Source organism: Polaribacter ponticola (genome assembly GCF_026191475.2).
GTDB classification, from domain to species: domain Bacteria; phylum Bacteroidota; class Bacteroidia; order Flavobacteriales; family Flavobacteriaceae; genus Polaribacter; species Polaribacter ponticola.
Genome location: NZ_JAOSLC020000001.1, coordinates 1 through 40,929 on the forward strand (window position 1 = coordinate 1; position 40,929 = coordinate 40,929).

The window sequence follows — 40,929 nt, forward strand, 5'->3', positions numbered from 1 at the left end:
CCAGTTCCCGCTACTAAAAATAGCACAAGCCCTTTTTTTATAAGGGCTTTGTTGATTTTAGACAAATTACCGTCTCAAATTTGTCTCACATTGATGTTTAACTTTTTGCAACTGGTTTAAAAACCTGATGTAAAAAAAATGTCCACTACTCAAAAAATCAGAAACGTATTAGTTCTTGTAGATTTTGTTCCAGCAGAATTAAGAGAAAACAAAACTTGGAAGATAGTTTACTACGTTAAATGCCCTATTGATAATAAGCTTAAGAGAAAGCAAAATAGAGTCAAGCCTTTAAAAAGTATTACAGAAAGAAGAAAGCTGGCCAGAAAAATGGTTTTAGAGCTTAATAAAAAATTAGAACGAGGTTGGAATCCATTATTAAACGATAATGAGATTAGAGGTTTTGTTAAATTTTCTGATGCTGCACGTTTATTTTTAGATAGAACTGTTAAGGAAGTAAAAAATCAAGATAAAAGAGCTGATACATTAAGAAGTTACAAGTCCTTTATAAAAAACATTTCAGATTATCTTGAGGAAATTAAAGAACAAGATATGTTCGTTATCAAATTTAAAGATGAATTGGTGCGAGATTTTTTAGATGTTGTTTATTACGATCGAGATAATTCTGCAAGAACTCGTAACAATTATTTAAACTTTATCAAAACGTTTAGTGATTGGTTAATTCGTCATAAATACATATCTCAAAACCCTACTACAAGAATTGAGCTAATCCCAGAAAAAACAAAAGAACGTGAGGTTATTCCAGACGGAACTTTAAAAGAAATTTTCAAATTTTTAAAAGAGAAAAAAGAAAATTATTATATGGTTTGTTTGATTTGCTACTATTGTTTGGTCAGAAGAACTGAAATAACTAAACTTAAGGTAAGCGATGTAATTTTAAAAAATGGAGTAATTTATGTGAACAAGAATGTGGCTAAAAATAAAAAAAGTATGCCGGTTACTATACCAGATGTTTTAATTCCTTTTTTGGTAAACCATTTAAAGAATGCAGAAATGGGCGATTATTTATTTTCTGACAATTATTTACCCGGACGAAATAAACTACCTCCTAAAAAAATATCTGACGAATGGGTAAAAGTAAGAACGGCCTTGAATTTACCTAAAAAATATCAGTGGTATAGCCTAAAAGATACAGGTATTACAAATTTATTAAAGGCAGGAGTTCCTCCAATAGCTGTAAGAGATCAAGCACGTCATCATAGTATTACGCAAACAGAAGCTTATACTCCAAAAGAAATTTTAAAAGCAAACGTTGATATCAAAACAGTAAAAATTTAACTTGCTGTAACTGTAATATCAATAGTATTTGTTAAACCAACAGAATTAACTACTGTTAATCTAATAACATAATCCCCTGCTAAATTTATATAACCACTATTTGTAAAACGAGTTATAGAATGAACTGTATTTTGAGATTGAAAAATACCAGAGGCATTTCCATCAGGACTACTTAATACTTCCCATCCAAAGGTTAAATCTAAACTTTGAGGATCGGTTGAATTGTTTGCATAAATATCTATATAAAATGAACTTGGAAAACCAAATTGACCTATAGAAATTGATGCATTGAATTGTGTAACAAGTGTTGTTACAGAAGAAAAAGAAGAAGTAAAAGCTACAGGAGGTAAATAAGTAGTGTTACCAGATCCATCATCTACTACTAAATTAAAGTCTGGATAACTTTTTAATTTAAAGAGGCGAAATTTAACGCTTTCAAATAATGAATTGAGATTTGTTCTTTGCAGATTATGTACTAAAAATGAATTGTTGTAAAACCAAATAATACTTTCTGAATTCAATTTAGAAGACACATAGATAGGTAATTTTAAAGTTTGATTATACTCTTCTGAATTTAAAAGCTGAAACATCCAACGTCTTAAAAACAAGTGAATAAAACCTAATCTAGAGTATAAATTTTCTCCATCATTTATTAAAGGTTTAGCATTTGCATTGCTCTCAAAAAACAAAATAGAATTACTTTCTTGATTACAAACTGCTGGTTGACCTTCAATAAATAGTGACTTTAATGGTTGTAAAGGCATTGTAAATTCAGTATAACCAATTGCTGAAGGTATGAACTCTCCTTTCTTATTCATATAAAGTGTTTCTCCATCATCAAAAGAAATCTTATACCCTAACGATTTATTTAACTTTCTTGGAATAGATTTTGTCATATATTTTGATAAATCTATTTGTTCAATTGAAGTTTGTGTTGAGTTAAAGAAGTTAAACTTAACTGTTTTTGTAGGTTCATCAAAAACAGATGTTAAAGACATACTTTCTTTTAAATCTGAAATGTATTCTCCAACACTTTTATCTGGTAGTAAATCTTTTAAATCAATAAAATCTTTATACAAAGGCCTTTCAGTTCCTGTTATTTCATAATCTCCTTCAAGAGAGTTTTTTGTATTTGATGAACAAATAACTCTTATCTCTAAATCTTTACCAACATCCGCTGCTGCAACATGTATTTCAGCATTTATACTTTTATCAAAAGTGCTATTATCATTATTTCTTGCTATAGCGGCATCTGCTAATTGATTGTCAAAATAAACCTGAATATAGAACTCTTCGTTTGCAACAGTAAAAGAACCTTTTACATTTAATTCTATAGAATAGGATCCTTTTGAGTATAAAGCAAAAATTCTTACATACTTATTATAGGTTACAGTAGATGGAGAATATCCAGAAATATTAGATTGACTTAACGTTACTGTTAAATTGTTGTTTAAGAAGTAATCTTTATTAGTGTAAAAAATAGAATTATTATGATATTGTAATGCTTTGCTAATAGATGCGTGCGTGTTAAAATCTCCTAAAACAGTATAATCTATTTGAGAAAATATAAATTTCACTATTTCCTTCACATAAATAAAAGGTCGTATTTCACTCATCTGTTTTACTTCAATTCCAAAAGATGTTTTTAATGATTTTTCAAAATCTCCATTGGTGTTTTTATTTAAAAACTTCAAATTTGAGCCCCAATCATTGTCTTTATAGATTTCTGGATGATATACTTCAGAAAAATTAATTAAAGTATCTGGATAATCTTTTGCAATAGTATCTTTTGCATATTGGTAAATATCATTGCCTATATTTAAAACAGGCCAAGGCAACATTTTTAGAGGGATATCAAATATTGTTAATTTATCTGGACTGTAGTAAAAAATTGATTTTATACTATTATCAATATTCAAAATCATTAGTTCAGCATCGTAATACCTATCATTTCTAAATAAAAAGCCTGTAACAACATTATTACCATCTACACTATTATGAGAGCTTACAAATTCAAAAAAAGGAATAAAGCCTCGTTCGTTTGGTATGTTAAAAGGAAATGATTGTTGTTTAATCAAATCTTTTTCAAAGAAAGAATTTTCATCAGAAAAAGTAATGTCTAAATTAGAAAGGTCTAATCTAAAATCCTCTGTAATAAATATTGTCATTTTCTGAATATTTAAATGTTAGTGTTTCTTTTTGAGTGTAATTATCAGTTTCAAAAGGCATAATTTTTTGAGATAGTTTTTTAGTTAACTTCTTAAGAGTTGGAAGCTCATATATATTAAATGACCTTAACAAATCTACTATCATATTGTACTTAAACTCGTCTCTAATATATCCAGTATCTATAATAACTTCTTCTTTTTCTTCTGTAACATTAGTGCTAGAAATAGATTTATTGTTAACTACAAAAATATTTTCTGAAGATTTAAACGAAATAGGATACTTTTTTTCTCCTGTAAATTCTATAGAAGTTAAAGTTCCGTAAGAATTTTGATAAAAAAATAAAGAATGATCTACTTCTGGAGGCAAAACGTAAAACTCACCAAAATTAAAAACTGAATTATCAGAAAAAACTAATGATAAAGTAAAAGAATCAATGTTGGTTCCTATTACTTTATCTACAGGAATAAACAATGTATGTAGCTTTTTTGATGATGTATAACTAGGTAGATTAATTTCAGATATTACACCGTTGATTTCTAATCGAACTTTAACAGGAAATAATGTAGCATAAAAAGAAAAAGATAGTAGATTTTTTAAAGTAGTAGATGTGGATTGTTTTATTGGTAAAAAGTATTTACCTGCATCAACTACATTGCTGAAATTCACAAAATTTACATCTCCTAAAACCATAGAAAAGTTTATAGTTTTAGTATCTAGTTCAGTGTTGTTTTCCATTTCTTTTAAAACACAAGTAATAGCAGCGATATCAAAAGAAGTAAAATTAAAATCGGTAACATCAATTTCAGATACTTCTAATTTTTGAGTTATAATCGAATGTATATAGTTTTCAAAATATAATTCTGCTTCATTGTTAAAAAAAGGAATTTCAAAATTATGATTCCAATTAAATGCATCAAAAACAACAGATAGTTCTACTTTTAAAAAGTTAGCATTATTTACAGTAGCAACTAAAATTTTATTGTTTTCTAAAGTACCGTATAATTTATTCTCTTCGTAATTTCCTAAATAGTTCATTTTTTAACTTCTGGTATTATTAAAAATATCTTCGTGTTCCTGGTCAATTTCTTTTTGCCTTAAAAAATCCTCGTAATCCTTTACTACATAACCTTTAAATCCTGCATCAAGCTTTGAGTCTAACTTCAATAAAAGGCTCATTAACATTTGGTTCGTTTCATTGTTAGCTGAAGTTTCATTACTATCTTCATCATCAAAAATTGGAGCAGGTGTAGAAGAAGTTGTAGATAAGCCTCCATCAAAAAAGCCAGGGCCTTTTAAACGTTCACGTTCTAAATATTGAATTGTTGGTGCATAACGTGGGCTTTCGGTCATCCATTTTGGAGAAACCCATTCGTTTATATGATAAGGACCATTAGGAGTATCCATTGCAACTCCATCTTGATAATCATAACGAATTGCTTTATCTCCTGTAAACCCTCCTTGATATTCGTTATTATATGAGTTTTTTAAGTGAACATTATTTTCGTTAGAAGAGTGGGTTTCTGTCTTTTGGTTTTTAAGTTCTTTCTTATTATAAGAATTCGATGTGCGTGAATTTGAACTATAATAGTTTTTCTGATAATTAGTACTGCTATTTCTGTTATATCCTCCTTGATAATAACCAGTATCTACTTTAGCTGTTTTAGTATTTTTAATCTGATTTACTCTTGCTAAACCAGCAGATGTTGCTGCAATAGCTGCTGCAATACCTAAAGGAACACCAATAATAGGTATTTTTGAAAGTGATGTAAACGCAGATTGAGCACCTTCGTAAGTACTCATTACTGCTTCAGATATCTTCATCGCTTTCCAACCAGCTGAACCTTTATTAAAAGCTTCTGCTGCTTGACCTAAACCCTGCTTTATATTTCCAACTTTTTGTTGTTCTGTAAGTTCAGACCATTCTACTTCTTCTTTTTTAGCTTTCTTTTTACCTTTATCAAAAGCAGTATCTACTCTTTTTTGTTTAAGATTGTATTTTTTGCGAATTACTTCTTTTAATTTTTCTGCACCTTCTACAGCTTCTACTTTTGCAAGCTCTTTATCTCTTTCAATTTTTAATTCTTCTGTAGCAATCCATTTTGCTTTATCTAATAAAATTAAAACACGTTCTTGTTCAGTTGAAGCTGCTGCTGCATCTCGTTCAAACTTTTGAGATTCTTCTTCTATTCTGTTTTCTTCTTCAATAGTTTTTACACGCTCTTTAAATTCTGCATCACGTAATAATTTTAATTCTTTACGTTCTAAATCTTGTGCAGCTTCTAACTCTTTTATTTTGTTGTGATGCTGAACTAATTCCTCTTCAGATAATAAAGATTCTTCGGCTTTAGACAACACAAATTTTTCTTTTAGTTTAGCATACTTATTATCTATACCTTGTAATTCACGCTCAACACCTTGTTTTTGTTTTAGCTCACGTTCTTCTTGTATTTTTTTAAGAAGTACATCTAATTCTTCTTCTGATTTTTGAATTAACTCTTTCTTTTTTGCTGATAGTTTTTTTGGTTTTCAAGTTCTTTATTATCTACAATTGGTTTTACTGTTTTTTTATCTTCTGCTTCTTGGATTTCTCCTGCACCAGAAACAGAATCGAAATGCTCTTTTAGAATTGCACCTCTTGCTTTTTGTTGAATTTCATCAATTTTATCGCCAATTTTTCCATATTCATCTAAAGCACCAGTAGCAGAATTTTTAATAGAACTACCAAATTTTGTAAACGATTCTCCAACACCTTTAAAGTTTAAATCTTTTAAATTTGTCCAAGCATCGCCTAAATATTTAAATGCACCAATAATTTCTAAAGCCGTTTTAACCAATATTTTTTTAGTTTCAGTAAAACGCATTGGTAAATTTTGGAAAGCCAATTTTAAATCAGAGAAACCAAGCTTTACTTGTAAAAACCAATTTTGAAAATAATGTACAATTGCTCCAACTGATTTATAAAAAAAGGTTTTTGTTTTTGTCCAAACAATAGAAACATCATTAGAGAATTTTGCGTAATTGTCAGATTTTAAAGCATCATCTTGTGCCTGTTTTAATTCTAAATGAGCATCAGATAAACGCTTCATTTCTGTTTGCACTGGTGTTAACGCAGCAGCTTGTTCATTTAAAGCTTGATTGTAAACTTCTAATACTTTTTGAGATCCTGCAATGTCTTCTCCAGCCGATTTAAAAACATCTGCTGTTAATTGGGCATATTGTTGTACGTTTAATTTTGCTGTTTGAGTTTCTTTGGCAATTAATTTAATAGCATCTTTTGTAGTGATAGAGCCATCAGAAATATTTTTAAATAGTTTTTTAGTAAATTTTTCTCCAAAAGCATTTTCTAAAGCTTCTTTTGTAGAATTAGTTTGCTCAGTTAAAGCTGTATCTACTTCGTGAATGGAATCTATAAATTTATCTTTATACAATCCGTTTTCATAAGCTTTATTAATTAAGTCTATATTTTCTTTAGCAGTAAAACCAGCCTTTGCTAAAATTGGCGAAAACTCAATAACAGAATCTGTAAACTCTTTGTTGGCACTTGCACCTCTTACATAACTATCTTCTATTAAATCGAACGCATCTTTGTAAGAAATACCATAAGCTTTTACTAATGCTTTTGCTGTAGTAATGTTTTCTTCAAACGTGGTTTTTTCAAAAACATCTGCTAATGCTTGCGCTCTTATCCGTGCTTGGTCTAATTCAGCACCAACTAAATTTGTAATTTCGGAAGTAGTAATATTTGCTTTTTTTACTTCTTCGTTATAATTTACCCATTCTTTAGTGGCTAAAGCTACACCAGATAAAACAGCAATTGCAGCACCAATTGGTGTTGCTATAAACGCCCAAGCTGCTTTGGTTATATTTTTAATATTACCTGTAATTCCTTTAAGTCCAGATTTTACAGCTTCTAGATCTCCTGATAAAAAACCATTTGTAATATTACCCCAATGAGCACGAGCTTCTTCTAAAGCATTATTTTGAGTTCTTATTTCATCAGTAAGGTGTTCGTATTGTTTTTCGGCAGCTACTAATTCAGCCTTTTTTTCTTTGAATTTTGGATCTGTAAATTCAAGTTCCTTTAATTCGTTTTGAAGTCTATTTACTTTATTAGAAACGCCTGTAAATGTTTTTTGATTTTCATCTAAAACCTTATTTGTTTTTTCTATTTCTAACGAAATTAAATTATAAGCCTCTTTGGCTTCTTGAAGTTCTTTTTGTTTCTTTTTAAATTTTGGATCTGTAACCTCTAAAGTAGCAAGTTCTTTTTGTAAACGATTTACTTGATTAGAAACACCTTGTAAAGTTTTTTCGTTTTCGTCTAAAACTTTATTAGTACCATTAATTGCAACTTTAATTTCGGCATAACGTTCTCTGGCTTTTTTTAACTCTTCTTGCTTATTCTTAAAGTTTGGGTCTGTTTCGTGTAAATGTTTTAACTGACCTCTTAATTTTCCAATTTCTGCACCTACACCAGCAAGCGTGTTTTTAACTTCTTTACCATTTATAAAAATTGATAATTGTCTTGTAATTTTTTTGTTTGCCATTTTTAAAAATTGATTTTAGAAACTACTTCATCTCCTCTAATTTCTCCTATCTCTGTAGCCAAAGTTTCTAAAGCATTGTTAGCTTGTAAAGCATCATTTAAAAAATTGGTATTGCTTAATAATCGAAGTTTTACGCCATTGTTTTTGACTCCGTCAAATCCAAAATGCTGTTTAAAGCCGTAATGAGGCATTTTAATTACTAATCGTTGTAATTCGCCTCCTTTCATCTTACTTGCTACTGTAGAGCGTAGCATTTCGCTATTTCCTTGTGTAGTTTCAAATAGATTACGGATTTCGCTTTTTAGCGATTTTCTTAAAAATAAAGCCGCTTTTTGACCTGCTTGTTTTTCTAATTGAGTAAAGTTTTCTAAAGCCATTTTACACCTAATTTATATGGCAATTTAGGTGCGTTGGTGTTTTTAAAATAGGACAGAAAAAAACTGCAATTATAAATATCTATAATTGCAGTTTTTAAGTTAAATGAGAATATAAATTAATCTAAATCACTCCATTTAGAAACATCTGGAGTAGTACATACTTGATTTTTTAACGCAACTTCACATCTATAACCATACAATCCATCAGAAAATAATGGTCCTACTTTAAAATGATGGAATGAATTTTTATCGACCATACCATACAACCAATTCTTAACTCCATTAATTTTGGGTAAACTAGCATCGTGTAAAATTCTGGTTTCAATATCAAAAGAGATTTGTTGACAAAAATCAAGTACTTCATTTTGTGCATCGTATTCATCTAAATTACCAGTTTTAGTATTTGGCTTTCCTAAAATGGTAAATGCAGTTGTATTGGTGTGCTTGGTTTTGGTTTTATCTCCAGAGGTTTGAGTTTCTACTGCATCAATTAATTTTACAGGTAATTCTACACCTTTACGCAATGCTCCTGTAACTTCAGAAACATTCCAACGATATTTGTCTTTAATATCTTTATGAGCATCTGCTAATGCTTCTAGATAATTGACAACTGTTAATAATGATACTCTAGGCATTTGGTTCTTTTTTTAGTTGCTCTTCAAATTCACTTAAAAAAGTATATACATTAGTAGTTTTAGTTTCGTTATGAGAACCAAATTTTGCGCCAGATAAATGCAATATCAATTTACCAAAACCACTACTATTTGGTGTTTTTTGCTTTTTAGTGGTTTTAGGAAATACAACTGGGAATTGCGTGTACAAATATTCTCTACAACCTTGGTATGTTATCGCAGTTGCTAACAAAATTGGCTTATTAATTTTAGAGAGTGCTTTTGCACGCTCTTCTAGTTCGGTTTTATCAAATAATAAACGTTTTCCTTTTTCGTCTTTTTCTCTGTACAAAACAGCAACTAAATATTGTAAGTATTCAATATCTTTTGTTTTGTGCCATCCTAAATACAAATCTTCTGCGTGTGCAAATTCATCTACATTTAAATTCGTAATTCTTTCATTTGGAGCAAACAATTGTTTGTTTTTGATTTTAATGACACTGATGAATTTGGTGCGTTCTTGGTATTCGTATAAAAAAGAGTAATGTTTTTTTAATTCTGAAATTGGCACGTTTTTTAAAACTTTACCAGCTTTATATGCTTTGAAAAATTGCCACCAACGTACATTTAATAATGTAAAAAAGACTAATACATCTTGAATTGCATTTTTTTTAGAGTGAAAAATACTAGCCAACTTCTTTAGTTGACGTTCAGTTAGATCATTCCAATTAGTAGGTATGTTAATGTTTATTGTCATTTTAAGTAATTACAGATTTTTTAAGTTTAGTAATTACTATACCAAATACAATAAAGCCAATTATTATAATGAAGCCTAGAGCTGCTATAGCATAAATAAAATATTGAGGATTAAAAGATGTTTCACTTTTAGTTTTTGTTTCAATATCGTTTTGAATTGCTTCTTCTATTCGTGTAATTTTCTCGTTTATTTCGGCTTCTAAACAGTCTATTTTTTGATTCCCTTTTTTATCGAAAGTAGTCCTTAAAATAGTTTTAGTTTCGTAATTAACAGACGTTATAGTGGTGTCTTTATAAATTATATTTGGAAGCTCTAAAGTTGTTTTCCCTCCTTTTTTAGTAGTTTCTACAACTTCTGTTTTTGTGTCTTTTGTGCCTTTGTCTTTAGAAAAAAAACTTTTCATTGAAGAGCAGGAAGAAAGGAAAATAAAAATTAGAGTTATGTAGATTAATTTTTTCATAATTAAGGTTTTATTAATTCGAAGTGAGGAAAGTCATCGAAAGATTGATCATAATCTATAATTCCATCAGAATCCCAATTAGCACCCCATCTAATTAAATGAGTAATTTCTCCTTTTTGGTATAATTCTTTTGCACAGGCATCTATTAGTCCTGCTATATAACTTAATGTTACTCTGTCATAGGCTAATTTTCTCCTAGTTGTTAAATCTGGATGATATCCATAAATATCTACAGCTAAACTGGGTTTATAGTTATGTTTTCCCATTTTAGAATAGCCATCAATCTTTGATTTTCCTTCTACAAATAATTGATGTTGTCTTGATTTAGACCTATGTCCTTCAGATATGCCAAAATCTACTTTACTTATAGAGATTGCTAGACTCATTATTTTCTGTAAATCAGAATGGCAAGTTGATAGTTTCTTTGCGCTATTTTTACCGAATGTATATCCCATTATCTTTCTAAATTATCAATTTCATCTTGAGAGACTTCTTCTACAGGTTTATCAATCTTTGCTTTTTTCTTTACAAATAATGATGCATAAGAAATCAGTTCTTGTATTTCGTCTAGAATATCTTTAGAAAACACTCCAGAAACAGAACACGCAACAAATATTACTTCATCGCTTGCGTTTAAATAATTTTTTAAAAGAACTCCAACGCAAAATCCTACAAAAGCAGAAATTGCTAGAACACTTAAAAAACGTTTAAAACTCATTGTATTTCTTAATCGATGTACAATTGCTCCTATTAAACCGCCAATAACATACCCACCATATTTAGAAGCTACATTTATTAAGTAATCTTTCATTGTAAATAAATTATTAAAGTGATTACTAATCCGGGTATAATGGTAAATGCGAAATCTAAAAACTCAACATTTCCATGACCTTTAGAATCAAAAAATTCTTTTGAAGCTGCTAATACAACACTTGGTAATGCAATTAACCAAAGTGCATCAAAAATAAAAAATCCAATTACTCCTGCAATAGAGTATAAGAAGCCCCAATAAAAGTGACCTAACTTATCTGCTTTAGGTGTAAATTTTTGAATCAGTTTATATAAGTTTTTCATACTAATTAGGTATTGATATTTGTTTTGAATAGAAAAAACCGCCAATTAACCTTATAACAGCGTGAGTTAACCAATTTTTAAATTTCTTTTTAGGGGCTAATTTTTTACGCCAAAGCGTACGCTCTTTATCAGCGAATAAACGAGCTTCATAAAAACTATTATTGAAGTGCTGAATTTGTCCAACTTTATCAACCCATAACTTATCGTGAATTAAATCTCCCAGAAAACCTTTATCTATTGGAGAAAAAATAGACCACGCCCATTTTGGTACTGAAGCTAAATCTGTTATAAAGCCTTTTTCGATCGTTAATACATAACCATCTGATAAAGTAACTTCGATATCTTCAGTAACTTCAAAGGTGCGTTCTCCATCGAAATGAGGAACATACCTTATAGGTATATAGATTGGTGTCTGGAGGAATTGCAACTTCATTACTCTTCAAAGTTGAATTGCACACCTAAAGGTTCTCCATTTAATTTCCAACTTTTTAAAACAAATGCTTTTGCTAACTGTAGTCCCATTGCATCAAGGTTTGGATGAAAAATTAGTGCATCTCCAATATTATCTTTTAAAAGATAGCTTTGAATAGATGTGTAATTTGGGAAACCAACTTCAATAGGTTCTGAACCATCTAATTGACCACCTTCTTGTAAGTAAACAAATAAATCTTTTGTTTCTCCGTCTTTTGTTACATAAGTAGGAGCATAGCTATTTGGAGTAAATTCTAAAGTATCAGCATCTAATACTTTAATTTTATCTACTTCAAATGGTTTTAATTCTCCATTTTCATCTTTGAACTGAATATCTTTATAGTTCTGGCATAACCAAAAAGAGATTTTTAATTTATCTAACAAAGGAATGTCTGAAAATTCGCCATCAGAGACAAATATATCTTTGAGTATCTCTTTTGTAATTGGATGAATGTAATTTGAATTTTTTAATACTAGTTTCATATTATTTAATTTTATTGTGCTACGGGTAAGTTATTTGAATGAGTTTTAGCTAAATTTTGGAAAGAACCAGATTCTGAAGATATATTCCATCCTGTAAGCCAATTAATTGAAGCAAATTGACCTCTTGATACAAATAAGTTTCTCACAGCAATAGAAGGAATTGTCCAGTTAGTGTTTAATTCTCCTATATATATGACAGGTAAATTATTTTCAAAACCTAACCGAACTACATGGCTAACAACTGTGTTATTACCTAAAATAGTACAAGAAGAATTTTCCCATAAACCTAAATGGGCAGATATTATCAGTGTAAAAGATGTGTTTACAGAATAATTAATTACATCAATTACTATAGTACCTAAGCAGTTACTAGGCTTATAAGGTAAAGTTATTTTTAAAGCGCCTGTAAAAGCTGAATTTAAATGTTTATTGCCATCTATAGGAACTAAAAGTGTACAATCGTTATAAGCTACAACCCCAGGAGTATTTCCATTCAAGTCATCTAACCGTTGTTTATTGTCTTTAGTGTTGTCATGAAGTTTACGAATATTCGTTCTTAAACCATCTCCTTGACCATCATTAGGTGTTGTTCCTGTATTAATTGTATCGTAAAATGCCATATTAATCTATATCACAAGTTATGTTTTCGTTATCGCAAGTAATTGTTTCCGAATCGCTCTTAAAAAAGGAGGCGACACGATTAACTCCTTGTTTTAAAACACTAAAAATTCGTATCATAATTCAAATATCTAGCTAATCCCATTTTTAAAATAGGACAACTTTTTACAAGCCAACTAAAGACTTGGTATTGGTTAATGTTATATGCTTTTGTGCTTCTTTAATCTGATATTCTGGAAATTTTACAGTATTCGAAACCATTAGCTTAATTGCCAGTTTTAAATATTCTTCGCCTTCTACTTTCTTGCTTTTTTTGTGTGGACCAGAAAGTCATTCACTTTTAAGTTAATATTGGTAACTGTTTTTTCATAAGGCAATACATCAAATCGCATGTGCATTCCTTTAGCATCTAAAACAAACATTCCGTTATCTACTGTTTTCATTATTGTAAAAGCAACAATAGATTGTTGTAATAATTCTTTTACTTGTTTTCTTACTGTATCTGTTTGGTTAATTTTTAAAGCCACTAATAAGTTTGATCCTATAACTGGACTGATAAATTGATCTTCGACAACTTTAAGCGTAGGTTTCATAGCTACAAAAGTTTGCCTACTGTTAAAGATGTGATAGTATTTATTAAGAATTGACGTTTTGTTTACTAATAATTCTTTGTAAACTGTATAGCAATCTGAACTAAACCACGCAGAAAATTTATCTGCAGATTTTTCCATTACTTCTAATAATTCATCCAATGCTTCGTGACCAGACTTTTTAAAAGAGCGTTGCAATTCTTTAAATTGTTTATCGGATGCAGTTTTTGTGTTTTCATTAGCGGTTACATGAATACCATTATCTGTAACTTGAACAGCTCCTATAGGTAAATACAAGTAATAGCCAAAATTAGCAACTGCTTCTTGAGCTAATGCTTGAGCTTCTTTTATAATTGCATCCGTTTGTGCAGATTCAAATACTAATAATTGAGCTGAACCAATTAAAGGTTTCAAAAAATTACGTTCGGCTTTTCTTAAATAAGGTTTTACATTATCTATATCTACTGAACCATTTACAGAAATATATTCTCGAAGTGTTGCTGTATCTTTTATAATCATAATTGAGCTTCTTTTTGTGTTCCTGTAGGGTTTTGATCTAAAGTTGTAAAAGTTGTTTCTTCAAAACCACCAACTAGTTTTTCGTCCCAACCATTGTAATCTTGAATAAATTCAAAAATTTCTAAAGTGGTTTCTCTGTCTGGTTTTTTTAAAGCGGATAGAATAAACCAATCTAATCTTTTATCACTTCCAGAACCACCACCGTCTTTTGTACCAGGTACTCCTGCACCAATTAAAGAAGGAGAAACTCCTGCTGCTGTTAAAGCTGCTTGTATTCCTGCTGCTGTATCATCTAGATACGCACCGTCTTTTTTACCTTTTTCGATTTCAGTAATTTTTAGTCCAGGTTGTGGAGTGCCATTATCATCTTTATAAATAATTGACATAATACTTTTACCTCCATTTTCTACACCACGTAATGATTGATCTAATTGTTCAATAAATTCTTTTCTAATTTCATCTTGTTTTTCTGGAGTAAAACCTTCCCACTTATTATTATACTTTCTTTCAAAGTATTCTTCAAAGACTTCAACGTGTAGATTCACGTTCATTTTTTCTTCTAAAAAGGCTTTCTTAAATTTTGGTATGGAATTAATAATATCTAACCAACCACTACTTTCTATAGACTGCCATTCTGGATCTGGATAATAACCGCTAGTAAGCATTGGAAAACAAACAGGACGAACAAAGTTGTGGATTTTATGTTTTTTGCAGTATTCCTTTACTTCTTCAGCTGATAAAAAAGAGTTGATTAAAGGTATTTTATCTACATATTTTGATGCAACATCAACGCCTTCTTCCCATTTAGAAGAAACGTACAAATTATTTATTGTACGTGTGTTTTCGTCCATAATTTCAAAACGACTATCTGCTGCGAATTGTCGTTTTACTCGATTTATTTTTTTGAAATCTTTAGACAAAACATATTCTGGACACGCAAAATGCCAGTATTCTTCATCAGAAATAATTTCTTTAAAAAAACGCTTCATCCTGTTACGTTTAAAAAAAGCATTAATCTCTGGATGCTTGTGTAAAGGAATTTGTTTTATAATTCGTTTTGCATTTTCGTAAGTTTCTTCTGCTAAAATAAAACCAGAACCATAGTGTGCATTTATATTAACTCTTAAACCCCTTCTTAATGTTCCAGTGGGTTTTATTTTCTTTGTTATTTTTTGAGGATAGTCATTATTAGCACCCCAAGCTGCAATTTTACCAGAAGCGTTTTCGGTATGCAGAATTACACTAGTTACATTTGCATCTGTTTTTTTAGTTGAAGCGAACGAAACTATAGCTTTGGTATTTCCTCCTGTAATGGCTACATCGCCTATAAATGTTGTACTCATTAATAAATAACTTTTTTACCGTTAATTGAAATAATTAATCGGATATGAATTTTTTCTTTTGCCCATTTTGTAGTTCTAAATTTCTAGTTCGGTTTTCAAAATGGTTCGGATTCTTTTTTGCTATTACTGGAGTCTGAACTTCTTTAATTAAAAAATGAGTTTTGGTTGATGAAAATCTTAAAGAAGATTTTGTTTTTAAATTATCAACTTTAGCTCTTAATTTTTTCACTTGCTTATACTCATAAAGTTTACCGCCAGTTTTAGAATTTCTTTGAAGCGAACGAAATGTGATGTCAAAAGGATAAGCGTTACCTTCTTTATCTTTTTTATCGATTATCGCAAGTGCATCCTTTAAAGAAATAGTTTCTTCCATAATGCTAATTTCGTGCGACTAGTCATTTTAAAATAGGACAGAATATTTTTAATCATTTTTGTAGTAGAAAAGAAGATTATTTCTAATAAAAGCACGTTTTTTTATTAGGATAAGATTAAAAAACAAACTATTCGCATTGTTTTCTTATTGATAATCTCATTTTTTTAATAGTAAGTGTTTTATTTTCAAATACTTAAATGTTAAAATATTCTTGTAGAATCTCTTTTAAGAGTTTGTGTAATCGCCTCGTCCTTTGACGAATGACAATTGCCATAGTCAGAAAATGAGGATATATGAATTTTAAGTATGGTTTAAGCTATTTACACTCCTAGCAACAATACATTATACAGTTGTTGGGTTGCTATCCTTAGAACATTTTATTTGATTTTGATGTTTACATCGTAGTTGGTAAGTCCCAGTATTCTTTTGCTGGTTTGAGTAGGTGCTTATAGATAGAATAGATAGGGATATCAAATGCATCTGGTAGGTGGGTGGTGTGTGCTTGATTCATAGAACTATTACGTTCATCTTTCTTTACTTTCTCTATTCCATTCTTACCTTCTTTAGCTTCAGCACGTTCCAAGCCAATGATAAGATTAGGGCAATTGTATTCGTTTATTTCTATAGCAGGATATCGTGAACTACTTTGTTTCAACATCATATTGATAAGAATATATTTATCATTATGTGGTGCAACAGGCTTGCGTTTACTCTTGTCATAAACTGTCCATCCTTTCTTTTTTAGTAATGAAACCAATACATCTCCATAGGTTTCATTTGTGCCTTTCTTTACCTTGGCATTACCATCGTGTCCATAATACAAATGCACTGTTTTGTTAGGTAGTGGCGCATAATATTCAACAAAATCATTAATTAAATCTTCTTCATCTTTAGAATCACTTTGTTGTGATGCCCAAAACTCTTTTAGAGTCCTATGTTTATTAGGTAGTTTCTGCTGTACAATTGCACCAGAAAAAGTACCCCAATCTATAGATAAGATTAAAGGTCTGCTCTTATCTATATCACAATCTTGTTTACAATTGAATGATGCCTTTGTATAATTACCTGTGATGCTTACCAAATAATCATTCTCTTCATCTACATAATAATGATGTGGTTTTAATTGAGGATAAAAACCGTCTAATATTTCTGTTGGGCGTTCGTTTAAAATTTCTGCTCTATAATGCAGTTCACTTGGTGCTTCTGCTTTAATTTGCTCTAAATATCCATCTTGTAAATTGTGCATATTTACTTCTGCAGATGCTTTTATAAAGTAATGTGTTTTTCTGTTTTCTGGTAATTTGCAGAATTCTTCTTTATCTGTAAACCATTTACCTCTTTTAGTCATTGCAGTGGAAGATGCGTATATTTTAGCACCAAATAAAGAACAATTTTCAAAACGTGCCTCTTTTGCTCTATTTGTAATGGTAACGTTATTGTATAATTTTACAGGATCAAATAAAACAGCTTCATCGCCAACTTCTCCAAAAGAATTTAAACCACGTCCAGAGCTGGTATTATCCATAGAAACAAACTGAAACGTACAGCCATTAGACCAATGCATAATGTTGTTCCATTTGTCTGGAGTGTAAATTGGTGCATCATAGCCTAATTTAGTACCATCTTTACCAATTACATAATCTATATTTTCAAAAATATTTAGTTTTTTAAGTGCATTTTTTGTTGAAGGTAGCATTGTTGCTAAAATCTGTTGGTATGTAGGACCCACAAAAGCAAATGAGGCTCCAGGCATTTGTTGCACCATTCTCAACATAATATAAGCGAGAATAAAAGACTTTCCAGTTCCACGTCCCCATTCTAAATAGATGACTTTTTTACCTCCAAATTCTATTTGAATTACAACATCTAATTGCGCATCATTCAACTCAAATTTTAATTTATTCTTCATCTTCTATAACAATTGCTTCTGCATCTACTATTTTGTTATAATCGCCAACACCACTTTTACCACTGGCTATAATTCTATCTATAACCAATTGTGGAGCAGAAATAACCACTTTTTTATACTCTAATTTCTCTGGATTAAAATTGGCAGCATCTTCTTTTGGTAAGCATTCTCTCATAGCATCGTGAAAACCTTTTGCAGATTTCATATCTCCTTTTGCCATAGAAGTTTTAAAACCTTCTAAAGCAAATTGATATAACAATGCTCTTTGCCCATCAATATCAGCTCGTAAAACATTTCCATACAATTTTTCTGCATTTCTAATATCTCTAAATGCTTGCGCTCTGGATATTGGATATGCTTTTTGCAGTATAACAGCAACTTTGGTTTTGTTTTTGTATTTGGTTAAGGCTGTCCACGCTGCAAGCCAACGCTCGTTAACCAATTTTTGATTTGGAGTAAGTTTGTGTTTTTTAGGATCTTTGTAATGCGCCCAAACTTTATCTAAAGAAGTATCTCCATTATTTATTAAAGCTATATTATCTTTTGCCATATTACAAAAATGGCAATTGTCAATACTTTAGAATAGGACAAAAAAACCACCCAAATTAATGAGTGGTTTTTAATTCTCTCTATTTTTTTGACAGACCATTGTAAAGGTCTTAATGATTTATGTTTGTTTATTTTATTTTGAAAATTAAGCCTATTCAAGGAAGCATTTACAGAATGCTCTCTTACTTCTGAATTCTTTATATGTGATATTATTTTTGTAAGTTCTTTTGTGGTTAAAGGTTTGCCTAAACTTTTGAGTAATTTATAAATAAATAAATCTCCAGGTATTAAAGTTTTACCATCATAAGATATTCTATCAATATTTATATCAATAAATTGTTTAATACTTTTTTTTGCCCCCTTAAAAGACTGTTATTAATTATTAATGTTTCTTTAAGTAATTTGATTAAATCATTTTTATCCATTTTACTTATATTGGATTCCCACTCTTTTGTGAAAAAAGTATAATAATCTTTCATAAGTAAATTTAACTATTAAAATGTGTATGATACTTTACAAATTTCTTTATTTCTTCTGGATAATTTTTTACCAAAAAAGAAAGTGATAATGCATTGTTCAAAAATGTGGCACAGGCTTTTTTTGTGGCTCATTAAAACATTGATCGTTAATTTCTGTAATACAATCGTGTAATAGTTGTTGGCTATCTTTAATGTAGTTTACGTGTCCTTCAAAACTATCTAACCACCAAGCTAATTTTCTTTCAATTGGTTCTTCGTCTTGGGTTTGTTCTGTACTTTGTCGCATAATAAAATGTTTTATAAATACCCAAGTAAGTCTGCGACAAAGTACAGCAATTAAAAATTGAAGTCTGCAATATTTCTATTGCCTTACTTGGGATTTGATTAATAAATTTTGTGTTTAAAAGCATTTTTTAATTACTTAATTATACAATGTCGCACAGCAAATATATAAAAAATAATCTAATCTATATCACAACTAACATCATCCCTATCAGATGTTATGGTTTCATAATCTGTTTTAAAATATTCTACAACACCGCTTAAATCTCCTAAATAATAAGGAGCATCATATTTTTGAGAATCCCCAAAAACCAGAGTTGTTACATTTTCTCCATCTTTGGTTGGTTCTATTTTACTGCTGGCTTCTATTAACTTACAAGGTTGCTTTTTAGAACCAAATTGTCTTTTAAAATTGCTGCCAAACTCTGGGGCTAATACAATTAAATCTTTTCCTTTAAGCCAACGTTTAAAACCTAATAAATCTGCTTTAGAACCTAAAAGTTGTACAGTTAATTTATTTTCTTGTAATGGAGATTTAGTAGCAGTACCAATTTGAGTAGTTTCTAAAGAAACACTTTCTTGTATTGCTTTTACTTTGGTAAAATTTACGCCATCTATAAAAGTATGATTGTTTTTAATCACAATTAAATCATCAATTACACTATCTGGTTTTAGCTTTTTAATTTCTATTGGTTCTGTAATGTTTAGCATTTCATCTACCAAACCAACATATATTTCTTCGTGATGGAAACCGGCTGTAACTTCGTCAAATTCAGTTCCTAAATTTTCTATCTTAATCATTCTTTGGTGTATTTATCAATTCATTTAATTGTTGTAAATCTATCTCGTGTTCTAGTAATTTACTTTTTGCTTTTTCTAAAGCAATTGCTTGTTTAGTGGTTTCAGATTTGGACAAATTTTGTCCTAAATCTTTTTCAAAATTTTCAACCTTTTTTTGTATTTAGATACAGAAATTCGCTTATTATTTCTTGATTGAATTAATTGTGCAGCAGTTAAAGAACTGTAGTTTCTTGGAGCAATATTTAACACTACTTTATGTTCTACATAGTGCTTTAAAACTTTTTGAGCAGTTTCTATAGCATCAAACAAGTCTTCTATTTCAATACATAAAGAAAGTGCTGCACCTTCTTCTGATGGATGTAATTGATTTAATTGTAGCTTTAGAGAGATTGCTTTTTGAAAATTAGCACGTTGTTGTTGTGATAAAGGGTGTAAATCAACATGCAATTCATTTAATCTGTAAAAATAGAAAGAGGTTGGTTTTTGGTTATTGGTTTTTTGTTGATGGTTTACTTTAGAAAAATCAACCTGTAGGTTTACTTGTTGTGGTTTTTTTTCATTTTTCACAATAAGAGGTTTTGCTATAGTGACTTTTTCTCTAAACTTACCAAGCTCATAGGTTAGCTTTTCAAAATTAGAAGGACTTTCTTTTCTTAAGAATAAGCGTACTAAATTAGGGCTACGCCCTTTTAATGAAGCGTATAGTAAAACACCTGCATTATAATCAGAACCATTAGAGAACCACTCGTTTACTTTCATAGTGTAAAAGTGGCAATTGTCAGCATTTTAGAATAGGACAAAAAAAAGACACTCAATTGAGTGTCTTTTAATATATATTGAAATTGACTTTTAATAATAAGATTCCGTGACGGATATATTAAAATTGGTAGATGTATCAGTAATTTTTGGAATATTTCTAACAAATGTAATCAGCCTAATTTTTGAGGAACCTTTATTTAAAAAATAGGTTTCAGAATTGCTTTGCAAAACCCTTTCTATTCGTTTCGGATTTCGTTTGGATTCTGTATCTATATTAAAACCTGGAATATGCTCTTTAATTTTATCAATAATTAATGCTTGTTTCTGCTTTACAATATTTTTTGTAACCGAATCTATAAAATCAGATTGATAACTTTTAAAAGAAGCGTCTAAATCAAATTCTCTATTTAGCTTTACAGGAAAGATGTTATTTTCTTGAGTATTCATACTCAAAGATAATAAATTATCAGTGAAAGCTTTTACTACAGATACATCAGTATCTAAACTTTTAACAATACTGATTGGAGTTTCTTTTTTAACATCCAATTCTTTGGGCGTTGCGCTCACTCCAATAAAGGAGAACATCAACAATAATAAAATTACTTTTTTCATTTTTAAAATGGTTTTAGATTAATATTTATAGAATTATTTCTATTGAGTTTCAAAGATGGCAATTGTCAAACCTTTAAAATAGGACAAAAAAACCACTCTGTTTAAAAGAGTGGTTTTCCTAATTATAACAAACTAATCAACTAATGAAAAATTATGCTGGCTGTAGTGTTATACCACCTCCAGTTACACTATAAATTGGTGCATCATATTTTTGTTTATCCATAAAAACTAATGTAGTTGTATTTTCGCCATCTACAGTAGCTTCTATTTTACTGCTAGATTCAGAAATTTTACCAGCAAATTTAGCAGATCCAATCTGTCTTAAATTACCACTTCCAAATTCTGGAGCTAACACCACAATATCTTGACCTTTAAACTGTCTTTTAAATCCTAATAATTCTGGTTTAGAACCTAAAAGTTGTACAGTTAATTTATTCTCTTGCATTGGCGATTTATTAGGATCACCAATTTGAGTTGTTTCTAATCCAACACTTTCTTGTATAGCTCTCATTTTAGTAAAGCCATAACCAGTATTAAATGTGTGTGCAGTTGTAATAGTAACCAACTCTTCTAAAGTTGTTGCAGCACCTGTGCCACATAAATCTTTAGGCTCTGTAAGAGCTGCAAAAGTTGATAAAAGTGCTACATACACTTCTGTGTGAGAAAAACCACCTGATACTTCACAACCTGGTTCTCCAATATTTTCTACTTTAATACTCATGGTTTAGTGTTTTTTTAAGTGAATAAAATTAGCTTGAATTAAAGATTCCATTAAATCTTCATTTACAATTGCTTCTTCAGCAGTATGCTTTTCTCCTTTAAATCTGAAACTGGAAACAGTAAATTCAAATTCTCCTTCTTCGTTTTTATAGATTTCTCCTTTTTTTACTTCTGGAGTTGCTGTTGCTTCTGCTAGCTTTTCTTCTAATTTTGCAATTAGTTCATTAGCTTTTTGCAACTCTGTAGTACCTTCAGATAAAGCTAAAGTAGCTTTATCTGTAAGTTCTTTTTGCCCTTTAACTTCTTCTTTAGCTGTTGCTAAATCTTTGGTTAAAATAGGATGTTCAGCAATTTTAATTAAATCGCTTATTTGTGCATTTGTAGCACCGTCAGGAACTTCTATTTGAAGTTCCTGCGCACGTGCTATTAATTGTTCTTTGTTCATTGTTTACGTTTTAAAGATTATACCCAAGTTGCTACATAAACCAACTCATTGTGTCCAAAGCCTAAACCTTCCCACCAATCAGACATTAAGAAAACTTGTCTTAAATGCTCTTCTACTTTTGGCTTTTTCATTCCGTTAACTCTTCTAATGTATAAGAAGTTGTCAACTGGAGACATCCAAAAGTATTTTTCTCCTGCCATAGATGGCAAACCAACCAACTCTACATTTGTAAAATCTACAGTAGGTTTTCCTTCTTTGTAGTTTACATCTGTTCCGTGTGTATTTCTTTTGTCTCTATGATACCAACGTAAAATTCTTTCATCCATATACACACGTTTTTTAACGCTGTCTAGTAATGGATCAATATTATCTACAAATTCTTCTACCATATCAAAAGCATTTGCAGCCGTAACTGAAGCAGATAAAGCAACAGATTGCATAGAGCTATCAGCAACACCTGCATCCAACAACTTTTTAACACCATCTATAGATGCAGCTGTAGTACCTGCTGTTCCAGAAGTTGGTGCTACATAAGCACCTTTAAAGTAACCTTTAAGTTCTAAATCTTGCTTTAATTGAGGAATCACTTCGTTCTCAATCATAAAACGAACTATAGGCCATTTAGCTCTATCTTGTTCATTAACATTTTCTAGAAAGCCTAACCAAGAAGCTTTTACATCATCTGGATATAAAGCTAAATCTATTTTAAGATTTCTTAAAGTAATGCTGTTTGGCTTAAACTCAACATCTCCTTTTGGAGTAAATTGTTTTTGAAATTGCTGTACAATTTCTCCTAAAACCACATTAGAAAAACGATATACATCGCCATCATAAATTAAAGGTTTAGCATAACCTACAGTTACCGATTTTTGGCGTAATGCAGAAAGTAAACGTTTTTCGTTTTGTCCTTCTGGTATATAGTGAGCGCCAAAATCTGCAACTATATCTGTTTTTACTATTGACATCTTTTAAGGTTTTAAGATTAATTATTCATTGCTTGAGAAATGTCAACACCACTAACTACTGTAGTCTCTGTATTGTCATTATCTGTTTTGTTTAATGGTTGTGTTGCTACAGCACCATCTTTACCACCATATTCTGCTACTAAATTGCTTAAGGCTGTAATACCTTCTTCATTACTCATTGTAGCAGATCCTTCTACTTCAGCAGTTGCTAATGCATTTTGAATAGCAGTAGTTACAGTTGTATTTGTAGCTTCTAATTCAGTTATTCTTTCAGAAGAAGTAGTAGCTTCTGTTTCCGCAGTTGCAATAGCAGTATCATTTTCTGATAATCTATTTTCAAGTGCAGTTGCTTGTTCTTCCGTTAAGAAGATACCGTTTTCGGTTTCGCCTTCTGAAAAAGAAGCACCTATAACAGCTTCAATCAAAGGCACATTTAATTTGCTCATTGGATTTTTTTTAGAATTATTTAATTGAGTATTATTTTTGTTTGATTTCGCTAAAGAAAAAACCTTATCAATTGCAGTTTGTAAAGTTCCTATTTCATCAATTAAACCGTTGTTTAAGGAAACTTCAGCGTTGTAAGTTCCTCCAGATAAAACTTCACCATTTAAATTAGGTCTAGCAGAATTCATATCAGCATGAAATGTTTCTGTTATAGGGTCTAATTGGTTTTTTATATAACCTTCTGGATTACCATCTAATAAATCTTGAAAGTCTTTATTTTTATTAGTAGATTTTGTTGCATATTCTGTAATTACTTTAGCTCCTTTTTTCTCATAGTAACCAGTCATATCTACAAAATGTATCATTGTACCAATACTACCAATAGCATCAGCACGTTTGTTGGCAACAATATGTTTTGCAGCACTACCAATATAATAAGCTGCACTACACATCATTCCATCTGTATATGCTACAACTGGTTTAGAATAGTTTTTAATAAAATCGTGAAATTCTGGTGTACCAGAAACTTGTCCGCCACCACTATCTATATCTAAAACAATTCCTTTACAATTAGGATCAGATTCATAGCGATACATTATCTGTTGTTTAGATTTTGTTCCTCTTGGACCACATTCTTGATTATACTTATAAATTGGATTTTTTAAAGAAACTACTAGAACATAATTATCTTTATTGGTTTCATTATCAAAACTTGATGCAGAAACTAAAGATTTATTGGCGCTAAAAATAAATGCTTCTAGAGTTGGTTTGTCTGGTGCTGAAAAAGTAAGTTTTCCATTTAAAATGGAATATAAAGAAGGCAGTAAAGACTGACTGTAAGCTTTATCAATAAACCAACGCCCGGTAATTAAAGAATGTAAATTATTTAAATTCATCTGTAATATGCTTTTTGCACATTACAAACATATTTTAATCTAAAACTTTAAAATAGGACAGAAAAAACCACCCAAATTAATGAGTGGTTTTTAGCGTTAAAAAGTTTAAAATTAATCTGTTAAACAACTTTCTGTAAATGTTGTTATTTCTTTTTCTTGGTTCTGAACCATAAACCCCAAATGTATAAATGTGTTTAAAACATCTGTAATTAACTCTTTATTATCTATACAAGCGTGGGTTTCATTTTCTTTTAACCACAAATTAGTATCGTGCAAACGTTGTAATGCGTGTTGGTGTTTTTTTAAATTATCGCCAACTACAGTAAACGCATCTATAATAGTATCTTTTATATTTGTGCTTTTCATAATTACAAGGTTTTAGCGTTAGTAACAAAATTAATAAGCTCTGTAAAAACTACTTTAGCATCTTCTTTAAAAGTTTGGTAATCTTTAGCAAATGCTGTGTCTTTAAAAGCTACCAAACTTTCTTTAGCGTTTAAATCTAATATAGAATGTAGGGTATGTAAAGTGGCTAATTTTTCTGGTGTTTTACTTTTTACCAACCAATGTTTTATGCTAAAACTATAAAAACGGTTTTTTTGGCATTTAACCTATCTGTTAAACCTAATAAAAAAATGTTTTTGGAGTACATTTTTTAGACAATGCCATATAAGCATCATAGTCTTTTGTTAAAAATAATTGCTCTGTAAATTGTTCTTCATAAAGCTGTATGGCAAATTGTAAAATACTTTTGGTAGCTTCTACCTTGCTTTCTGTTAAACAAATTAAACTGTTTGTTGGCGCAACTGCTGTTGCATCTGTACTTTGTGACATAATACATTGTTTTTAAAAGACCCAAGTAAGTTTGTCACAAAGTACAGCAATATAAATATTGAAGAATCCAATTTTTCAATTGGCTTACTTGGGCTATGATTAATAAAAATTTTGTTAAAAAGCATTTATGATTACTTAATTATACAATGTGACACTGCAAACCTACAAAACTTTTTTTAATTTGTTACGTTTTTATTACGGAAATTTAATTTAATCGTTTATAAATACTGGTTTTTGTGGTATTTTACCAGATAATTTTACTATTATTTTACTACCATCTTCTAGTTTTTTACCATTAATAAACTGGTAAGAAAAATTTAAAGGAAATTTTTTAGAGCCGTATATTTTTTGTTGGCCATAATGTTTAATACCTATTAAAACTACTTTTTTATACAAGTAATTATTAAAGTAAGCATCTAATTCAGATGATTGTACAGGTATTTCAAATTCGCCATTAATAGTGTAAAGAGTTCCAGATTTTGTTTTCGTAGATTTTTCAGTAATTTTTATGTTTTCTGCTACAGGTAAAATATCTAAATAAGTAGTGGAAGGAGTGATAACAATATCTTTTGCATTGTTATTGGTTAAAATAGATGGACAAGAAGTTAGTTCATCAATAGCTACAATTTGAGCATTAAAAAAACCTCCTGTTTGCTCTAAATTCTCTGTTTTTATGGTATTCATTTTATATCATTTTAGGACAAAAAAAGATTTCTGAAAACTGTCCTACTAAATAAATGCAGTATTTATAAGTGTTTTAGGCAGGTTCTTAAATTTCAAAATACACTATTTGTCCGATTTTAAACGTCTATCAATGGTTCTATACACGCTATCTAATTTCAATTCTTCTTCAGTAATATCATAAAAATCTAAAAATTGAGAGATTGCTTTTAAACGGTTTTGTTTATTGATTGAGTCGTGTTTTTCATTATGAAACTTTAAATCATTTTCAATCGATAGTTTTATATAGGTCTCAAGATCATTGTAAAAAATGGTGTAAATTTTTTCGGCTAACTTTTTTAATTTCAAAAAAGAAATATCAAAACCAACTTCTTTAACTATAGTTGCAGGAACAGAAACTTTATAACAAGATTTTCTATCTACATCAATACTTTGTTTTCTGTATTGTTTGTCTAGAATATCAATAATAATTCCGCCAAGTAAAGAGGTTTTTTTAACGTGATGGACTTCGCCATATTTTTTGGTTAGGTATTTCTTTAAATAAGGTTTAATTGGTATTTCTAGAGTAATCATTTTTTACAGTAATTTAAAGGATTAATATACTATATTTCTTTAAATTTTCTCCTGTTTTATTTCATAATTTTTGCCAGATAATAGCTTACTGTATTTGATTTTAATCCCTTTTATTGAATCTACTAATTCAAAGTAAATTACACCTTCGTTTGCCAATTTTTCAATAGCTTCTTTAGATGCTTTTTCTGTTCCATCAGTTTTTACTGCTACTAATTGGTTTTCTGATTTTCCTTTTACAGTTTTAGTTACTCTTTTAAAAACAGTAATATTTTTTTTAGATGCCATATTTTAAATTTTTACGTTGATACAAACATAATTGCATTCCAAATATTAAAATAGGACTGATTTCCAATTCTATTTTATTTTGTTGGATTCTCGTTCAACATTTCCAACAAACACCTCAAAATACTAATTATCAAGCATTTAAATTGTTTTTGATTTATTTTAAAATGCAGTGACTTGTTGAACAAACTAAAAAAGCGCAGTGATAAGAAAAACACGTTCAACAAATCACTGCGTAATTATCCACGAAATAAGGTTTTAAAATATAGTGTAAGTACTTAATTAATAAATAGTTAGTATAGATAATGTTTATAGTGTTGGAAATGTTGAACGGTTGACCTTTAATTCTTACGTTTTTTGTGATTAAATGATTTTTACTACTAGGGTTGTGGGTTTTGTTGATTTTATAAGTATATTTTTTTTGTTTTTGAAATAAGACTAATTGGTAGGTTTTTGAGTTTAAAATTCAACCGTTCAACAACGCCAGAATACCACTGTCTGTCAAAAGAATGTGAGTTGAATTAGTTGAACATAAAAGAAATGTAAAAAACCGCAGAAAAAGCGGTTTTTAAAGGTGTAAGAAATGTGAGTGGAAAGTTATCCTGCATTCAAAAATTGACTAGTTGCAGGTTTTTTGAATTTTAGTTGAATATTTTTATCTGCAGAAAACATCGCGTTCTCGAGAGAAAGTGTTGTGAGGTGTAAATAGCGATCAGTTGTTTCTGGCTTTTTATGACGGAGTATTTTTTGAATAAATTTAATATCCATTCCATTCTCTAACCAGTGAGTTGCTCTCGAATGTCGTAAATCGTGCACTCTAATGTTTTTTGTAATATTAGCTTTTTTGATTGCTCGCTTTAAAATTTGCCGAATACTAGAAGTAGTGTATTTTGGTGAGTTTTGTCCTTCAAATAAATAAACTTCGGGTCTGTATTTTTTATAATAAACTCTTAACAAGTTTTTAGTAGCTTCTGGAATAGGAATGTAAGCGTCTTTACCTCCTTTACCGTTTTTAATTTTAATTCGGTTTTTAATTTTGTCAATATCTGTAACTTTTAAATTGATACATTCTCCAATTCTTAAGGCACAACTATAAATTAGTTGAATAATTGCTTCATGTTTTAAATTTGTAATGGTAGAAATTACTTGATGTACTTCAATTTCAGATAATATATCTGGTACAAATTCACTAGCAGTTGGTTGCGGAACTTTTGAAATAGCATGAGAATCTAACACACCTAAAAAGAAATGGTTTAAAGCTCCATGACTTTGTTGCACCGTTCTTGCTTGACCTCTTTTAATTAGAAATGATATTATTTCAGCATTTGTTGCTGTTAAAGGTTCTGGATGCTTTAGTAAGAATTTACCAATTATTGGTTTGTATTGTTTTATTGTATTTTGAGACAAACCCTTTACTATTAGATAATTTTCGAATTCTAAAATGTAATTTTTCATAGTTTTATTTTGTTTAATTATTAAAAGTTGCGGATATGAGGGTGTTGTAGTGCATTTGCCTTTATGGAAACTCACTCAAATGCTTTAGTTGGCAAACGACACTACAACACCATATATAAAACATAGCTTTTAGGCTTGTGCTTAATTCGATTGTTCGTGTCTGTTTGCTCATAATTAAACATTTTCTGCCACCGCTTTTTGGTTATAGAAATTCATAAAATCATTGTACTCAAAGTCAATTAAGGCATGAACATTAATTCCTAAATCAACTATTTGCTGGAAAGTTAATTCAGTATGACTATTTCCCATTACAATTCTTAAAGCACCTTTTCTATCTTGATAGATATTAAATATTCCGTGCATTCTTCCGTCTTTTACTTTATAAGAGTAACTATTTGTTTTTGCCATCGCTTAAAAATGTTTAATTATTAATGTTGTTTTTAATTCAAAGTTTCGGTTTATTAAGGCTACGTTTCATATATGTGTAACGTTGTGTCGCCATTAAAACGGACGCACAACACGTAATAAAAACAATAATCAATACTCTGTTATCGTCATAATACAAAATCCTTCTTCTAATCCGTAAACACCACCGTGTAGTATATTTGTGATTAGCCTGAGATATTTAATTCCGTTCCTTTTCCCTGCTTCGTCCACTATTTCAAATTCAATTGTATCTCCAACTTTATAGTTTCTATCGTTTTTTCGCAATTCCCAAGGCTTTATACCTTTAAGGTGTTCACTTGCGTATTTTTCTAATATTTTAATTTTGTGTTCCATATTCCGTATTAATTAAAGTTCTTATTACTATTCGTTGTAGTGCATTTGCCTTTTTAAAAACCAAGCTGTACGTGTATGGCAAACGACACCACAACACGCTATATAGCCCATAATTCAAAAAGCCTTTGCGCTCTTTTCCAACGCTAAGTCAAAGAGCTACGAAAAGTAGCACATTGCCTTTTGTCCGCCTACCGCTTTACTAACTTAGTTTTAAGCCTCTTTAAACATTGCTATTAAATTAGCTTTTAGTTTATCCTCTAATCCAGAAACATAATACTCGACAGTCGTTTTTAAGCTATCTAATGTTTTTTCCTCAAACTTTTTCTCAAAAACCTCTGTTTCAAAAACATAAACAGATAATGTTCCGCTATATAAACCATATTCAGCAGAAGATTTATGTGGTGGGTAAAATCTTGAACTTATAGAACAAATATCCCCATCATAATCTAACTTCAAACCACAATCCCAAGACCATTTGCAGTTATTTAATGAAGCATTGTTTGATTCTTCTGCCCATTTATGAGCAACATCAAAAACCTCTTTAGAATTTACACCCCAAAAATCTCTATTGTCTAACTTATCTTTAAAATCTTGTATTTCCATTATGTTGTTTTTTGTAAAGTTAATAATTAAAGTTGCCGCAACAGTTGCGAAAAGCAACCCTTGCTACGATGCATAATCAACCGCTATTTTTTAAATTACGTGCCATATAGCTAACCGTTAGAGTTAATATTTGGCTCAAAAGTCATAGAGCGTGTGCTAATTAGCAGTAATACCGTAACTTTTGTAAAGTTCACCTAAGTAAATCAAGCCAAACACTAACAATAACAAAGGCTATAAGTAATGCCTTAGTTAAGTCTTACCAACTAAGGTCATTCCATAGTTCTTGGTCTTTTTTAGAATTAATTAAGCTATCCCAATTAGTTCCATTTCTCCAAATAACATCTTTCATAAGTGCTTATTTATTAAATTAAAGTAGTTTATCGGCACTACTCATAGCCGTAATCCGTTAAGTACAAGTTGCCATTTCAAAAACCAAGCATTACGTGTTAGGCAACCAGTACTTAACACGTAATATAAAAAATTGCTTGGGGTCAGTTCATTTTAATTAAGTTTATTACTTATTCCGAAGCAACTAAAAAACTACTCTTCGTCTAAAATCAAAACATCGTCTTTTGCATTTAATTCGGTTACATAATCTGGGTCTTCGCTAAAAGTAACCTCTCGTTTAGTAACACTATTTAATAATCCAAAAGTATAATCTGTTTTTCTTTCAGCTATAAATACATCCATATTTTCAGGGTATTTATTTAATTCCGCTTTTAATTCTTTTACTGTCATAATTTAATCGTTTTTTATTTTTGTTTGTTTATTAATTTTTGTGCTAAATCAGCAACTTTTCATATTACTATCCGTTAGGGCAAATACTAAGTAAGTGCGTTTTCAAAAATATTCCCTACGACCTCAAAATTTTCTGTTTCAAACAGAGGAGAAATACCAATATCTGAATTACATACAAAAGAATTATCTTTGTAAATAACCTCATATGTATATCCAAAATTAACCTCCTTTAAAATATCACCCTCAAATATTTTTTTTCCATTCTTATCAAAAGAACCTGTAAATTGCATAAGTTGAAAATCAAGAATTAATCCATTTTCAGTGCCAACACTAACTCCTGTTTTATCAATTTGTAACCAATTCTTGTTTTCCCCGTTAATTACGGGTAAATAATACATCTTATTTTTAGAGAAAGCTCTAAATTCTATTTTTCTATTTTTCATTTTAAATATATTTTAGTTTAATTACCGTACTTGCCCTAACACCTTATAAAATTAATGGCTAGCTTTCTGTTTTTTATTAATATTCTGTTTTTAATTGTTTATTAGTAGCTTATTTACTGTGTTACCGCTTCATTTACGCCACTAATCTTATAAATGAAACGTTGTAGTGCATTTGCCTTTATGGAAACTCACTCAAATGCTTTAGTTGGCAAACGACACTACAACACCATATATAAAACATAGCTTTTAGGCTTGTGCTTAATTCGATTGTTCGTGTCTGTTTGCTCATAATTAAACATTTTCTGCCACCGCTTTTTGGTTATAGAAATTCATAAAATCATTGTACTCAAAGTCAATTAAGGCATGAACATTAATTCCTAAATCAACTATTTGCTGGAAAGTTAATTCAGTATGACTATTTCCCATTACAATTCTTAAAGCACCTTTTCTATCTTGATAGATATTAAATATTCCGTGCATTCTTCCGTCTTTTACTTTATAAGAGTAACTATTTGTTTTTGCCATCGCTTAAAAATGTTTAATTATTAATGTTGTTTTTAATTCAAAGTTTCGGTTTATTAAGGCTACGTTTCATATATGTGTAACGTTACCCACAATGTAAAAAGCCGAATCACTCTTACTGCTTAATAATCGTTAGCCATTTTACAATAATTACATTGGTCTATACAAGGAGGAACTCGCATCGAACCTTGTTTTTCGCATTCAAATTTTTTAATTACTAAAACATTTTCTTCTTTTATTTTAAATTCATAAAAAGCATTTAATAATTCAATTACTCTATCTTCTGTTAATTCTCCGATATCATTTACTTTTTCATCTGAAAATTCGTAATTAACATAAAATTGTTCTGTTGTTATCATAATCTGTATGTATTTGCCCTCGTACCTCACGCACGGCTTTTTAAAAAGTGGGTAACACTGTATAAAAAACATTGCTATTTTGGCTTATTTCAAAGGTCTGTTAATATTAATTTACTTTATTTATAATCGTTAATTTTTGTTTTTCTAAACGCAACGTTATTTATACAACACGTTATAAGCAATTTCAGAACCGTATAACATTTCGATAATATTCTTTATATCCTTTCAATATTTCAGAAATGAACTTATCTATGTTCCATTGTCTTTTAATCTTGTTCCATTGCTTTTCTTTGTTTCCATACTCACCAATGCTTAAATGATTATTATGGTCTTGCCAATTCATAATATTAAGCCAATGAGGGTTTATTATTACGTTAATTTCTTTTGCCTTTTCGTGCATAAATTCAATATACTTTTCTTCAACGTTATCACATTTTACAGACCATACATTATGTACTGTTCTACTGTCGTCAAAATTTGAATTTCTGTAAGTTATGTATATCATAAAAAAACTGCTTATAACACTATCTATAAATAATAGCGAGTTTATCGCTTATTTAGTGTTGGTTTATATTGTTTTGTTTTTATCCTTAATTCTGTGCTTATCTAATCGCTACTATTCATAGATTTAACGTTGTAGTTAATATTGCCTCCTACACCATTTTGCGCCTTGTCTAAATCCCCTACTGTCTAACAAATCAACATTATCCTCAGACGAAGCTAAGTATATGTCGGCATCACTAACCACAACATCACATAAACCTAATTTTTTAATTATTTCTTCGGCTACTGCTTCAAAATCACTTTCTTCTACACTCCAACCAATTACACTTTTTTGGCTACAGTTCATTAAGATTCCTTGTATTTTTGCTTTATTACTCATAATATAATTTACTTTATTTATTGTTTAATCATTAAAAAACTATGCTTATCTGCGTTACGTTGTAGTGCATTAACAACACCATTCATTTTTAGGGAAGTCTTCTATTTTTATTTTCTTTCTTCTACATTTCCATCCTCCTAATAATGAAAACCCGTAATCTTGTGAGGCTTGTAGCATATTTTTAAATTGGTTAGGTAATAAAATTAGAGTTTCCATTTCTTTAAAACTTATCTCAATAACTTCTATCATAATTTAAAAACGCACTACAACAAAGTATAAAAACAAAAGCCTGTTGTAGTGTCTTATTAGTGGCTTATGCTCGTTTATTAATATTATTTTTTAATTCAATCTTACTACCTATTTACGGCTTCAATTTTTATACAAAACCGTTAACAACACCATTCATTTTTAGGGAAGTCTTCTATTTTTATTTTCTTTCTTCTACATTTCCATCCTCCTAATAATGAAAACCCGTAATCTTGTGAGGCTTGTAGCATATTTTTAAATTGGTTAGGTAATAAAATTAGAGTTTCCATTTCTTTAAAACTTATCTCAATAACTTCTATCATAATTTAAAAACGCACTACAACAAAGTATAAAAACAAAAGCCTGTTGTAGTGTCTTATTAGTGGCTTATGCTCGTTTATTAATATTATTTTTTAATTCAATCTTACTACCTATTTACGGCTTCAATTTTTATACAAAACCGTTATATTTTTACTTTAATTAAAAGCATTTTTAGAAATCCATATCATTTGTCTATCTAACATATTCTTTAATTCTGTTACATCTGTGTCTTTTGTAATAACAAACGGTGTGCCTTCTAGTTTTCCAGAAACTTCAGAGCGATGCCAATAAATTAAACCGATTCTTAAAATGTATTTCCCCCATACTGGATCATACACTTGTAAATCTTCTGGTAGCGCCTGAACTAATTCCACTTTAGCTATTGCTCGTGGAAAAATATATGGACGTGGTTGCATTGCTGTTAATGTTGGCATAATATTCAGTTTTTAAAAAGGTAAATCGTCTGGTTCTTCTCCTTGTGGTTTATTTGCTGATTGTGCAGCTAATTGTGGTTCTGCAGCAACTGCTTCTCCTTTTTCTTTTTCGTAGAGCGAATTATCTTCAATTAAATTTAGTAAACCTTTTGATTTTAAAGCTGTGTAGTTTATAGCATAACAACTTGGGCTCCCTGCTTTTCCAAATCGTTTTCCTTTTATTAAACCAATAAATTCTTTGGTAGAGTGTAGGTAGTTTCTAATGGTAGAAATACCTATTACGTCTACACCTTCTCTTGTGGTTGCTTCTTTATTATATAATTGATAAACAGCGTTTAATCTTAAATATAAAATCTGATCGTTATTTTCGTTTTTGTGAGTAAATTGTGTGCGTTTTTCTCCTTGAACTTTAAAATCTGTGTTTTTGTCTATTCTAAAATGTAAGTGGTCCTTAATTTTATTGCTTTCAAAAAGGAAGGTTAAAATACTCCAGAATTCTGTTAAGGCAGAAGTATCTCTAATTTGTTCTGAATTCTCAATAATTAAGTTAGCACAAAGTTTGTTTAACGTTTCTTCTGTAAAAGGAAACTTTATTTTTTCCTTTAAAATCATGTACGTTGTATGTATCATTGTGGTGTTTTTAAACACACGGTCATCATATTGTTCTTCTTTTAATAATGCTTTTAAGCTACGTTCACTTTCTGCAAAAGTTCTTGGTAGGTTTTTAGAAAAATAAGCTCTGTATTGTAATATTTCTGATGTTAAACTGCTAATACCTTCGTTGGTAACATTTAATAAATCTGTAAAGTTTTCTTTCTCTTCTGATGTTCTTTTTTCTGTTTTCTGAAAATACAGACTCATAGTTCTGTTTGCTAAACCACCATCCATATAAGTTGGTAAAAACTGACCGCAATAATAAATGGCTGTCATAATCTTTTCTACAGTTGTTCTTGTACTTCCAACGTCTTTAGATTTTACACGTCCGTTTCCGTTCCAACCTCCCATTACTAAATTGGCTAAATCTGGTTTTATGGTTTTGTCTTGAAATTCATCACAAAAAACAACTGTATTTGTGGTCCTGGTTAACGTTTTAGAAAGTCCAGAAGATGTTGCTTGTGTTAAATCTACACCTGCCATTCTGTAATAAAAGAAGTTCTGAATTATTTCGCCAAAGGCAGATTTACCAGAACCAGTTTCTCCAAAACCACCTAATAACGGAAAAGAAGAATAGTGTGTTATAAATAAATCTCTAAATAAGGCTCCAAAATTAAAAAGGATTCCAAAGATGCCTTTTTCATCAAAAACCAATTGCATTTTATCCATCCAATCGTTTAAAGTAATTGGAGATTCTTTATATACAAAGTATCTGTCATTCTCATACTTATCATCACCAACTTGGTTGTCTTTATGCATTACAGAAAAGGCAGGAGAATAATAGTTATCTATTTTCTCGTTGTATTCTCCGTCTGAAGTATCAATGCCTTTTAAATTCATTATTCCGAATTTATTAACCGGTCTAAATTTATCTTGCCAATAAACTCCGTTTGCAAACGCATAGAAGTTTTTAGGGTTTTGACCCATTGTTAGTAATTCTGATGCTGGTTGAAACTGTCTGTTATATCTTCTTACAAATCTGTCGAAATGTTCAGTTTTAATTCCGTTATCCGTATAAAAAAGGAAACCGTTTAATTTAAAAAGGAATCTTCTAAACTCGCCAAAACTTGATAGTATTTCAGAATCGAATTCTATAATCTTTTTCTGATTGGCAGTGTTGGTTATTTCGGCTAAACGTTTGTTTTCTTTGTCTCCCATTATTTGGAATAATGGCTCAAACTTCCAATCTGTACCTTCTATAAATTGCCCGTTAATAGGAAAATGAAATTGGTTACCAATAGTTAAAAATCCGTGTTCTAAATACTCTTCCATATTACCACCTTTTGGTAATTTTAAGTTTCTGGTAGAATAAAGTGTTCCGTCTTTTTCTTTTGCTTTTTCTTCTTCTGCAGCTGCAATTTCAAACTTTCCTATTTCTGCTTTTAACGCTGTAGTTGCAATTTTTAACGTTTTGGCAATTTGCTTAACGTAGTCTGCACGGTTTATTTCGTGCTTTATTTTAAAAAGTGTGTTTGCAATATCTGTTACTGCAAAAGACTTTTTATAAGTGTCCGTTTTCTGAATTCCTTTTAATTCCTTGGTTTGTTCTGCTTTTAAAGTGGCTATATTTTTGGCAACTTCTTTATTAGTTGCTTTTGCTTCTTTTAATTCATCTTTATATACACTTTCTAAAGTTTTGTTGCTTTCTTTAGCTTTAGCAAATGCTTCTTTATCTAAATCTTTTAAAGAAACTAAATTAACTGTAAAGTCTTTTTCTAATTGTTTTAAATCAATTTTATTAGATAATTCGTCTGCAATTAAAAGCTGATACGATTCTTTCATAGCAGTTACATCTGCTTCGTATCTATCTCTAATTAAATCGTATTGAGACACTTTATAATAAACAGCGTCTAACTTATTGCTGTTTATCCAATCTTGCATATTTTCTTGTGCTCTAGAAAACGTATCTGGATCTTCTCCATCTGGCAACAAACAAATAGATACTTTTAAGCCATGTGCTAAACAAATATCTATATCGCCATCTTTTTTAAGCATAGTTCTTAAACCAGCTTCATCTCCGTCTCTTAATAAAACTACTTCGTCTGCATATTTTTTTAAGAGTTGTGCGTGTCTGTCTGTTAAAGCCGTTCCGCAAGATGCAACAGTGTTTTTACATCCGTTTTTATGCATTGCAATAACGTCTGTATAACCTTCTGTTAAAATTGCCGAACCTATTTTACTAATTGTTTGTTTGGCTTGAAATAGACCGTATAAAACGGCAGATTTATCATAAATTAAACTCTTTGTAGAGTTTAAATATTTGTAAGACTTGTTTAAATTTGGGTCGTTAGATTGTCGTCCACCAAAACCAATAACACTTCCTTTTTCATTATGAATAGGAAAAATAATTCGGTTTCTAAAAAATCTCTAGTTTGGTTATTGTCCGTTTTACATAAACCTAATTCTTTAGCGGTGTTTACAGTTCCGTTATCAATTACCCAATTAGAAAGTTTATTATCTGCTGCTGCATAACCAATTTCAAAATCCATTATACAGTCAGTATCAAATTGACGTTCTTTTAGATTTTCTTTTGCCCAATGATCTGGTGCTAATTGTTTGTAAGCATTGGCATAACTTCTGGCAACTTTTTGAGTAAGTGAGTACATTAGGCTTTTTTGGTCTATTTGCCTTTGTACTTCTGGAGTTACTTCTTCTTTTTCTAAAAATATATTATGAATTTTAGCAATAATTTCTATTGCTTCTATAAATTCTACATTTTCATGCTGCATTACAAATTTTATCCCATCGCCACCAATACCCGAAGAGAAGCATTTAAACATTTGGTCGCTTGGTTTCACTTTAAAAGAAGGTGATTTTTCATTTGTAAAAGGAGAACAACATTGGTAACCAGAACCGCTTTTTTCTAAGGCAACAAAATTTTCTATAGTTTTATGAATATCTGCTTCTTGTACACGTTCTATTGATGTTTTTGTATATCTCATTATGCTATTATAATTTGTAGATGATAACCTAGTTTCTTTAGGTTTTTTAAACCTTTTTGTGTTCTTTTTGGGTAATTATCAAAACAAAATTTATCTGGCAACAAAACCCTTTTTTCTTTTTTCGGTATTGTAAAATGAATCTTAACAATTTGCAGATTCTTAACTAAGTTTGGTTTTCTGCTCATGGTGTTAAATGATTAATTGTTATAGTTTCCATTTCTGCAGTTTCCTCTATCTTATTTGTTTGGCAATACGTTTTTAAACGCTCTATATATTGCATGTGTAAAGATTCTAATACCCTAATTGCATCTGCAACCGTTAGTTTTTTATCTGCAGTACATTTAATTCCTATTTGACCGTTTGCTAAATTCGGATTTACTTCTATTTTAATTTCTTTAACCATTAGTTATAAGTTTTTCTACGTGATAAAATGAATATGCTACATCAAAACTCTTTTCTGTACACTTGCTGCAATGGGTTAGTTTATCTGGATTATTAAGTACACTAAAATTTAAATCAGTAGTGTTTAAAGGCTTTTTTACAGTAACAATTAAACGCTTTGTAACCTCCTTTTTACAGCCTTTACAAGTGTATTTTACTTTTAGATATTTGTTAACTTCTTGCATCGTTTCTTGCTAAATATTTGTTATAATAATCGCCAACCGTTTTTGGTTTTTGGCTTTCTATGAAAATAAATTTCTGATTGCTAAAAATTTCATCAACAAGCTTTTTTGCTTGCTTTTCCGATTTCAATTGCACCTTTAACTGTGATGTCATTTGCTCTTTTGGTGTCAATTTCTTGGAGTCTAAAGGGATTTCTTTTTTGAGTTGGTTACGTAAGGTTGTAATGGTTTCTTCATAATGCAACATTGTTATATTGTATCCTTCAACATTATTTAACTGGAGGTAAGATTCTTTTTGAGGTGTTAAAGCGTCTTTTTGCTGATAGTATCTTATTAATTCTGCTTGTATTTGATTGGTTGATTTTTCCATTGTTTTTAGTTTATGCGTTCTTCAGTTACTTTATTAATAAAATCTGCTTTGTTGGTTACCCCTGCTTTTCTGTAAAGATTTCTTCTATGATAGTCATAAGTAGACATAGTAATGTTTAACACATTGGCTATGTACTTATCTGGGTAACCATTCCATATTAAGTCTGTAATTTTTATGTCTCTACTATTTAAAACTGTTTTACCTATTGTTATGTCTTTGGTTTTCCATTTTAAAGAAATACAATCTACACTGTGTCTAAAGTTTTCTGATGGTTGTAAAATGCCATCTATAACATCTGGAGTAAAATCTGCATCACCAAAACAGAAGTAGGTATATATTTCTATCTTTCGTTCTAGAGTAGCATCTATTTTTGCTAAATCTCTAACCGCAGGAGAGTCGCTAAAAAATTTAGTTTGTAATTGTTTTAAAACAATTTTAGGTACTGTATTAAATGAATGCTGGTTGCCATACTGAAACCAAATAACTTCTTGTGTAGATGGTATGCCAATAAATTCTATATTAGAATCAAACGGCATTGTGCCTGCAACTCTTTTGTGAGTTCTAAAGGGTTTTTGTAAATTTGCTGCGTTAATCATAGGTTTAAGATTTTGTGATTAATGTTTATAAAGTCGATTGTTCTAGCAATCGGCTTTTTTTGTGAATACTATTTTTATATTGTTTTGCACTTTATTTAATTTTTATTAAAACCACACTCTAATAGAATTCCCCCAAATTAATAGAGTGTGGAAAAAAGCTGTTTCCAGCTATGAAAAAGAAAAAGTTTTTTAGGGTAATGGAAACTTTTATAAAACCATTGAACGTATTTTTAAGCAGTTAAGAGTTTTTCTCGCGCTGTTATAATTGCTTTTTTTCTGCATATAACTCCCAAATTGCATCTTCTATAATTGCATGCGGAATACCAGACATTGTATTTCTTATTTGTACCCTAGAGTAAGGTTTGCCGTTTTTATTGAATTTGCCTTTTTCAATCAACTTTTTTTGCACATCTAGCGTATATCTAAAGTCTAAAACAGCTCTAATCTCTTTATTTTCACCTTCTGTAATCATAGAAAAACCCTATTTGTTTTATTAATTAAATTAATTACCTTGTTACGGTATTGTTACGCAAATATAGTATAAAATTATACTATAAAACAAAATAAATGGTAAAAAATTATACATCTATAAAGGAAAGGTTAAGGCAATTTGCTAAAAAACAAGGAGTTAGTTATGAAAAATTATATAAAATAATTGAAATGACTGATGGTAGTTTTAAGGGAAATGCTATCAATCGTTCTTTAAATTCTGATGCAATAGTAAAATTTTATACCAATTTTCCAGATGTTAATTTACATTGGTTAATCACTGGTGAGGAAAAAAAGAAAAAGAAAAAGAAAAAAGAGTAATGGAAGAACCCCATAATTACGAAAATAGTTATAAGGACAAGTATTTAAAAGTGCTTGAAGAAAATAGAGATTTAAGTAAAAAAGTTATTGGTTTATTAGAATCTAATAACAATTTAAAAAAAGATAATAAACACGTTTCTTATTAATTTGAATTGAAAAAATGAGTGAAATTAATTGGAAATTTACTACACCAGAAAGAGAAAATCTTACTTGGAATCAAACTTGGATGCAAGAAGATAAAGGTTTAATAAAAAACTATGAGATTGGTAGAAATTTAGCTATGAAGCAACCAGAATTAGCAGAAAAAGCCAAAAGAGGAGAGTTACCTACATTGAGTTATAAAGGAGGTTCTGATAAACAATTAAAATTAAAATCTAAGTATGGAGCATTAAACTATTTAGCTCAATGGCAAGCTTTACGTGGAGAAGATTTAAATATATATTTAGAAAAAGAAGTTGTTTTAACCTGTACTAAAACAGGTATTGAAGTAATTTTTACTATGGATTTAGAAAAACTTAAAAATTAAAATAATGAAATGGAAAAACAAATTGGATGATTTTATTAAACAATATGATGTTGGTGTAGATGATATTTTAGATTATTGGTATGAAGAAGGTTTAATAAATAGTCCAGAAAGAACAAAAAAGAAAGTTAGCAGCTTTAGTTGGGAGATAGTTGCCCAAGGCGTAACTAAAAAATACTCTACTGACTTAAAGAAACCAAATCTTGATATTGAAGATAAGTCGCATCTATTTTATAATAAAAAAGTAGTTGTAACAGGTGTGTTTGAAAACTTTGGAATGCGTAAAACTATAGCGCAAATGATTAAAGATGTAGGAGGAGATAATGATACTCATGTAACAAAAAAGACTGATTTTATTATTGCTGGGGAAGGAGCAGGGTGGAAAAAACTGGAACAAGCTAAAGATTTTGGAGTAAAGGTTTTAAGCGAACAAGAATTTATTGAATTATTTGAATAATGAAAATCACATTTAAACTTACCGAAAATAAAGAAGGGAATTTATCAAAAGATATTGAAAAAGTGCTAAAAAATGAGGTTTCAAAAAAATAGATAAGCCGCAAACCTCTAATAACAAAGGAGAAAGTAGTTTTTAAAACGTCTCATATTCGGCTCAAAAAACCTAAAAATAATAAAATTAGCCAATTGTAATTAATTGAAAAACAGCGATGTAAGGAGTAATTGGGCAGGATATAAAGTCCAGTTCCCGCT

Annotated in this window: 59 protein-coding genes; 5 read left to right on the forward strand and 54 right to left on the reverse strand. The window is 29.9% G+C overall.

Annotation, left to right across the window (positions count from 1 at the left end; genetic code table 11):
* Window positions 1-138 precede the first annotated feature (138 nt).
* Window positions 139-1,296 (forward strand): tyrosine-type recombinase/integrase, encoded by a 1,158-nt coding sequence (locus N5A56_RS00005; protein ID WP_265726391.1) that lies wholly within the window; start codon window positions 139-141, stop codon window positions 1,294-1,296.
* Here N5A56_RS00005 and N5A56_RS00010 read toward each other — a convergent pair.
* From N5A56_RS00010 to N5A56_RS00275, 54 genes are all read right to left on the reverse strand, one after another.
* Window positions 1,293-3,464, reverse strand: a complete 2,172-nt coding sequence (locus N5A56_RS00010; RefSeq protein WP_265726949.1) for a hypothetical protein — start codon at window positions 3,462-3,464, stop codon at window positions 1,293-1,295. The genes N5A56_RS00005 and N5A56_RS00010 overlap by 4 nt on opposite strands.
* On the reverse strand, window positions 3,436-4,500 hold the full coding sequence (locus N5A56_RS00015) for a hypothetical protein (RefSeq protein WP_265726950.1): 1,065 nt from the start codon (window positions 4,498-4,500) through the stop codon (window positions 3,436-3,438). Before N5A56_RS00015 ends, N5A56_RS00010 begins: the two co-directional genes overlap by 29 nt.
* Before the next feature lie 3 nt (window positions 4,501-4,503).
* Complete coding sequence (locus N5A56_RS00020; protein WP_265726951.1) at window positions 4,504-5,817, reverse strand: hypothetical protein; 1,314 nt, start codon at window positions 5,815-5,817, stop codon at window positions 4,504-4,506.
* A gap of 137 nt (window positions 5,818-5,954) precedes the next feature.
* Complete coding sequence (locus N5A56_RS00025; protein WP_265726952.1) at window positions 5,955-8,012, reverse strand: hypothetical protein; 2,058 nt, start codon at window positions 8,010-8,012, stop codon at window positions 5,955-5,957.
* 2 nt (window positions 8,013-8,014) lie between these two features.
* Entirely contained in the window at window positions 8,015-8,389 is a 375-nt protein-coding gene (locus N5A56_RS00030) for a hypothetical protein (RefSeq protein WP_265726953.1), read from the reverse strand.
* Window positions 8,390-8,505: 116 nt separating this feature from the next.
* Entirely contained in the window at window positions 8,506-9,024 is a 519-nt protein-coding gene (locus N5A56_RS00035; RefSeq protein ID WP_265726954.1) for a hypothetical protein, read from the reverse strand.
* Window positions 9,017-9,757: a hypothetical protein gene (locus N5A56_RS00040; RefSeq protein ID WP_265726955.1), complete on the reverse strand. Its 741-nt coding sequence runs from the start codon at window positions 9,755-9,757 to the stop codon at window positions 9,017-9,019. The genes N5A56_RS00035 and N5A56_RS00040 overlap by 8 nt, the downstream gene beginning before the upstream one ends.
* Before the next feature lies 1 nt (window position 9,758).
* On the reverse strand, window positions 9,759-10,217 hold the full coding sequence (locus N5A56_RS00045; protein ID WP_265726956.1) for a hypothetical protein: 459 nt from the start codon (window positions 10,215-10,217) through the stop codon (window positions 9,759-9,761).
* A 2-nt stretch (window positions 10,218-10,219) separates the two neighbouring features.
* Window positions 10,220-10,672, reverse strand: coding sequence for a M15 family metallopeptidase domain-containing protein (locus tag N5A56_RS00050; RefSeq protein WP_265726957.1), 453 nt, complete (start codon window positions 10,670-10,672; stop codon window positions 10,220-10,222).
* Window positions 10,672-11,028 carry a phage holin family protein gene (locus N5A56_RS00055; RefSeq protein ID WP_265726958.1) on the reverse strand — a complete coding sequence of 119 codons (357 nt, stop codon included), beginning with the start codon at window positions 11,026-11,028 and terminating at the stop codon, window positions 10,672-10,674. The genes N5A56_RS00050 and N5A56_RS00055 overlap by 1 nt, the downstream gene beginning before the upstream one ends.
* Complete coding sequence (locus tag N5A56_RS00060; RefSeq protein ID WP_265726959.1) at window positions 11,025-11,291, reverse strand: hypothetical protein; 267 nt, start codon at window positions 11,289-11,291, stop codon at window positions 11,025-11,027. The genes N5A56_RS00055 and N5A56_RS00060 overlap by 4 nt, the downstream gene beginning before the upstream one ends.
* 1 nt (window position 11,292) lies before the next feature.
* Window positions 11,293-11,724, reverse strand: coding sequence for a DUF1353 domain-containing protein (locus tag N5A56_RS00065; protein WP_274270104.1), 432 nt, complete (start codon window positions 11,722-11,724; stop codon window positions 11,293-11,295).
* A complete protein-coding gene (locus N5A56_RS00070) occupies window positions 11,724-12,245 on the reverse strand; it encodes a hypothetical protein (RefSeq protein ID WP_265726961.1) in 522 nt (173 codons plus the stop codon). Before N5A56_RS00070 ends, N5A56_RS00065 begins: the two co-directional genes overlap by 1 nt.
* A gap of 11 nt (window positions 12,246-12,256) precedes the next feature.
* Window positions 12,257-12,865 (reverse strand): hypothetical protein, encoded by a 609-nt coding sequence (locus N5A56_RS00075; protein WP_265726962.1) that lies wholly within the window; start codon window positions 12,863-12,865, stop codon window positions 12,257-12,259.
* Between the two features lie 294 nt (window positions 12,866-13,159).
* Window positions 13,160-13,972, reverse strand: coding sequence for a DUF6712 family protein (locus N5A56_RS00080; RefSeq protein ID WP_274270105.1), 813 nt, complete (start codon window positions 13,970-13,972; stop codon window positions 13,160-13,162).
* Window positions 13,969-15,315, reverse strand: a complete 1,347-nt coding sequence (locus N5A56_RS00085; RefSeq protein ID WP_265726964.1) for a hypothetical protein — start codon at window positions 15,313-15,315, stop codon at window positions 13,969-13,971. The genes N5A56_RS00080 and N5A56_RS00085 overlap by 4 nt, the downstream gene beginning before the upstream one ends.
* Window positions 15,316-15,349: 34 nt before the next feature.
* Window positions 15,350-15,688, reverse strand: a complete 339-nt coding sequence (locus tag N5A56_RS00090) for a hypothetical protein (RefSeq protein WP_274270106.1) — start codon at window positions 15,686-15,688, stop codon at window positions 15,350-15,352.
* Between the two features lie 394 nt (window positions 15,689-16,082).
* Window positions 16,083-17,597, reverse strand: a complete 1,515-nt coding sequence (locus N5A56_RS00095) for a hypothetical protein (RefSeq protein WP_265726966.1) — start codon at window positions 17,595-17,597, stop codon at window positions 16,083-16,085.
* Window positions 17,587-18,147, reverse strand: coding sequence for a site-specific integrase (locus tag N5A56_RS00100; RefSeq protein ID WP_265726967.1), 561 nt, complete (start codon window positions 18,145-18,147; stop codon window positions 17,587-17,589). Before N5A56_RS00100 ends, N5A56_RS00095 begins: the two co-directional genes overlap by 11 nt.
* A 575-nt stretch (window positions 18,148-18,722) precedes the next feature.
* The gene (locus N5A56_RS00105; protein WP_274270107.1) at window positions 18,723-18,911 is read right to left on the reverse strand and encodes a hypothetical protein; all 189 of its coding nucleotides are present in this window, start codon (window positions 18,909-18,911) and stop codon (window positions 18,723-18,725) included.
* A gap of 176 nt (window positions 18,912-19,087) precedes the next feature.
* Window positions 19,088-19,708 (reverse strand): hypothetical protein, encoded by a 621-nt coding sequence (locus N5A56_RS00110; RefSeq protein WP_265726969.1) that lies wholly within the window; start codon window positions 19,706-19,708, stop codon window positions 19,088-19,090.
* Window positions 19,701-19,823 carry a hypothetical protein gene (locus N5A56_RS00115; RefSeq protein ID WP_274270108.1) on the reverse strand — a complete coding sequence of 41 codons (123 nt, stop codon included), beginning with the start codon at window positions 19,821-19,823 and terminating at the stop codon, window positions 19,701-19,703. The genes N5A56_RS00110 and N5A56_RS00115 overlap by 8 nt, the downstream gene beginning before the upstream one ends.
* Window positions 19,824-19,831: 8 nt before the next feature.
* Entirely contained in the window at window positions 19,832-20,467 is a 636-nt protein-coding gene (locus N5A56_RS00120; RefSeq protein ID WP_274270109.1) for a hypothetical protein, read from the reverse strand.
* A gap of 90 nt (window positions 20,468-20,557) precedes the next feature.
* Window positions 20,558-21,079 (reverse strand): hypothetical protein, encoded by a 522-nt coding sequence (locus N5A56_RS00125; protein ID WP_265726971.1) that lies wholly within the window; start codon window positions 21,077-21,079, stop codon window positions 20,558-20,560.
* 151 nt (window positions 21,080-21,230) lie between these two features.
* On the reverse strand, window positions 21,231-21,800 hold the full coding sequence (locus N5A56_RS00130; protein ID WP_265726972.1) for a hypothetical protein: 570 nt from the start codon (window positions 21,798-21,800) through the stop codon (window positions 21,231-21,233).
* A 3-nt stretch (window positions 21,801-21,803) separates the two neighbouring features.
* The gene (locus N5A56_RS00135; protein WP_265726973.1) at window positions 21,804-22,244 is read right to left on the reverse strand and encodes a hypothetical protein; all 441 of its coding nucleotides are present in this window, start codon (window positions 22,242-22,244) and stop codon (window positions 21,804-21,806) included.
* Window positions 22,245-22,261: 17 nt separating this feature from the next.
* Entirely contained in the window at window positions 22,262-23,209 is a 948-nt protein-coding gene (locus tag N5A56_RS00140; protein WP_265726974.1) for a hypothetical protein, read from the reverse strand.
* 17 nt (window positions 23,210-23,226) lie between these two features.
* Complete coding sequence (locus N5A56_RS00145) at window positions 23,227-24,549, reverse strand: S49 family peptidase (protein WP_265726975.1); 1,323 nt, start codon at window positions 24,547-24,549, stop codon at window positions 23,227-23,229.
* A 111-nt stretch (window positions 24,550-24,660) separates the two neighbouring features.
* On the reverse strand, window positions 24,661-24,915 hold the full coding sequence (locus N5A56_RS00150; protein ID WP_265726976.1) for a hypothetical protein: 255 nt from the start codon (window positions 24,913-24,915) through the stop codon (window positions 24,661-24,663).
* Window positions 24,916-24,917: 2 nt separating this feature from the next.
* On the reverse strand, window positions 24,918-25,112 hold the full coding sequence (locus tag N5A56_RS00155) for a hypothetical protein (protein WP_274270110.1): 195 nt from the start codon (window positions 25,110-25,112) through the stop codon (window positions 24,918-24,920).
* A gap of 61 nt (window positions 25,113-25,173) precedes the next feature.
* Window positions 25,174-25,383: a hypothetical protein gene (locus N5A56_RS00160; RefSeq protein WP_274270111.1), complete on the reverse strand. Its 210-nt coding sequence runs from the start codon at window positions 25,381-25,383 to the stop codon at window positions 25,174-25,176.
* A gap of 210 nt (window positions 25,384-25,593) precedes the next feature.
* A complete protein-coding gene (locus N5A56_RS00165) occupies window positions 25,594-26,067 on the reverse strand; it encodes a hypothetical protein (RefSeq protein ID WP_265726978.1) in 474 nt (157 codons plus the stop codon).
* A 102-nt stretch (window positions 26,068-26,169) separates the two neighbouring features.
* Window positions 26,170-26,637, reverse strand: coding sequence for a hypothetical protein (locus N5A56_RS00170; RefSeq protein WP_265726979.1), 468 nt, complete (start codon window positions 26,635-26,637; stop codon window positions 26,170-26,172).
* A gap of 39 nt (window positions 26,638-26,676) precedes the next feature.
* Entirely contained in the window at window positions 26,677-26,922 is a 246-nt protein-coding gene (locus tag N5A56_RS00175) for a hypothetical protein (RefSeq protein WP_265726980.1), read from the reverse strand.
* A 594-nt stretch (window positions 26,923-27,516) separates the two neighbouring features.
* Window positions 27,517-28,374: a tyrosine-type recombinase/integrase gene (locus tag N5A56_RS00180; RefSeq protein ID WP_265726981.1), complete on the reverse strand. Its 858-nt coding sequence runs from the start codon at window positions 28,372-28,374 to the stop codon at window positions 27,517-27,519.
* Between the two features lie 174 nt (window positions 28,375-28,548).
* Window positions 28,549-28,782, reverse strand: a complete 234-nt coding sequence (locus N5A56_RS00185) for a hypothetical protein (protein WP_265726161.1) — start codon at window positions 28,780-28,782, stop codon at window positions 28,549-28,551.
* Between the two features lie 129 nt (window positions 28,783-28,911).
* A complete protein-coding gene (locus tag N5A56_RS00190; protein WP_265726982.1) occupies window positions 28,912-29,154 on the reverse strand; it encodes a DUF3850 domain-containing protein in 243 nt (80 codons plus the stop codon).
* Between the two features lie 210 nt (window positions 29,155-29,364).
* Window positions 29,365-29,757, reverse strand: a complete 393-nt coding sequence (locus tag N5A56_RS00195) for a hypothetical protein (protein ID WP_265726983.1) — start codon at window positions 29,755-29,757, stop codon at window positions 29,365-29,367.
* A gap of 540 nt (window positions 29,758-30,297) precedes the next feature.
* Entirely contained in the window at window positions 30,298-30,495 is a 198-nt protein-coding gene (locus tag N5A56_RS00200) for a hypothetical protein (protein WP_274270112.1), read from the reverse strand.
* 86 nt (window positions 30,496-30,581) lie between these two features.
* Window positions 30,582-30,938, reverse strand: a complete 357-nt coding sequence (locus N5A56_RS00205; RefSeq protein WP_265726985.1) for a YopX family protein — start codon at window positions 30,936-30,938, stop codon at window positions 30,582-30,584.
* 291 nt (window positions 30,939-31,229) lie between these two features.
* A complete protein-coding gene (locus tag N5A56_RS00210; protein WP_265726161.1) occupies window positions 31,230-31,463 on the reverse strand; it encodes a hypothetical protein in 234 nt (77 codons plus the stop codon).
* 119 nt (window positions 31,464-31,582) lie between these two features.
* The gene (locus N5A56_RS00215) at window positions 31,583-31,819 is read right to left on the reverse strand and encodes a hypothetical protein (protein WP_265726940.1); all 237 of its coding nucleotides are present in this window, start codon (window positions 31,817-31,819) and stop codon (window positions 31,583-31,585) included.
* A 184-nt stretch (window positions 31,820-32,003) separates the two neighbouring features.
* Window positions 32,004-32,324, reverse strand: coding sequence for a hypothetical protein (locus tag N5A56_RS00220; protein WP_265726941.1), 321 nt, complete (start codon window positions 32,322-32,324; stop codon window positions 32,004-32,006).
* A 135-nt stretch (window positions 32,325-32,459) separates the two neighbouring features.
* Window positions 32,460-32,702, reverse strand: a complete 243-nt coding sequence (locus N5A56_RS00225; RefSeq protein ID WP_265726942.1) for a hypothetical protein — start codon at window positions 32,700-32,702, stop codon at window positions 32,460-32,462.
* Between the two features lie 69 nt (window positions 32,703-32,771).
* Complete coding sequence (locus N5A56_RS00230) at window positions 32,772-32,951, reverse strand: hypothetical protein (RefSeq protein WP_265726944.1); 180 nt, start codon at window positions 32,949-32,951, stop codon at window positions 32,772-32,774.
* Between the two features lie 140 nt (window positions 32,952-33,091).
* Window positions 33,092-33,271, reverse strand: coding sequence for a hypothetical protein (locus tag N5A56_RS00235; protein WP_265726944.1), 180 nt, complete (start codon window positions 33,269-33,271; stop codon window positions 33,092-33,094).
* Between the two features lie 153 nt (window positions 33,272-33,424).
* Complete coding sequence (locus tag N5A56_RS00240) at window positions 33,425-33,703, reverse strand: hypothetical protein (protein ID WP_265726164.1); 279 nt, start codon at window positions 33,701-33,703, stop codon at window positions 33,425-33,427.
* Window positions 33,704-33,715: 12 nt separating this feature from the next.
* Window positions 33,716-36,706, reverse strand: a complete 2,991-nt coding sequence (locus tag N5A56_RS00245) for a toprim domain-containing protein (RefSeq protein WP_337994731.1) — start codon at window positions 36,704-36,706, stop codon at window positions 33,716-33,718.
* Window positions 36,631-37,299: a CHC2 zinc finger domain-containing protein gene (locus N5A56_RS00250; RefSeq protein WP_265726166.1), complete on the reverse strand. Its 669-nt coding sequence runs from the start codon at window positions 37,297-37,299 to the stop codon at window positions 36,631-36,633. Before N5A56_RS00250 ends, N5A56_RS00245 begins: the two co-directional genes overlap by 76 nt.
* Window positions 37,300-37,480: 181 nt before the next feature.
* Window positions 37,481-37,702 carry a hypothetical protein gene (locus N5A56_RS00255; protein WP_265726167.1) on the reverse strand — a complete coding sequence of 74 codons (222 nt, stop codon included), beginning with the start codon at window positions 37,700-37,702 and terminating at the stop codon, window positions 37,481-37,483.
* Window positions 37,695-37,925, reverse strand: a complete 231-nt coding sequence (locus N5A56_RS00260) for a hypothetical protein (protein ID WP_265726168.1) — start codon at window positions 37,923-37,925, stop codon at window positions 37,695-37,697. The genes N5A56_RS00255 and N5A56_RS00260 overlap by 8 nt, the downstream gene beginning before the upstream one ends.
* Window positions 37,912-38,292 (reverse strand): hypothetical protein, encoded by a 381-nt coding sequence (locus N5A56_RS00265; protein ID WP_265726169.1) that lies wholly within the window; start codon window positions 38,290-38,292, stop codon window positions 37,912-37,914. Before N5A56_RS00265 ends, N5A56_RS00260 begins: the two co-directional genes overlap by 14 nt.
* 5 nt (window positions 38,293-38,297) lie before the next feature.
* Complete coding sequence (locus N5A56_RS00270; protein ID WP_265726170.1) at window positions 38,298-38,888, reverse strand: helix-turn-helix transcriptional regulator; 591 nt, start codon at window positions 38,886-38,888, stop codon at window positions 38,298-38,300.
* Window positions 38,889-39,147: 259 nt separating this feature from the next.
* Window positions 39,148-39,360, reverse strand: a complete 213-nt coding sequence (locus tag N5A56_RS00275) for a hypothetical protein (protein WP_265726948.1) — start codon at window positions 39,358-39,360, stop codon at window positions 39,148-39,150.
* A gap of 95 nt (window positions 39,361-39,455) precedes the next feature.
* Here N5A56_RS00275 and N5A56_RS00280 point away from each other — a divergent pair, with 95 nt between their 5' ends.
* From N5A56_RS00280 to N5A56_RS00295, 4 genes are read left to right on the forward strand one after another with little or no spacing between them, the layout of a single operon-like run.
* Window positions 39,456-39,698, forward strand: a complete 243-nt coding sequence (locus tag N5A56_RS00280; protein ID WP_265726172.1) for a hypothetical protein — start codon at window positions 39,456-39,458, stop codon at window positions 39,696-39,698.
* Window positions 39,698-39,844, forward strand: coding sequence for a hypothetical protein (locus N5A56_RS00285; protein WP_265726173.1), 147 nt, complete (start codon window positions 39,698-39,700; stop codon window positions 39,842-39,844). The genes N5A56_RS00280 and N5A56_RS00285 overlap by 1 nt, the downstream gene beginning before the upstream one ends.
* Before the next feature lie 14 nt (window positions 39,845-39,858).
* Complete coding sequence (locus tag N5A56_RS00290) at window positions 39,859-40,224, forward strand: hypothetical protein (protein ID WP_265726174.1); 366 nt, start codon at window positions 39,859-39,861, stop codon at window positions 40,222-40,224.
* 4 nt (window positions 40,225-40,228) lie between these two features.
* A complete protein-coding gene (locus tag N5A56_RS00295; protein WP_265726175.1) occupies window positions 40,229-40,678 on the forward strand; it encodes a BRCT domain-containing protein in 450 nt (149 codons plus the stop codon).
* The last annotated feature ends 251 nt before the right edge of the window (window positions 40,679-40,929 follow it).

Bases quoted from the DNA above. Each gene is read 5' to 3' on its own strand.
- N5A56_RS00005 (WP_265726391.1), top strand. From the start codon at position 139: ATGTCCACTACTCAAAAAATCAGAAACGTATTAGTTCTTGTAGATTTT.
- N5A56_RS00010 (WP_265726949.1), bottom strand. From the start codon at position 3,464: ATGACAATATTTATTACAGAGGATTTTAGATTAGACCTTTCTAATTTA.
- N5A56_RS00015 (WP_265726950.1), bottom strand. From the start codon at position 4,500: ATGAACTATTTAGGAAATTACGAAGAGAATAAATTATACGGTACTTTA.
- N5A56_RS00025 (WP_265726952.1), bottom strand. From the start codon at position 8,012: ATGGCAAACAAAAAAATTACAAGACAATTATCAATTTTTATAAATGGT.
- N5A56_RS00030 (WP_265726953.1), bottom strand. From the start codon at position 8,389: ATGGCTTTAGAAAACTTTACTCAATTAGAAAAACAAGCAGGTCAAAAA.
- N5A56_RS00035 (WP_265726954.1), bottom strand. From the start codon at position 9,024: ATGCCTAGAGTATCATTATTAACAGTTGTCAATTATCTAGAAGCATTA.
- N5A56_RS00040 (WP_265726955.1), bottom strand. From the start codon at position 9,757: ATGACAATAAACATTAACATACCTACTAATTGGAATGATCTAACTGAA.
- N5A56_RS00045 (WP_265726956.1), bottom strand. From the start codon at position 10,217: ATGAAAAAATTAATCTACATAACTCTAATTTTTATTTTCCTTTCTTCC.
- N5A56_RS00050 (WP_265726957.1), bottom strand. From the start codon at position 10,672: ATGGGATATACATTCGGTAAAAATAGCGCAAAGAAACTATCAACTTGC.
- N5A56_RS00055 (WP_265726958.1), bottom strand. From the start codon at position 11,028: ATGAAAGATTACTTAATAAATGTAGCTTCTAAATATGGTGGGTATGTT.
- N5A56_RS00060 (WP_265726959.1), bottom strand. From the start codon at position 11,291: ATGAAAAACTTATATAAACTGATTCAAAAATTTACACCTAAAGCAGAT.
- N5A56_RS00065 (WP_274270104.1), bottom strand. From the start codon at position 11,724: ATGAAGTTGCAATTCCTCCAGACACCAATCTATATACCTATAAGGTAT.
- N5A56_RS00070 (WP_265726961.1), bottom strand. From the start codon at position 12,245: ATGAAACTAGTATTAAAAAATTCAAATTACATTCATCCAATTACAAAA.
- N5A56_RS00075 (WP_265726962.1), bottom strand. From the start codon at position 12,865: ATGGCATTTTACGATACAATTAATACAGGAACAACACCTAATGATGGT.
- N5A56_RS00080 (WP_274270105.1), bottom strand. From the start codon at position 13,972: ATGATTATAAAAGATACAGCAACACTTCGAGAATATATTTCTGTAAAT.
- N5A56_RS00085 (WP_265726964.1), bottom strand. From the start codon at position 15,315: ATGAGTACAACATTTATAGGCGATGTAGCCATTACAGGAGGAAATACC.
- N5A56_RS00090 (WP_274270106.1), bottom strand. From the start codon at position 15,688: ATGGAAGAAACTATTTCTTTAAAGGATGCACTTGCGATAATCGATAAA.
- N5A56_RS00095 (WP_265726966.1), bottom strand. From the start codon at position 17,597: ATGAAGAATAAATTAAAATTTGAGTTGAATGATGCGCAATTAGATGTT.
- N5A56_RS00100 (WP_265726967.1), bottom strand. From the start codon at position 18,147: ATGGCAAAAGATAATATAGCTTTAATAAATAATGGAGATACTTCTTTA.
- N5A56_RS00105 (WP_274270107.1), bottom strand. From the start codon at position 18,911: ATGCGACAAAGTACAGAACAAACCCAAGACGAAGAACCAATTGAAAGA.
- N5A56_RS00110 (WP_265726969.1), bottom strand. From the start codon at position 19,708: ATGATTAAGATAGAAAATTTAGGAACTGAATTTGACGAAGTTACAGCC.
- N5A56_RS00120 (WP_274270109.1), bottom strand. From the start codon at position 20,467: ATGAAAGTAAACGAGTGGTTCTCTAATGGTTCTGATTATAATGCAGGT.
- N5A56_RS00125 (WP_265726971.1), bottom strand. From the start codon at position 21,079: ATGAAAAAAGTAATTTTATTATTGTTGATGTTCTCCTTTATTGGAGTG.
- N5A56_RS00130 (WP_265726972.1), bottom strand. From the start codon at position 21,800: ATGAGTATTAAAGTAGAAAATATTGGAGAACCAGGTTGTGAAGTATCA.
- N5A56_RS00135 (WP_265726973.1), bottom strand. From the start codon at position 22,244: ATGAACAAAGAACAATTAATAGCACGTGCGCAGGAACTTCAAATAGAA.
- N5A56_RS00140 (WP_265726974.1), bottom strand. From the start codon at position 23,209: ATGTCAATAGTAAAAACAGATATAGTTGCAGATTTTGGCGCTCACTAT.
- N5A56_RS00145 (WP_265726975.1), bottom strand. From the start codon at position 24,549: ATGAATTTAAATAATTTACATTCTTTAATTACCGGGCGTTGGTTTATT.
- N5A56_RS00150 (WP_265726976.1), bottom strand. From the start codon at position 24,915: ATGAAAAGCACAAATATAAAAGATACTATTATAGATGCGTTTACTGTA.
- N5A56_RS00160 (WP_274270111.1), bottom strand. From the start codon at position 25,383: ATGTCACAAAGTACAGATGCAACAGCAGTTGCGCCAACAAACAGTTTA.
- N5A56_RS00165 (WP_265726978.1), bottom strand. From the start codon at position 26,067: ATGAATACCATAAAAACAGAGAATTTAGAGCAAACAGGAGGTTTTTTT.
- N5A56_RS00170 (WP_265726979.1), bottom strand. From the start codon at position 26,637: ATGATTACTCTAGAAATACCAATTAAACCTTATTTAAAGAAATACCTA.
- N5A56_RS00175 (WP_265726980.1), bottom strand. From the start codon at position 26,922: ATGGCATCTAAAAAAAATATTACTGTTTTTAAAAGAGTAACTAAAACT.
- N5A56_RS00180 (WP_265726981.1), bottom strand. From the start codon at position 28,374: ATGAAAAATTACATTTTAGAATTCGAAAATTATCTAATAGTAAAGGGT.
- N5A56_RS00185 (WP_265726161.1), bottom strand. From the start codon at position 28,782: ATGGCAAAAACAAATAGTTACTCTTATAAAGTAAAAGACGGAAGAATG.
- N5A56_RS00190 (WP_265726982.1), bottom strand. From the start codon at position 29,154: ATGGAACACAAAATTAAAATATTAGAAAAATACGCAAGTGAACACCTT.
- N5A56_RS00195 (WP_265726983.1), bottom strand. From the start codon at position 29,757: ATGGAAATACAAGATTTTAAAGATAAGTTAGACAATAGAGATTTTTGG.
- N5A56_RS00200 (WP_274270112.1), bottom strand. From the start codon at position 30,495: ATGACAGTAAAAGAATTAAAAGCGGAATTAAATAAATACCCTGAAAAT.
- N5A56_RS00205 (WP_265726985.1), bottom strand. From the start codon at position 30,938: ATGAAAAATAGAAAAATAGAATTTAGAGCTTTCTCTAAAAATAAGATG.
- N5A56_RS00210 (WP_265726161.1), bottom strand. From the start codon at position 31,463: ATGGCAAAAACAAATAGTTACTCTTATAAAGTAAAAGACGGAAGAATG.
- N5A56_RS00215 (WP_265726940.1), bottom strand. From the start codon at position 31,819: ATGATAACAACAGAACAATTTTATGTTAATTACGAATTTTCAGATGAA.
- N5A56_RS00220 (WP_265726941.1), bottom strand. From the start codon at position 32,324: ATGATATACATAACTTACAGAAATTCAAATTTTGACGACAGTAGAACA.
- N5A56_RS00225 (WP_265726942.1), bottom strand. From the start codon at position 32,702: ATGAGTAATAAAGCAAAAATACAAGGAATCTTAATGAACTGTAGCCAA.
- N5A56_RS00230 (WP_265726944.1), bottom strand. From the start codon at position 32,951: ATGATAGAAGTTATTGAGATAAGTTTTAAAGAAATGGAAACTCTAATT.
- N5A56_RS00235 (WP_265726944.1), bottom strand. From the start codon at position 33,271: ATGATAGAAGTTATTGAGATAAGTTTTAAAGAAATGGAAACTCTAATT.
- N5A56_RS00240 (WP_265726164.1), bottom strand. From the start codon at position 33,703: ATGCCAACATTAACAGCAATGCAACCACGTCCATATATTTTTCCACGA.
- N5A56_RS00250 (WP_265726166.1), bottom strand. From the start codon at position 37,299: ATGAGATATACAAAAACATCAATAGAACGTGTACAAGAAGCAGATATT.
- N5A56_RS00255 (WP_265726167.1), bottom strand. From the start codon at position 37,702: ATGGTTAAAGAAATTAAAATAGAAGTAAATCCGAATTTAGCAAACGGT.
- N5A56_RS00260 (WP_265726168.1), bottom strand. From the start codon at position 37,925: ATGCAAGAAGTTAACAAATATCTAAAAGTAAAATACACTTGTAAAGGC.
- N5A56_RS00265 (WP_265726169.1), bottom strand. From the start codon at position 38,292: ATGGAAAAATCAACCAATCAAATACAAGCAGAATTAATAAGATACTAT.
- N5A56_RS00270 (WP_265726170.1), bottom strand. From the start codon at position 38,888: ATGATTAACGCAGCAAATTTACAAAAACCCTTTAGAACTCACAAAAGA.
- N5A56_RS00275 (WP_265726948.1), bottom strand. From the start codon at position 39,360: ATGATTACAGAAGGTGAAAATAAAGAGATTAGAGCTGTTTTAGACTTT.
- N5A56_RS00280 (WP_265726172.1), top strand. From the start codon at position 39,456: ATGGTAAAAAATTATACATCTATAAAGGAAAGGTTAAGGCAATTTGCT.
- N5A56_RS00285 (WP_265726173.1), top strand. From the start codon at position 39,698: ATGGAAGAACCCCATAATTACGAAAATAGTTATAAGGACAAGTATTTA.
- N5A56_RS00290 (WP_265726174.1), top strand. From the start codon at position 39,859: ATGAGTGAAATTAATTGGAAATTTACTACACCAGAAAGAGAAAATCTT.
- N5A56_RS00295 (WP_265726175.1), top strand. From the start codon at position 40,229: ATGAAATGGAAAAACAAATTGGATGATTTTATTAAACAATATGATGTT.